At 38.4% G+C, this 57,671-nt stretch carries 58 protein-coding genes (2 of these 58 only partly in view); 24 read left to right on the top strand and 34 right to left on the bottom strand.

The window, feature by feature from the left end; all coding sequences use genetic code 11:
- Positions 1-131 carry the final stretch of a PTS glucose transporter subunit IIBC gene (gene ptsG / locus CW745_RS02330; RefSeq protein ID WP_101106879.1) on the top strand. The gene continues 1,276 nt to the left of window position 1, outside the view, so 131 of the gene's 1,407 nt are visible here — the last part of the coding sequence; its start codon lies off the left edge, out of view; its stop codon occupies positions 129-131.
- Positions 132-739: 608 nt separating this feature from the next.
- On the opposite strand, the gene CW745_RS02325 is transcribed toward ptsG, so the two are convergent.
- From CW745_RS02325 to CW745_RS02315, 3 genes are all read right to left on the bottom strand, one after another.
- Complete coding sequence (locus tag CW745_RS02325) at positions 740-1,993, bottom strand: ABC transporter substrate-binding protein (protein WP_101106877.1); 1,254 nt, start codon at positions 1,991-1,993, stop codon at positions 740-742.
- 72 nt (positions 1,994-2,065) lie between these two features.
- Positions 2,066-3,505, bottom strand: a complete 1,440-nt coding sequence (locus CW745_RS02320) for an ATP-binding protein (RefSeq protein WP_101106875.1) — start codon at positions 3,503-3,505, stop codon at positions 2,066-2,068.
- On the bottom strand, positions 3,505-4,236 hold the full coding sequence (locus CW745_RS02315) for a response regulator transcription factor (RefSeq protein WP_101106873.1): 732 nt from the start codon (positions 4,234-4,236) through the stop codon (positions 3,505-3,507). Before CW745_RS02315 ends, CW745_RS02320 begins: the two co-directional genes overlap by 1 nt.
- Positions 4,237-4,697: 461 nt before the next feature.
- Here CW745_RS02315 and CW745_RS16760 point away from each other — a divergent pair, with 461 nt between their 5' ends.
- From CW745_RS16760 to nspC, 4 genes are all read left to right on the top strand, one after another.
- A complete protein-coding gene (locus tag CW745_RS16760; RefSeq protein WP_202973138.1) occupies positions 4,698-6,113 on the top strand; it encodes a diaminobutyrate--2-oxoglutarate transaminase family protein in 1,416 nt (471 codons plus the stop codon).
- Positions 6,110-7,582 (top strand): aspartate aminotransferase family protein, encoded by a 1,473-nt coding sequence (locus CW745_RS16755; RefSeq protein WP_202973137.1) that lies wholly within the window; start codon positions 6,110-6,112, stop codon positions 7,580-7,582. Before CW745_RS16760 ends, CW745_RS16755 begins: the two co-directional genes overlap by 4 nt.
- 1 nt (position 7,583) lies before the next feature.
- A complete protein-coding gene (locus tag CW745_RS02305; RefSeq protein WP_101106871.1) occupies positions 7,584-8,801 on the top strand; it encodes a carboxynorspermidine synthase in 1,218 nt (405 codons plus the stop codon).
- Positions 8,802-8,963: 162 nt separating this feature from the next.
- On the top strand, positions 8,964-10,091 hold the full coding sequence (gene nspC / locus CW745_RS02300; RefSeq protein ID WP_101106869.1) for a carboxynorspermidine decarboxylase: 1,128 nt from the start codon (positions 8,964-8,966) through the stop codon (positions 10,089-10,091).
- A gap of 86 nt (positions 10,092-10,177) precedes the next feature.
- On the opposite strand, the gene CW745_RS02295 is transcribed toward nspC, so the two are convergent.
- Positions 10,178-10,699, bottom strand: a complete 522-nt coding sequence (locus CW745_RS02295) for a GNAT family N-acetyltransferase (RefSeq protein WP_101106867.1) — start codon at positions 10,697-10,699, stop codon at positions 10,178-10,180.
- A gap of 110 nt (positions 10,700-10,809) precedes the next feature.
- Positions 10,810-11,757 carry a sensor domain-containing diguanylate cyclase gene (locus CW745_RS02290; RefSeq protein WP_101106865.1) on the bottom strand — a complete coding sequence of 316 codons (948 nt, stop codon included), beginning with the start codon at positions 11,755-11,757 and terminating at the stop codon, positions 10,810-10,812.
- A 189-nt stretch (positions 11,758-11,946) separates the two neighbouring features.
- On the opposite strand from CW745_RS02290, the gene CW745_RS02285 reads away from it, so the two are divergent.
- Entirely contained in the window at positions 11,947-13,308 is a 1,362-nt protein-coding gene (locus CW745_RS02285) for an anti-phage deoxyguanosine triphosphatase (protein WP_101107077.1), read from the top strand.
- A 19-nt stretch (positions 13,309-13,327) separates the two neighbouring features.
- Here the strand turns inward: CW745_RS02285 and CW745_RS02280 are convergent, their stop codons facing one another.
- The 11 genes from CW745_RS02280 to CW745_RS02230 form a co-directional block, all read right to left on the bottom strand.
- Complete coding sequence (locus CW745_RS02280; protein WP_101106863.1) at positions 13,328-14,785, bottom strand: FAD-dependent oxidoreductase; 1,458 nt, start codon at positions 14,783-14,785, stop codon at positions 13,328-13,330.
- 6 nt (positions 14,786-14,791) lie between these two features.
- The gene (locus CW745_RS02275; RefSeq protein WP_101106861.1) at positions 14,792-15,499 is read right to left on the bottom strand and encodes a phosphoglycolate phosphatase; all 708 of its coding nucleotides are present in this window, start codon (positions 15,497-15,499) and stop codon (positions 14,792-14,794) included.
- Positions 15,500-16,162: 663 nt separating this feature from the next.
- A complete protein-coding gene (locus tag CW745_RS02270; RefSeq protein ID WP_101106859.1) occupies positions 16,163-16,798 on the bottom strand; it encodes a DUF2987 domain-containing protein in 636 nt (211 codons plus the stop codon).
- A gap of 1 nt (position 16,799) precedes the next feature.
- Positions 16,800-17,612: a hypothetical protein gene (locus tag CW745_RS02265; protein WP_101106857.1), complete on the bottom strand. Its 813-nt coding sequence runs from the start codon at positions 17,610-17,612 to the stop codon at positions 16,800-16,802.
- A gap of 55 nt (positions 17,613-17,667) precedes the next feature.
- Positions 17,668-18,396 carry a Sir2 family NAD+-dependent deacetylase gene (cobB, locus tag CW745_RS02260; protein ID WP_101106855.1) on the bottom strand — a complete coding sequence of 243 codons (729 nt, stop codon included), beginning with the start codon at positions 18,394-18,396 and terminating at the stop codon, positions 17,668-17,670.
- A gap of 152 nt (positions 18,397-18,548) precedes the next feature.
- Positions 18,549-18,857 (bottom strand): integration host factor subunit alpha, encoded by a 309-nt coding sequence (locus CW745_RS02255; RefSeq protein ID WP_101106854.1) that lies wholly within the window; start codon positions 18,855-18,857, stop codon positions 18,549-18,551.
- A 3-nt stretch (positions 18,858-18,860) separates the two neighbouring features.
- Positions 18,861-21,248, bottom strand: coding sequence for a phenylalanine--tRNA ligase subunit beta (gene pheT, locus CW745_RS02250; protein ID WP_101106852.1), 2,388 nt, complete (start codon positions 21,246-21,248; stop codon positions 18,861-18,863).
- 12 nt (positions 21,249-21,260) lie between these two features.
- Positions 21,261-22,241 (bottom strand): phenylalanine--tRNA ligase subunit alpha, encoded by a 981-nt coding sequence (gene pheS, locus CW745_RS02245; protein WP_101106850.1) that lies wholly within the window; start codon positions 22,239-22,241, stop codon positions 21,261-21,263.
- A 311-nt stretch (positions 22,242-22,552) separates the two neighbouring features.
- Positions 22,553-23,164, bottom strand: coding sequence for a fumarylacetoacetate hydrolase family protein (locus CW745_RS02240; RefSeq protein WP_101106848.1), 612 nt, complete (start codon positions 23,162-23,164; stop codon positions 22,553-22,555).
- A 38-nt stretch (positions 23,165-23,202) separates the two neighbouring features.
- Positions 23,203-23,493: a PilZ domain-containing protein gene (locus CW745_RS02235; RefSeq protein WP_101106846.1), complete on the bottom strand. Its 291-nt coding sequence runs from the start codon at positions 23,491-23,493 to the stop codon at positions 23,203-23,205.
- Between the two features lie 74 nt (positions 23,494-23,567).
- Complete coding sequence (locus CW745_RS02230; protein WP_101106844.1) at positions 23,568-24,590, bottom strand: GGDEF domain-containing protein; 1,023 nt, start codon at positions 24,588-24,590, stop codon at positions 23,568-23,570.
- A gap of 335 nt (positions 24,591-24,925) precedes the next feature.
- On the opposite strand from CW745_RS02230, the gene CW745_RS02225 reads away from it, so the two are divergent.
- Both CW745_RS02225 and CW745_RS02220 read left to right on the top strand, forming a co-directional pair.
- A complete protein-coding gene (locus CW745_RS02225) occupies positions 24,926-26,281 on the top strand; it encodes a YjiH family protein (RefSeq protein ID WP_238596653.1) in 1,356 nt (451 codons plus the stop codon).
- A gap of 10 nt (positions 26,282-26,291) precedes the next feature.
- A complete protein-coding gene (locus CW745_RS02220; RefSeq protein WP_101106842.1) occupies positions 26,292-26,888 on the top strand; it encodes a MarC family protein in 597 nt (198 codons plus the stop codon).
- Between the two features lie 7 nt (positions 26,889-26,895).
- On the opposite strand, the gene CW745_RS02215 is transcribed toward CW745_RS02220, so the two are convergent.
- Together CW745_RS02215 and dinB are read right to left on the bottom strand one after the other, a co-directional pair.
- A complete protein-coding gene (locus tag CW745_RS02215) occupies positions 26,896-27,660 on the bottom strand; it encodes an SDR family oxidoreductase (RefSeq protein ID WP_101106841.1) in 765 nt (254 codons plus the stop codon).
- A gap of 10 nt (positions 27,661-27,670) precedes the next feature.
- Positions 27,671-28,756: a DNA polymerase IV gene (dinB, locus tag CW745_RS02210; protein WP_274521219.1), complete on the bottom strand. Its 1,086-nt coding sequence runs from the start codon at positions 28,754-28,756 to the stop codon at positions 27,671-27,673.
- A gap of 162 nt (positions 28,757-28,918) precedes the next feature.
- On the opposite strand from dinB, the gene CW745_RS02205 reads away from it, so the two are divergent.
- Entirely contained in the window at positions 28,919-29,278 is a 360-nt protein-coding gene (locus CW745_RS02205) for a DUF2750 domain-containing protein (RefSeq protein WP_101106839.1), read from the top strand.
- On the opposite strand, the gene CW745_RS02200 is transcribed toward CW745_RS02205, so the two are convergent.
- Entirely contained in the window at positions 29,275-30,729 is a 1,455-nt protein-coding gene (locus CW745_RS02200) for an HDOD domain-containing protein (RefSeq protein ID WP_101106837.1), read from the bottom strand. The genes CW745_RS02205 and CW745_RS02200 overlap by 4 nt on opposite strands.
- A 150-nt stretch (positions 30,730-30,879) precedes the next feature.
- On the opposite strand from CW745_RS02200, the gene CW745_RS02195 reads away from it, so the two are divergent.
- From CW745_RS02195 to CW745_RS02185, 3 genes are all read left to right on the top strand, one after another.
- Positions 30,880-31,392: an RNA methyltransferase gene (locus CW745_RS02195; protein ID WP_101106835.1), complete on the top strand. Its 513-nt coding sequence runs from the start codon at positions 30,880-30,882 to the stop codon at positions 31,390-31,392.
- Positions 31,393-31,592: 200 nt separating this feature from the next.
- Positions 31,593-31,901 carry a DUF496 family protein gene (locus tag CW745_RS02190; RefSeq protein ID WP_101106834.1) on the top strand — a complete coding sequence of 103 codons (309 nt, stop codon included), beginning with the start codon at positions 31,593-31,595 and terminating at the stop codon, positions 31,899-31,901.
- Between the two features lie 120 nt (positions 31,902-32,021).
- Positions 32,022-32,789, top strand: a complete 768-nt coding sequence (locus tag CW745_RS02185; RefSeq protein WP_101106832.1) for a 4'-phosphopantetheinyl transferase superfamily protein — start codon at positions 32,022-32,024, stop codon at positions 32,787-32,789.
- A 352-nt stretch (positions 32,790-33,141) separates the two neighbouring features.
- On the opposite strand, the gene CW745_RS02175 is transcribed toward CW745_RS02185, so the two are convergent.
- On the bottom strand, positions 33,142-33,708 hold the full coding sequence (locus CW745_RS02175) for a glutathione S-transferase family protein (protein ID WP_101106828.1): 567 nt from the start codon (positions 33,706-33,708) through the stop codon (positions 33,142-33,144).
- Between the two features lie 85 nt (positions 33,709-33,793).
- Complete coding sequence (locus CW745_RS02170) at positions 33,794-34,441, bottom strand: YdcF family protein (RefSeq protein ID WP_101106826.1); 648 nt, start codon at positions 34,439-34,441, stop codon at positions 33,794-33,796.
- Positions 34,442-34,607: 166 nt separating this feature from the next.
- Between CW745_RS02170 and CW745_RS02165 the strand changes: the two genes are divergently transcribed.
- The gene (locus CW745_RS02165; RefSeq protein ID WP_101106824.1) at positions 34,608-35,147 is read left to right on the top strand and encodes a TrmH family RNA methyltransferase; all 540 of its coding nucleotides are present in this window, start codon (positions 34,608-34,610) and stop codon (positions 35,145-35,147) included.
- 18 nt (positions 35,148-35,165) lie between these two features.
- On the opposite strand, the gene CW745_RS02160 is transcribed toward CW745_RS02165, so the two are convergent.
- Positions 35,166-35,861: an NAD(P)H-binding protein gene (locus CW745_RS02160; RefSeq protein WP_101106822.1), complete on the bottom strand. Its 696-nt coding sequence runs from the start codon at positions 35,859-35,861 to the stop codon at positions 35,166-35,168.
- Positions 35,862-36,041: 180 nt separating this feature from the next.
- On the opposite strand from CW745_RS02160, the gene CW745_RS02155 reads away from it, so the two are divergent.
- Together CW745_RS02155 and CW745_RS02150 are read left to right on the top strand one after the other, a co-directional pair.
- Positions 36,042-36,500: a hypothetical protein gene (locus CW745_RS02155; RefSeq protein WP_101106819.1), complete on the top strand. Its 459-nt coding sequence runs from the start codon at positions 36,042-36,044 to the stop codon at positions 36,498-36,500.
- A gap of 22 nt (positions 36,501-36,522) precedes the next feature.
- Positions 36,523-37,422 carry a YvcK family protein gene (locus tag CW745_RS02150; RefSeq protein WP_101106817.1) on the top strand — a complete coding sequence of 300 codons (900 nt, stop codon included), beginning with the start codon at positions 36,523-36,525 and terminating at the stop codon, positions 37,420-37,422.
- A gap of 78 nt (positions 37,423-37,500) precedes the next feature.
- Here the strand turns inward: CW745_RS02150 and CW745_RS02145 are convergent, their stop codons facing one another.
- The gene (locus CW745_RS02145) at positions 37,501-37,986 is read right to left on the bottom strand and encodes a VOC family protein (RefSeq protein ID WP_101106815.1); all 486 of its coding nucleotides are present in this window, start codon (positions 37,984-37,986) and stop codon (positions 37,501-37,503) included.
- 316 nt (positions 37,987-38,302) lie between these two features.
- Here CW745_RS02145 and CW745_RS02140 point away from each other — a divergent pair, with 316 nt between their 5' ends.
- From CW745_RS02140 to hemH, 5 genes are all read left to right on the top strand, one after another.
- Positions 38,303-39,118 carry a DUF6279 family lipoprotein gene (locus tag CW745_RS02140; protein ID WP_153069732.1) on the top strand — a complete coding sequence of 272 codons (816 nt, stop codon included), beginning with the start codon at positions 38,303-38,305 and terminating at the stop codon, positions 39,116-39,118.
- Between the two features lie 321 nt (positions 39,119-39,439).
- Positions 39,440-39,724, top strand: a complete 285-nt coding sequence (locus tag CW745_RS02135; RefSeq protein ID WP_101106812.1) for a DUF3081 domain-containing protein — start codon at positions 39,440-39,442, stop codon at positions 39,722-39,724.
- Positions 39,725-39,772: 48 nt separating this feature from the next.
- On the top strand, positions 39,773-40,381 hold the full coding sequence (locus tag CW745_RS02130) for a DedA family protein (RefSeq protein ID WP_101106811.1): 609 nt from the start codon (positions 39,773-39,775) through the stop codon (positions 40,379-40,381).
- Between the two features lie 30 nt (positions 40,382-40,411).
- Positions 40,412-41,164 carry a bifunctional 2-polyprenyl-6-hydroxyphenol methylase/3-demethylubiquinol 3-O-methyltransferase UbiG gene (gene ubiG / locus CW745_RS02125; RefSeq protein WP_101106809.1) on the top strand — a complete coding sequence of 251 codons (753 nt, stop codon included), beginning with the start codon at positions 40,412-40,414 and terminating at the stop codon, positions 41,162-41,164.
- Positions 41,165-41,351: 187 nt separating this feature from the next.
- A complete protein-coding gene (gene hemH, locus CW745_RS02120) occupies positions 41,352-42,374 on the top strand; it encodes a ferrochelatase (protein ID WP_101106807.1) in 1,023 nt (340 codons plus the stop codon).
- Between the two features lie 39 nt (positions 42,375-42,413).
- Here hemH and CW745_RS02115 read toward each other — a convergent pair whose 3' ends face one another.
- The 4 genes from CW745_RS02115 to CW745_RS02100 form a co-directional block, all read right to left on the bottom strand.
- Positions 42,414-42,704 (bottom strand): PilZ domain-containing protein, encoded by a 291-nt coding sequence (locus CW745_RS02115; protein ID WP_101106805.1) that lies wholly within the window; start codon positions 42,702-42,704, stop codon positions 42,414-42,416.
- Positions 42,705-42,797: 93 nt separating this feature from the next.
- Positions 42,798-43,208, bottom strand: coding sequence for a thioesterase family protein (locus CW745_RS02110; protein ID WP_202973136.1), 411 nt, complete (start codon positions 43,206-43,208; stop codon positions 42,798-42,800).
- A 2-nt stretch (positions 43,209-43,210) separates the two neighbouring features.
- The gene (locus CW745_RS02105) at positions 43,211-43,672 is read right to left on the bottom strand and encodes a low molecular weight protein-tyrosine-phosphatase (RefSeq protein WP_101106802.1); all 462 of its coding nucleotides are present in this window, start codon (positions 43,670-43,672) and stop codon (positions 43,211-43,213) included.
- Positions 43,669-44,214 (bottom strand): elongation factor P hydroxylase, encoded by a 546-nt coding sequence (locus tag CW745_RS02100; protein ID WP_101106800.1) that lies wholly within the window; start codon positions 44,212-44,214, stop codon positions 43,669-43,671. The genes CW745_RS02105 and CW745_RS02100 overlap by 4 nt, the downstream gene beginning before the upstream one ends.
- Positions 44,215-44,293: 79 nt before the next feature.
- Here CW745_RS02100 and pdxH point away from each other — a divergent pair, with 79 nt between their 5' ends.
- Positions 44,294-44,947, top strand: coding sequence for a pyridoxamine 5'-phosphate oxidase (gene pdxH, locus CW745_RS02095; protein WP_101106798.1), 654 nt, complete (start codon positions 44,294-44,296; stop codon positions 44,945-44,947).
- 6 nt (positions 44,948-44,953) lie between these two features.
- Here the strand turns inward: pdxH and CW745_RS02090 are convergent, their stop codons facing one another.
- From CW745_RS02090 to CW745_RS02070, 5 genes are all read right to left on the bottom strand, one after another.
- Entirely contained in the window at positions 44,954-45,904 is a 951-nt protein-coding gene (locus tag CW745_RS02090) for a Solitary outer membrane autotransporter beta-barrel domain (RefSeq protein WP_101106796.1), read from the bottom strand.
- Positions 45,901-47,298 (bottom strand): cobyric acid synthase, encoded by a 1,398-nt coding sequence (locus CW745_RS02085; RefSeq protein ID WP_238596650.1) that lies wholly within the window; start codon positions 47,296-47,298, stop codon positions 45,901-45,903. Before CW745_RS02085 ends, CW745_RS02090 begins: the two co-directional genes overlap by 4 nt.
- 66 nt (positions 47,299-47,364) lie before the next feature.
- Complete coding sequence (gene aroG / locus CW745_RS02080; protein WP_101106794.1) at positions 47,365-48,414, bottom strand: 3-deoxy-7-phosphoheptulonate synthase AroG; 1,050 nt, start codon at positions 48,412-48,414, stop codon at positions 47,365-47,367.
- 57 nt (positions 48,415-48,471) lie between these two features.
- On the bottom strand, positions 48,472-49,716 hold the full coding sequence (gene moeA / locus CW745_RS02075) for a molybdopterin molybdotransferase MoeA (protein WP_101106792.1): 1,245 nt from the start codon (positions 49,714-49,716) through the stop codon (positions 48,472-48,474).
- A 126-nt stretch (positions 49,717-49,842) separates the two neighbouring features.
- The gene (locus tag CW745_RS02070; protein ID WP_101106790.1) at positions 49,843-50,772 is read right to left on the bottom strand and encodes a LysR family transcriptional regulator; all 930 of its coding nucleotides are present in this window, start codon (positions 50,770-50,772) and stop codon (positions 49,843-49,845) included.
- Positions 50,773-50,962: 190 nt separating this feature from the next.
- Between CW745_RS02070 and CW745_RS02065 the strand changes: the two genes are divergently transcribed.
- Positions 50,963-52,177, top strand: a complete 1,215-nt coding sequence (locus CW745_RS02065) for a pyridoxal phosphate-dependent aminotransferase (protein WP_101106788.1) — start codon at positions 50,963-50,965, stop codon at positions 52,175-52,177.
- Positions 52,178-52,198: 21 nt separating this feature from the next.
- Here the strand turns inward: CW745_RS02065 and CW745_RS02060 are convergent, their stop codons facing one another.
- Positions 52,199-53,392, bottom strand: coding sequence for a DEAD/DEAH box helicase (locus CW745_RS02060; RefSeq protein WP_101106786.1), 1,194 nt, complete (start codon positions 53,390-53,392; stop codon positions 52,199-52,201).
- Between the two features lie 301 nt (positions 53,393-53,693).
- On the opposite strand from CW745_RS02060, the gene CW745_RS02055 reads away from it, so the two are divergent.
- Complete coding sequence (locus CW745_RS02055) at positions 53,694-54,005, top strand: antibiotic biosynthesis monooxygenase (RefSeq protein ID WP_101106784.1); 312 nt, start codon at positions 53,694-53,696, stop codon at positions 54,003-54,005.
- A 187-nt stretch (positions 54,006-54,192) separates the two neighbouring features.
- Here the strand turns inward: CW745_RS02055 and proB are convergent, their stop codons facing one another.
- The gene (gene proB / locus CW745_RS02050; RefSeq protein WP_101106782.1) at positions 54,193-55,317 is read right to left on the bottom strand and encodes a glutamate 5-kinase; all 1,125 of its coding nucleotides are present in this window, start codon (positions 55,315-55,317) and stop codon (positions 54,193-54,195) included.
- Between the two features lie 482 nt (positions 55,318-55,799).
- Between proB and CW745_RS02045 the strand changes: the two genes are divergently transcribed.
- Positions 55,800-57,671, top strand: the 5' portion of a protein-coding gene (locus CW745_RS02045) for a heavy metal translocating P-type ATPase (protein ID WP_101106780.1). 519 nt of this gene lie beyond the right edge of the window; the window shows 1,872 of its 2,391 coding nt (coding positions 1-1,872); it begins with the start codon at positions 55,800-55,802; the stop codon falls past the right edge of the window.

Here is a 57,671-nt window from a genome sequence, read left to right as displayed (position 1 = left end):
AAGTGGATCAAGCAGAACTCAAACGTATTGGTGCGGCAGGTGTTGTAGTCTCTGGTAACGGTGTCCAAGCAATCTTTGGGACTAAATCTGACAACTTAAAAACAGATATGGAAGCTTATTTAGCAAAGTAAGTAAAACATTTTAAGATATTTTAGACATGTGAAGCATGCCTAAAAGCCCAAAAGTAGAAACATGTTTAACCAACTCTCCTTCGGTTAACAGTTTCTACTTTTTTCGTATTATACCAACGAAATAAATAGCAGATCTATTTTCCTGCTTAAAGCAACTTACCTGCCCCTTGAAACTTTACCTTAAGCAATAACCACTTACACAAATCTCCGCCTTGAGTTAAGTCACTTTTCCAGCACAAAATTTAGATCACATACTTATACAAAACCCACTAAATAACTGTTCAATCTTACTGGTTAAAAGAAGCTATTTCAGCGTTAAAAATTTCGTAAAGGGAACACCATTTGCATCAATTTTCGCCTTGAACTAACTCCTTTTTTCTGCGTAATATTTGATCACTATATTAGGGAATTGGTATTAATTCGATTGGTATAAAAAACATTCAAAGCGACCCTTGCTAATTAAATCTCCCCAATCAAGTATGCCTCCAAAGTGTGGTTCAGAAAATACGCTAGTTATAAACGGAGCCTCGAGATAAGCTAATCGATGCATTACCTCTCTTTCCACATATAACACCGTTCAGACAAGCTAGACTAAAAACTGATGAATGTTACTTATTGACAGCACGGATGGCTAATGCAAGTTGTTTAGCTGCTTGTCTTGATGAAACGTCATCATTCCTGAAATAATAGCTAATGATCTTACTCATCTCACTCTGTAAATAACTACTAGTCGCCATGTTTTGCGAAAAAGAAGGAACGAGCTTACTACCATGGTAAAAATCAACATAAGACTTTTGCGCACATGCATCAAAAGCCTGCATATCCATATTTTTTCGCACTGGTATTGAGCCTTTTTCGATATTAAACGCTTGTTGGAATGGCTTCGAAATCAGTGTATTTGCAAATGCACGATTATTTACTTTGTCTAAATCGTTAGTACTATGCTTCTTAAAAAACACAAAACTGTCGATGTTATAACTATAAATATTTTCTGTACCAGGGACGTTGACACAAAGATAATCTTGTATCGCAACTTTGCCCGATGCATGCCATAACCCTTTAGCCCAATCCCCCATGAATAACATACCAGCTTCTTTATTAGTTAACATTTCACTTGCATCAACCCAATCTTTGCCACGCATATTATGACTGACATATTGATTAATACGCTTAAAAGTCTCAAATGCTTGTACCATTTGATGCGAAGTGAGCACTGTTTCGTCAAAATCAACAAAGGCCTGTTTATATTTTTCAGCACCAAGAAGAGATAGCACAACAGATTCAAACAACAGGCTATCTTGCCAGCTAGTCCCACCATGTGCGATTGGTATATATCCTGCTGCTTTTATCTTCTCTGCTACCTTAAAAAAGTCATCCCATGTTTTAGGTGGTGACAATTGCAATTGTTCAAATATCTCTGTATTCAACCATAACCAATTTACCCTGTGAATATTCAGTGGCAAAGCCATGAAGTGATCTTGATAACTGACTGTTTTTTTTACTACATCGTGAATATATTTATCCCATTCTGTAGTTGGAATAATATGATCTATCTCTTTTAACATGCCCATACTTGCCCATTCCGCAATATCAGGGCCTTTAATTTGCGCCGCATCGGGTGGGTTCCCAGACAGCGCTCGCATCTGTAAAACACGTAGCGCACTATCACCACCAGAGCCAACAATCGCAAAATTTTCCCAGGTAATATTTTGTTTTCTTAAAGCAACATCGAGTATTTGTTGTGCTTCTTTCTCACCCGGTGAGGTCCACCAATGTAATACTTCCAATGTCCCCCCACTTGCAATAGCGCTGGGTACGAAAAGCGCCACCAGCAAAAATTTATTTAAATTTCTTTTATTCATTACTAATACCAATGAAATTGCTCAAATGAGCGTAAATTTTGTCTTCAACATTTTTGAACAAATTAAAAGCAATCACAGCTGATTTTTATAGATTCGAGGCAACGATATAAGTACCTCTAGTCCACCTTCTTTTCGGTTAATAAGATGCAAATCACCGTTATGTGCGTGAATAATATTACGCGCAATGCCAAGGCCAAGACCATGACCTTGAGAATCATTGTGTAGGCGCTTGTAAGGTTGAAAAATCGTTTCCAGTTCATTGCAAGGAATACCTGGTCCATTATCTTGAATAATGATCTGTAACTCTTCTGCATTATCCACCACCATAACTTCAACATGTTGGCCATATTTGACACCGTTTTCGATGAGATTAGATAAACAACGTTTTAATGCTAACGGTTTTCCTCGATATGGATATACATGCTTTTCTGCGATGTATATTTGATCACTTCTATTCTCACTGATCTGTAAGAGCAATTTTATAATGTCGACTTCTTGGATATTCTCATGAATATCGGTTTCTTTAACACTTTGTAAGGCACCTTTTACTAACATTTCTAAGTCATCGAGATCTTGATTAAAACGTACAGTTTGCTGTTCGTCATCTAATAGCTCGGCACGCAGGCGCAAACGAGTTATTGGTGTTTTTAAATCATGTGATATGGAGCGGAAAAGGAGCTCCCTGTCCTGTATATAACGTTGCAACTTTTGCTGCATACGATTAAATGCACGCGTTGCAGCGACAATTTCTAATGCGCCCTGCTCTTTAAGCGGTGCTTGGTCAAGGTCTATGCTCATTTCAGAAACTGCATTAGCTAAATTTTGCAATGGTTTAGTTTGACGATGAAATAATAGATAAATAAACAACAATAATAAAAAAGTAGTGAATAATAACGTTAATACCTGCTGTGCAGAGATAAGCTGATTGTTAGATAATAGGTAAGGAGGAGGTAAAATAGCAGCTAAATAGAGCCACTCACCTTCCTCTATCTCAATTTGTAGGACTAATATAGGCGGTTTAGCAGTGGGAATTATTAACGAATAAGCTCCCCAGGAAGGGGGTAAGTCTTTAAGCAAAATATCATTTTTTAAAACGTGTAAGTCATCAGGCGAAGAAAACTCAATTTCCAAACTTTTATTGGTCGATAATCCACTGGTTAACACGTCATGAACCGTTTGAATGACTTTTGTTTTTAATTCACTGTCTTTAATTGGGTTAATATCAATTTTTTCACTGTTCAACGAAACAAAAAAACGACTTCCTCCCATGCCACGTAGTTGCTCTAAGACTAAATGCCGATATTTAAGCGGTAAACCTTTAAAAAAGGAGATAGTACTAAGTGCCCCTTCAGCTAGGTGCTGAGCATTAATAATTACTGACTTTTGTTCACTTTCTGAAAACTGCTGAACCCAAAAGAAACTGCTAATAGTTTGGGCGGCTATCACTGACACTATAGTTAGCAGTAACATGCGTGAGACTAAAGAGCGGAATAACAAGCGAAAGTATCCCATTACTTTTCACGCGATACCGGTGCAATAAATAAGTACCCTTTACCCCGCACAGTTTTAATAATATTCGGCGCTTTCGCATCATCACCCAAATAGTTTCTTAAACGACTAACATGTACATCTATCCCACGTTCATTCGCAAAGGCATCTCGACCATGTAGCGCTTGACAGATTTGATCCCGGGAAATTGGTGCTTCATTACTATTAATAAACAGCATAAGTAATTGAAAATCAGCACCGGTTAAAGGAAAAGTGGTTCCTTCTTTATCCAATATAGTATGTTGCTGCGTGTCAAGTTTCCATTCAGCAAATCGATAATATCGGCTTTTTACTTTGGCTTCTGTTTCATTGTTATCGGGTGTAAACTGGCTACGGCGTAATAACGCTTTGATACGGGCTAACAATTCTCGAGGACTAAAGGGTTTGGCGATATAATCATCAGCGCCGATTTCAAGGCCAAGTACCCTATCCATTTCATCGGAATTAGCAGTGAGCATAATAATAGGAACGTTTGACGTTTGACGAATTCGTTGACAAAGCGTAAAGCCATCATCACCTGGTAACATGATATCTAAAATAATAAGGTCGGGTTGATGCATCTTAAGCTGGCTATCCATTTCAACACCATCTTCTGCGGTGATCACATCAAAACTATTCTTAGCAAGATATTGTGCCAATAACTCTCGAATATCTTGATCATCATCAACGACTAATACTTGTTTAATATTATTCACAGTGGCCCCTTATTTAAAATCTAATTGCATTAAATAATAGCGAAATTTCGCATTTTTAGATAGGAATAAAGCGACACACAGTTACCATGCTATTGAGTGTTTATTAATTAGCCTTAAAACAATTTTTAACCTTAACTATCAACACCTTAATTAATATTGTTAAATTTTTATGTTTTTTCCTATTGCCAGCACAATAAACGGTGCTAAAATGCGCGCGCTTTACTACTCAAATAAACTCATTGACACATTAAAAAAGGAGCATGATATGAACTATTTCCCGATCTATATTTTTCGTGCACCTGCATTATTGTGCCAAGCAATCGACGGCGCTATCAGCACCGAACCGTGAGCGACCTCGTTTTACCCCTGTAAGATCTTTTTACCTTGAAACGCCAAGGTATTACCATTATTTTTTTTGTTCCATTTATTGGCAACCCTTTAACTTTTTTAAGGATTCCGTTATGCAAAACGTCCTAAATCTTGCACCAGACACTGCGCTTACTAATTATCAAGAAACGCCAGTCGTTACCCAACCTTATGATTTGGTTCCAGATGAAGTATTGCTAAGCCAGGAGCATTATGAATCCGAAGTACGCTCTTATCCACGCCGTATTCCAATTGCCATTAAAACTTCCCGTGGTGTTATTGTCGAAGATACCAAAGGCCAAGTTTATTTAGATTGCTTAGCTGGCGCAGGAGCATTGCCACTAGGTTATAACCATAGTGAGATCAATCAGGTACTTATTTCACAACTAAATGCAGGCGTTCCTTACCAAACATTAGATCTAACCACACCGAGTAAAGATGCGTTTATTAAAGAAGTGATGCAATTTCTCCCTACAGATTTTGCAAAAAGTGCGCGTATTCAATTTTGTGGCCCTTCTGGCGCAGATGCCGTAGAAGCGGCTATAAAATTAGCAAAATTGTATACCAAAAGAAATACCATGGGCTCTTTCCATGGCGCTTATCACGGTATGACCAATGGATCACTTGCTTTAACTGGTAGTCTAGGTGCTAAAGGACGTCGCACTGGCTTAATGTCAGATGTGCACTTCTTCCCTTTTCCATACCATTTTCGTTGTAAATTTGGTTTAGGTGGTGAAGCGGGTGCAATGCAAAGTATCCGCTACATTGAATCTGTATTATGTGATGATGAAAGTGGTATTACTAAACCAGCAGCTATTATCGTTGAGCCGATTCAAGGAGAAGGTGGTGTCATTCCTGCGCCTAAAAAGTGGCTACAGGAATTACGACGTATTACAACCGAGCATGGGATCCTACTAATATTTGACGAGATTCAATGTGGTATCGGTCGCTCTGGTGATAACTTTGCTTTTGAGTCATCGGGTATAACACCAGATATTTTAGTACTTTCTAAAGCTGTTGGTGGTGGTATGCCAATGTCTATCATTCTTTACCATGAAAAGTTTGATTGCTGGAATGCGGGTGAGCACACTGGTACATTTCGTGGTAACCAATTAGCGATGGCAAGTGGTGCAAAAACATTAGAAATTATTAAACGTGATAACTTAGCCAATAATGCAAAATGCCGTGGTGAACAGCTGCGTGCAGGTTTAACCACTTTACAAGCACAGTTTCCACAGATTGGGGATATCCGTGGCCGAGGATTAATGAATGGTATTGAGCTTATTAAACCAGAGCAAACAAACTCATTAGGACAAGCGCTGGCAGATCCTGAATTAGCGGCACGTGTCCAACGAGCTGCATTAGAACTTGGTCTAATTATTGAAAAAGGTGGCCGTGAAGGTGCAATATTGCGTTTTTTACCGCCACTGATTATCAGTGAAGTACAAATTGAGTTTGTGATTGAAACAATGAAAAAAGCATTTACGATCGTATTAGGCAGCGAGAAATGAGCTACGCACAATATTTTATGCATTTAGGGGCAAATAATCGCCCCTTTGAATATGCAGCAGATCTCACTCAAAAAAGCATAAACAGCTTATTTCAACAATCGAGCCAAGCATACTCTGGTCTTGAGCCTGCAAAGTTAAAAGCACAGCTTGAAGCGGTTGACCTAAATAGTCCAGAGCCTTTAATTGATGTTATCTCTTGTGTGAATGATTTAATCGCTAAACATTCAATTTTAGTGCAACACCCGCATACCATCGCTCATCTGCACACCCCACCGCTTATTGCATCGGTGGTTGCAGAGCACTTTATTGCAGCATTAAACCAATCGATGGATTCATGGGATCAAGCCCCCGCTGCAACCTATGTTGAACAATTGATAATAAATTGGTTATGTGACACTTACCAAATGGGTAAACAGGCCGATGGTGTATTTACCAGTGGCGGTACCCAAAGTAACCTTATGGGATTATTACTGGCACGGGATTGGTTTGCTGCAAAGCATTCGAAGCATAATATTCAGCAGCATGGCTTACCTGTATATGGACATAAAATGCGTATTATCTGTTCAGACAAAAGCCATTTTACCGTACAAAAATCAGCTGCGTTAATGGGCCTTGGTGAGCAATCAGTGGTAACGGTTGCTACTAACCTACAGGGACAGATTGATTGTAATGCCTTACAAGAAAAAATTGATTCATTAAAAGCTCAAGATCTATTACCCATCGCGATTGTTGCCACTGCAGGTACAACTGATCACGGTGCAATTGATGATCTCAAACGTGTTGTCAACATTGCTAAAAATAGTGGCTGTTGGTCACACATCGATGGTGCATACGGCGGGGCATTAATGCTCAGTGAAACACATAAATCACGTTTAGCTGGAATTGAATTAGCAGATAGTGTCAGTGTTGACTTTCATAAGCTGTTTTATCAAACCATTAGTTGTGGGGCATTACTGATTAAAAATAAGGCTAACTTTAATACCCTATTACATCATGCTGATTACCTTAACCGTGAAGGTGATGAGCTGCCGAATTTGGTTGATAAAAGTATCGCGACGACTAAACGTTTCGATGCATTAAAAATGTTCATGACATTAAAGGCAGTCGGCGCCAATAAATTAGGTGCGATGTATGACGACTTACTGTTATTGACACAACAAGTTGCAGACTTGATCAAAAAAAATGAACATTTTGATTTATGCTGTGAGCCATTACTTTCAACGGTGTTATTCCGTTTAAATAAGCAAGGAACGCTAAGCGAAGAAGCCTTTAACACACTTCATCAAAAGTTACGTTTACAGCTACTTACCTCTGGCGATGCAGTGATCGCAGAAACTAAAGTAGACGGTAAACTGTATCTGAAATTTACACTGTTAAATCCTTGTTTAACCCTTAATGACTTTGATGCCTTGTTTAGCAAAATTGAAACAACGGCAGTACAACTTTTACACACTCAAGAGGCAAATTAAGATGTCTGTATTACAAATTGGCGCTGGTGGCGTTGGTTGGGTTATCGCCCATAAATGTGCACAAAATAACGATGTTTTTGGTGATATTACTATCGCATCACGTACCGTTGCTAAATGTGAAAAAATCATTACTTCTATCAAAGGCCGTAACAACCTTAAAGACAGTAGTAAAAATATCAGTGCTGTGACGGTAGATGCAGACAACGTAGAAGCACTTGTTGCGCTAATCAATGAAGTTAAACCAGATCTACTTATTAATGCAGGTCCTCCATGGGTTAACGTAGCGATTATGGAAGCATGTGTACAAACTCAAACAGCCTACCTTGATACTTCTGTCGCTACCGATTTATGCAGCGAAGGACAACAAGTACCAGAGGCTTATGATCCACAATGGGCATTTGCAGATCGCTTTAAAGAAGCGGGCATCACCGGTATTTTAGGTGCAGGTTTTGATCCGGGTGTAGTCAGTGTATTTGCAACCTACGCACACAAACATCTTTTTGATGAGATTGACAGCATCGATGTAATGGATGTTAATGCCGGTGATCACGGTCAGAAATTTGCAACCAACTTTGACCCTGAAACTAACATGTTAGAAATTCAAGGCGACTCTTTCTATTTTGAAGATAAAAAATGGCATCAAGTCCCTTGCCATAGTCGTATGATGGAATTTGATTTTCCTGTTGTTGGTAAGCAAAAAGTTTACTCAATGGCGCACGATGAAGTTCGCTCGATGGCTGAATACTTACCCGCTAAACGTATTGAATTCTGGATGGGTTTCTCAGACAGCTACCTTAACTACTTCAATGTAATGCGTGATATCGGTCTATTAAGCCCTGATCCTATCACTACCGTTGATGGCATTACTGTTGAACCTCTTAAAGTGTTAAAAGCAATTTTACCCGATCCTACGTCACTTGCTTCGGGTTACACCGGTAAAACCTGTATCGGGACTTGGGTACGTGGTAAAAAAGAAGGTGTTGCTAAAAGCGTGTTTATCTACAATATTTGCGATCATAAAGAAGCTTATATTGAAGTTGAACATCAAGCTATCTCTTACACAACGGGTGTACCAGCAATCACAGCGGCGTTGTTATACTTCCAAGGGAAATGGAGTGATAAAGGCCTGTTCAATGTTGAACAATTAAACCCTGATCACTTCCTAGATCTAATGCCACGCATTGGCCTAACTTGGCAAGTGCAAGAATTAGACGCTTAGGAAATTAATAAGGCTGAAAGGTAATAAGGCTTGAGGGCTTGAGGCTTCTAACTTTCCAGCCTTCAAGCTTTCTAGCTTTCTAGCTTTCTAGCTTTCTAGCTTTCTAGCTTTCTAGCTTTCTAGCTTCTACCCAATGCTTTTTACTTAATAAATGCTAATCATATGAACACAGATAACCTACAAACCCCTTACTTCATGATCGATGAAAGTAAACTTATCGATAACCTTGAAAAAGCAAAATTGTTAAAACAGTTATCAGGAGTAAAACTCGTTTTAGCGCTTAAATGTTTCTCAACCTTTGGTACCTTTGAAACCATTAAACCTTATCTTGATGGTACCACCAGTTCAGGCCCCTACGAGGTGCAATTGGGGCATGAAGAGTTCGGAGGTGAAACACATGCCTATAGTGTGGGTTACTCTAAAGCTGATATTGAAGCTGTAAAAGGTCTCTCCGATAAAATCATCTTCAATTCATTATCACAACTTGAAGCGCATTATTCAGATTGTTATGAGCATGCCTCACTTGGTTTACGCATTAACCCAGAACGTAGTATGGCAGGACAAGATCTCGCAAACCCCGCTCGCCCCTATTCTCGTTTAGGCGTTAAACAGGCGTTACTAAGCCCAGAGGTATTAGATAAAGTAGAAGGTTTTATGTTTCACATGAATTGTGAGAATAAAGATGTAGATGCCTTTATCGCTATTTTAGATCATATCTCAACGACCTTTTCCGACTATTTAGACAAGCTAAGCTGGCTAAGTTTAGGTGGAGGGATCTTCTTTACCTATCCAGGTTACCCTATTGAAAAATTGGCATTTGCGCTTAAAGCCTTTGCCCAGAAACATGATATTCAGCTCTACCTCGAACCCGGTGAAGCGATCATCACCCGTACGGCAGATTTGGTTGTTAGCGTGATTGATATTGTTGAAAATGAAAAGAAAACCGCCATTGTTGATAGTGCAACAGAAGCGCATCGTTTAGATACCTTAATTTATAACGAACCGGCGAGTGTCAGAGAAGCAACTGAAAATGGCGTTTTCAACTATGTGATTGGATCTTGCTCCTGCTTGGCTGGTGATCAGTTCTGTGAAACACAGTTTGAAACGCCACTTAAGATTGGCCAAAAGCTACATTTGATGGATAGTGCTGGATATACCATGGTGAAACTTAATTGGTTTAATGGTTTGAAAATGCCGAGCATCTATTATCAACGTATTGATGGTCGTATCGAATGTTTAAATAGTTTCAACTATCAAGATTTCAAAGCGACATTAGGAAAAACACACTAACCAATAACCAATAACCAAATTACATGTACCTAATTCAATGCTCTACATTTATACGCGGAGCATTTTGAAGCATGCGATTGCTTAAACTAACCATCCAAAGGTTGATCTGGGGTTAACAAAATTCGTTGATAAAAGCCTAAATCAAGCCACTCTCCGAATTTAAATGCTGCTTGTTTAATGGTGCCACAATGGTTAAATGCAAACTTTTCATGCAGTTTAATACTGGCTTTATTGTTCATATCGATAGCGCCAATCAAAGTATGGTATTGCTGTTCAACAGCCCTTTCAATTAACTGTTCAAGTAGCGCTTGTCCTAATTTTTGACCTCTGAATAATCTGTTTACGTATAACGAGTGCTCGACAGTATATTTATATGCAGGCCACGCTCGAAAAGTCCCGTAACTTGCAAAGCCCATTAACTGTTCACTATCATTAACAATGCCTATCACAGGAAAATTATTTAGCGTTTTAATCGCAAACCATTCTGCCATATTTTCAATGGTGCGTGGTTTATAATCATACAGGGCAGTAGAGTTTTCAATGGCATCATTAAAGATAGCTAACATAGCGGGTGCATGTTGCTCAAAATTACATTCTATAAATTGCAATGTTTACTCCTAAATCAAGGGGGGCTGATGAAAGTGGCGCTGAAGACAGCAATGAATAATAGCAAATGCACTAAAAATCTAAATCACTCTTAGTAGCATTACTATTGATGCTAATGCTTTAACTGATACATTAATTTATCTCCCTCCTCTAATAACGCTTCCATGGTGGGATGCTTAGATGGCGTAAATTCGACGATGCCACAGGTAAATTCAACACGATGCGGGTAACCATGAGCGATCTTAATTTCAGCTAACGAAGCTCTAAATTTATCAATCGCATGAAGGGCTTGGTCGCGGGTGGTATTACTAAATAATAAAACAAACTCATCACCCCCTAAACGAGCAAAAATATCTGAGTTTCTAAAGGTAGCTTTCATTGAGTCAGCAAACATAACCAGAATTTCATCACCCTTAGCATGGCCATAATGATCATTGATCTCTTTGAATAGATCTAAATCTAAGTATGCCAGAGTCACGGCAATATGATTTCGAATACAATAATTGAGACTACTTTGCGCAAGCATTAAAAAACCACGACGATTAGATATGCCCGTTAATTCATCCATTGTCGCTAGCTGCACAGCCGTTAACTCATGCTCGACCATGGAAGCTAAATCCTGAAGTGCACTGACATCTTGCTCATCAAACTCTCTGGGTACTTGATCAATAAGACACAACGTACCTAAGCGGTAACCATTTACCACTAAGGGACAACCTGCATAAAATCGTATTTTAGGATCATTTACGACTAATGGATTATCGATAAAGCGATTATCTTCAAGTGCATTGTTAATGATGAATACATCACTATTTAAAATGGCATGACCACAAAATGAAATTTCACGTGAGGTTTCTGAAGCTGAAATACCAAAACAAGACTTAAACCACTGTCGATTTTCATCGACTAAACTCACCAAAGCAATTGGCACGTTAAAAAGCCGTTTTGCCATTCGAGAAATACGATCGAAACGCTCTTCGGCTTGAGTATCAAGGACACCAAGCGAATCAAGTTGCGCTAATCGTTTCCTCTCGTTGGGTGGAATACTAGGTTTTTTCATGGCATAACCCTGCATATACAAATTAGATGAGTATTTTAGTATATGCATAACTAAGAAAATCGTAAAAAAATATCCCTTTATGCTGTTAATAAATACAATTGTTCAGTCATTTTTGTAACTTTTGCTATTTATAATCTGACACTCAGGCTACAATTTTAGTACCTTGATCAATGAGATAGAATGTTACCTATGAATGATAAAATTTTAAAGATCAATGAACAATGGCTACAACGCCTTAGTGAAGAGCCAGGTAAAAAAAGACGTTTAGATAAACGTTCACCCTTTCAACGTGATAAAGCACGTGTCTTACATTCTGCGGCATTTCGTCGACTACAATCTAAAACGCAGATCCATAACAATGGGTTAAGTGATTTTTACCGTACACGTTTAACACATTCACTAGAAGTTGCACAAATAGGTGCTGGTATCGTTGCCCATTTGACCATAACACAGCCTGAATTTAAGCCTCTGCTACCGAGTAATAATTTAATTGAGACAATCTGCCTAAGCCACGATATCGGTCACCCTCCCTTCGGACATGGAGGGGAAACAGCTTTAAATTATATGATGATCGACGATGGTGGGTTTGAAGGGAATGGTCAAACCTTTAGAATTTTAACGCAATTAGAGCCATACACAGAATTTAATGGAATGAACTTGACCCGCCGTAGTTTACTTGGATTATTAAAATATCCCGTTTGCTTAAGCGCAATCAGTGCCCCTTATCCTGAAGATAATAGCCGTAACTTTCGACAATTAAAAACCGAAGAATGGATGCCAGGCAAGGGTATCTATGACCATGATGAATCCTATTTAAACGCAGTATTAGTTCCACTTTGTAAAGCTGATAGAGCTTTGTTTCAATCTTTACGTCCCCAAGCAATAGGAGATATAAGCCATCGTAAGTCGCGTTATAAATCCTTTGATTGTTCCATTATGGAAATAGCTGATGATATCGCTTATGGAATTCACGATCTTGAAGATGCGATTGCCATGGGGATTGTTAGCAAAGCTTTATGGCAAGAGAGAGTAGCAACACAACTAGCTGAAGTTAAAGACTTTTGCTTAGGTGAGCAACTGACACAGCTGACAAATGATCTCTTTTCTAGCCAACACTTTAAACGTAAAGATGCTATCGGCGCATTAGTTAATGCGTTGATCACATCAATAAAAATCGACCTAGTAGATGTTAAATTTAACGAGCCACTACTCGCCTACAACGCGGTATTAGAGCCTGCGATGTTTAAAGTTTTAGAAATATTAAAACAGTTTGTATTAAACTACGTGATTAAAAGCCCAGACTTACAAATTCTGGAGTATCGTGGTCAGCAGATTGTAATGGAACTCTTCGAAGCATTTAATGCAGGGCCAATGCGCTTTTTACCCGAACAAGTAAAACAAGTTTACCAACAACAAAGCGATGCATCTCACCAAAAACGTGTGATTGCTGATTATATATCAAGCTTAACTGATAACCATGCACTGCGCTTACATGCAAGCCTATTCAGTAGTAATCAAACAACGCCAATGATAGGACAGCATGGATTTTAAGTGCCCTATCATCCATTATTTATCCTTTATAATTGACATTACACTTTGCTAAAGAACGCGGGTATTGGCGCATTACACAGATTTCTTGTGCGTAGTGCTCAATATCTTTATTTAACAGCGAATGAGTTGCTGACAATGTCAGTCTATCTAAGTGTGTATCATCCAAGTTCCCCAGATGAACAAATTGCTTTATGATCTCTTTGGCCACACTTGGTGCAGAGGAAGCTTTAACAATCTCACAGCGGGCATAGTTATCACCAACAAAAGAAACGCCGGCTGCACGTAAATCAGCATCTTCTCCAGGAATTTGCTGCGCTCCGTATAGAGGTTTAGCACTAACCTTTGCCTGTCTTCGATATTCAGGGATAAAACGACCAATGTGGTCAATAGCTTTTTGTGTACGAAGCTCTGTTTCTTGTGTAGGCCAACCTTGATCAATCTTGCTAATAAGGTGATCCGGTAGTTCGGGTTGCGCACTACTTTCTGAACTTTCAACTAACCCTTTATCAAATAAAGTGATTGATTCAGTCATGCCGTGTAATTGATAGTAACCATCTGGGTAAGGAGTAAATTGTGCCATGCCGTTTGGCGTGCCTCGCTCGCCAAAGAAGACAAGCTCAGGCCAAATGCTGTCATTACCTTGCCATTGCGTCACATAGGCAGCTTTAAACTCTACGAGTCGTTTACGTGAAAACCCGAGCATATCATCAACCATACCCGTCCTAAAACCTGCTGCATTAATCAAAAAATCAAATTCGCAATGATGTGAGGCGCCCTGATGTTGATATTCAACCAGCCATTGGTCATTTTTTTGGGTTACCTGCACCACTTTACTACTAGTCAAAATATTACAGTTTGTAAATTTTTGAAGAGTTAGTTCAGCGCTGGCGGCTAATCTAAATAGGTTTACCCCATACTCTTGAACCATAATAATTGGAAACTTTAATTGCGATAAATCGACATGATGTGCAACCGGAATCATCCACTCTTCAAGCGAATCAGGCATAGTAACAATTGGTTTATTTTTTAATGCTTCAACTTCCTCGCGAGTAAAAATTTTAAAGTAATCTTCAGGCTCTCCCAGCACCCTATTTTTAGGGTCAATATTAACTAAACGCTGATACTCTTGACGAAGCTTTTCAAGACGAGAGAAAAGATTTTCAGGCTCACCTTTATCATTAGTTGGAACTGCAACTATGGTTGGACGATAATCAATACTATGCGGATATATACGTAACAATTCGATCGACTCGTTTAACAACGTCAGACACTGTTGCTCAGATATTTCTCGGTATAGGTTACCGCCGGCATGTAAGTGGCAAATCGGAGGACCATTGACAAGCGTCGGTCCTTTTTCTATTAGGGTGACATCTAATCCGAGTTCACCTAAGCTGAGGGCAACGGTGGCCCCCGCAACACCACCGCCGACAATACCGATTTTAGGTTGCTTTAAAGTGTTCTGAATCGTGTTACTCATAAAAATTTATTCCACAAGATCATACTGATTAGTCACTGCAAACGGCGCAATGATATCTGCAAAGTCTGAAAATACGGCATCAGGATTATGCTCACCAATATCTTCACCGTAATTATATCCATAGGTAAGACCAATACTTTGCATATTGGCAGCGTTAGCGGCTAAGATATCATTTTTAGAGTCACCTACCATCACGCACTCTTCAGGCGTTACACCTAGTTTGCTACACACATGTAAAAGTGGCAATGGATCAGGTTTACGAACAGGTAAACTGTCACCACCTAAACAAAGTTCAAACAAACCATCAAGCTGTAAGCCATCTAAAATAGGCTCTATAAAATCAAAAGGCTTATTGGTAACAATAACTAATCGATAACCCTGTGCTTTTAATATTTTCAACGTAGAACGAACATTAGGATAAGTCACTGTATCTACACAAAGGTTATTTGCATAGAAGTTAAGAAATATTTCCAATGATTTGTCAAATAAAGCGACATCAATATCCGCGTCATCATAATCAGCTTTACCTGATAAGCCTCGCTTAACAATTACTTGTGCACCATTACCAACCCATGAACGAATAAGATCATCACTGAATGTTTCTCTGCCAAGTGACGTTAACATATGGTTAATCGCTAAAGCTAAATCAGGTGCGCTATCGATTAAAGTACCATCAAGATCAAATAAAATGACCTGTTTATTATTAAATTTCAAAACGTTAACCTTTACCAATGAATAAGTAGTTATACTACCGAATTGTTTATGCTTTTGCCATAAAACATAGTGCACTTAAATCATTGATATTAAAGAATAGTTTAAAAAATAAATGACACTATTTTTTTAAGGAATTCAAAAATATAGTGGAATGGAGATGGTTGATCTAGCGAGTTTATTTTTCAACAAGTTTGAGGCTATTTGTGGCAATTGACGAGGTCAACACATGTTGCCCTTCTCGCTCATTAACGGTTTATGCAACTATCATAGATAGTCGACTGTAATACCAATTCCGTTAATATAGTGATCAAATATTACGTAGGAAAAAGGAGTTAGTTAAAGGCGAAAATTGATGTAAATGGCTGTTCCCTTTGCGAAATTTTTAACGCTGAAATAGCTTTTTTTAACAAGTAAGATTGATCAGTTATTTAATGGATTTGATATAATATAAAAACGTTCGATTAAACACTCTGTATTTAGCTCTGAGTTAGAGTAAGCATGGTGGGTTAATATTTTAAAAATATGAATTAATCGTCGTAATTCTACAAGCAAGTATGATTAGCAGATTTCGTTTCTGAGTCAATGTTCATTAGGTTAGCGTACTTAATCAATTCCACCTCAGATAAAAAGTACGCATTGTTAGTTTGAATATAAATTTATACGTTATTTAACAATCCAAGGTGTGATACGTAGCACCTGATAAGGAATTAATTCTGTCACTTGCGTTGCGTTTATTCGCTTATTGCTAATCAAAAGGTCGCCGTTATCTGCAACGCTGTAACCGAGTTTCAACGCGCTATCAGCGCTGATTGGAGAGGCTAATTTAAAGCGAAGTCCTTGATAAGTTGGTAAGAAATAACGGCCAATCATGCCGGCATTTTTTCGCAGTACCCCTTCAAGTTGTTCGCTTATAAGAGTTAGTTTTGCAAATGTCAAAGCATCTAATTGTGATTCTTTTGCCATTAGAGTGACTTGTAATGCACAGTTTTGATTTTCCGCAGTAGTAACATAGATAACCCCACCATCTTTACGGTGCTGATCGGAAAAGAAAGGTAATAAACGCCCTTCTGATTGGAACTCAATCGGATCTCTTTTCTCATCAACTACTAACTCTGCTTTTTTAATTGTGCAACTCTCACCCGATGGCTGCACTAGATAAAATGCGGTAGTAACATCTTGATAATCTAATTTATAAAGTGTTTTCATGTAGCCAAAAAACAAAGAGTAATCGAGTTTTAAGGTAGATGAAAATGCATTTTGGCTTACGAAAATTGAAATAAATAGCAATAAAAATCGCATTTTAGGCCTCGAAATCAGTGTTATTTTTTGAATCATCATTGTTCGAATTTTGTTCGGTAGATGAATCATTTTGATCAGTATTTTCTGTCACTTCAGTCGCAACTACGCCTACGCCACACATTTGGCGATACACGATTCCCATAATATTAAAATAGAAAGGAATAAAGAAAAACAGGCCAATACCTGATGGTAAAATAGCAATAAAGCCAAGTAAACCAAGTGTCATAAATAGGAAAGTGAACTGACGAAGGTTTTTATTAATGAGCTTAAAAGATAATTTTATTGCAAGTTGAGGGGCAATTTTTTTCTCTGCAATCAGTGGGTAGACCATACAGAATGCCATGTTTAAATACAGCATTACAATGATTGAAAGTTGTAAACCAATATCCCCTAACAACTGGCTAAGTAAAACACTTGAAACATAAACAATGATATTAATAATCACACTGCCTAAAGCCAATTTTAAAATAATATTAAAGAAATTAAATAGATCCATAGAGCGCGTTTTAATACCAATCGCATGATGAATCCCCATCATTTGTAAGCCTGTCACCAAAGGCGTCACAATAAAGGAGCTAAAAATAAAATTAACAATAGTTTGATTGGTATCACTCAGGCTTGATAATGCTTCGAAGCTAAGTGTATAGAGCAGAGCAACAATCGCGACCGTCACCAAACAAGCAACAATCAAGGGCAAAAAATGTTTACGAGTGATGACAAATGCATCTTTGAAGAGTTGTTTAAAGTCGAGGGTGTAACCTTCGGTGAGTGATTTTTTAAGATCACCCCCTAATACAAAATGGGTTTTGTTCATAACAAGCGACAGGCCTTAATAGTTAATAAGCCCACATTGTAACGAATTTTAGCGTTTATGCTAATGATTTAGCTGACAAAAGCTTATCGACGATAAGTGGTACAACTTGTGTCGCTTTACCCTGTTCAATTTTATCAAAATGGCTATGAATTTCACTCGCTTCTAGATTCACTTCGATGGAATAAGCCCCTACACTTTTAGCTTCTTCCACGAAGCCGGCAGCAGGGTAGACCGTGCCAGAGGTGCCAATTGCAATAAACAGATCTGCCTGAGAAAGGTGATGGTAAATAATATCTAAACCGAGTGGCATTTCCCCAAACCAAACAATATGCGGTCTAAGGTTTTCAGGGTACTGGCAACAGTGACAAAGATCATTATTACTCATATCATCTAACCAATTAATCACTTGATTGGTTTTCGGGCAACGTGCTTTTAATAACTCACCATGCATATGAATCACATTTTTAGAACCCGCCTGTTCGTGTAAATTATCAATATTTTGCGTCACTAATAAAAACTCGCCTTGAAAATTTTCCTCTAATTCCGCTAAAGCATAGTGAGCAGCATTAGGTTCAACATCACCAGTACAAAAGTCTTTACGACGTTTATTATAGAAATCTAACACCAGTTCTGGATTTTTTTTATAGCCTTCTAATGTAGCAACATCCTCCAGCTTATACTTTTCCCATAAACCATCTTTGTCTCGAAATGTACGAATACCTGATTCAGCAGAGACGCCTGCACCAGTGAGTACCACGATTTTTTTATATTGATTTAAAGGCAAAAGGTTCCCCTTATATAAATGTTAAATTTGTTAAATAATGGCATTTATTGTAGGGAAATTAGGAAAAAAAGATGCGTCACAGTTCATAAAAAAAATGCATAAAAAAAGCCGCAATGCGACTTTTTTAACAGTTTGAAAATTTAACTAGAAAATTATCCGTTTTGAGGTGTGTCGGGTAAATTTTCTTCGACTAACTCTTTGAGCTTTTGCCCCGCTCTAAATGTTACAACGCGTCGTGCTGCAATTGGAATATCTTCACCGGTTTTCGGGTTACGACCAGGGCGTTCACTTTTATCTTTAAGCTCAAACCCACCAAAGCCAGAGATTTTAACGGGCTCTCCATTGGCTAAGGTCGATTTGATCTCTTCAAAAAAGGACTCAACAAACTCTTTTGCGTCTCGTTTGCTTAGACCTACTTCTTGTGATAAATGTAGCGCTATTTCAGCTTTAGTCAGTGCCATAAATTATTCTCTCAAAGATGCATTAAACTCTTTAGAAACCGCTTCTACAATAGCGTTAACACTATCAGCAATCTCCTGCTCTTCTAAAGTGCGCGTCGTGTCTTGTAAGATTAAACCTATTGCTAAGCTTTTATTACCTTCAATTACGCCTTGCCCTTCATATACGTCAAATAAGTTTAAGCCAACTAATTGGGTTCCGCCAATTTTATCTATAAATTTTAAGACCTTACCTGCATCAACCTTTTTATCTACAACAAAAGCTAAATCTCGATGGTTTGCAGGGAACTTAGATATATCGCCCGCCTCTGGCAATTGGCGTGTACTAATTGCATCGAGCAGGACTTCAAATACGATTGGCGTACCTTTAATTGCAAAAGGCTTAACATGGTTTGGATGCAATGCACCAATGTAACCGATGTGCTTACCATTGCGGTATATGCCAGCCGACTGTCCTGGGTGAAGTGCACTGTGTGTTTCAGCTTTAAATTCAAAATTAGTGCTATCAACACAAAGGTCTAAGACACTTTCTAAATCTGCTTTTAAGTCAAAAAAATCAACATTACGAGATTCGAGATCCCAGTGTTGCTCGTTCAAATTGCCAATAATTACACCGGCTAACATTGCTTGTTGATTAATACCATTTTCGGCATTTTCATCTTTAACAAAACGTAAACCGGTTTCAAACAAACGCACTCGTGGCTGTTGACGCTTTTGGTTTTTAGAAACACTCTCTAATAAACCTGTTAATAAGCTCACACGCATCGCTGACATATCTTTAGAGATTGGATGTGGCAGAATCAATGCATCCGCTTCAGGGTGCAGTTTTAATTGCTTGTCAGGGTCAACAAAGCTATACGTGATCGCTTCATTAAATTCACGGTTTACTAATACATCACGAATTTTAGAAAGTTTCAGTGCAGCTTCATTGTGCGCGGGCATTGTTAATGCAGCCTGTGGAGCAATATTCGGAATATTGTTATAACCGTATACACGCGCAACTTCTTCAATTAAGTCTTCTTCAATTTCCATGTCGAAACGATAAGTTGGCGCCACCACGGTCCAGCTGTTTTCTGTTGTTTCAACGTCACAACCGAGCTGCGTCAGAATCTCTGTTACACGCGCATCTTCTACAACATGACCAATTAAACGATCTAATTTAACGCGTGTTAGAGTAATGGTTGCCTGCTTAGGTAGGTTTTCATTACTAACAGCTTCTGTAATTGGGCCAACCGAACCACCACAAATTTCAACCAATAACTGCGTCGCACGTTCCATTGCTTTAGCTTGTAAAACGGGGTCAACACCACGCTCGTAACGATGAGAAGCATCGGTATGTAAACCATAGCTACGTGCACGACCTGCGATTGCAAGCGGTGCAAAAAATGCACTTTCAAGGAAGATATCCGTTGTGCCCTGTTGCACACCAGAGTCCTGACCACCAAAAATACCCGCCATTGCTAGCGCTTTAGATTGATCTGCAATCACTAAAGTGTCGGCATTTAATTTAACTTCTTTGCCATCTAACAATGTTAGTTTTTCATCTTGCTCTGCAAGGCGCACTTCAATGCCACCTTCGAGTTTAGTAAGATCAAAGGCGTGCATTGGATGACCAAACTCAAGTAATACATATTGCGTGATATCAACCACTGCATCGACACTGCGCACACCACAACGACGCAGTTTTTCAACCATCCAAAGTGGCGTTGCAACATCTTGATTAATGCCTTTAATAACACGGCCAAGGTAACGAGGACATGCTTGTGGCGCTTGCAGATTAATAGCAACTGTATCATCAATTGAAACGGCAACATTTTCCCATGTTGGCTCAGTTGCTGAAATAGCGTTTAAAACGCCCACTTCACGCGCAAGGCCCGCGATACCTAAACAGTCTGCACGGTTTGCCGTTAAATCAACATCAATCGTCACATCGTCAAGTTGCAGGTATTCACGCACACATTGACCAATTGGCGCATCTAAAGGTAATTCAATGATACCCTCTGCACTTTCTGCCATGCCCAGCTCAGATTCACTACATAACATGCCAAATGATGGCTGTCCGCGTAGTTTTGCTTTTTTAATTTTAAAATCACCTGGTAATACAGCACCCACTACCGCAACAGCTACTTTAAGACCTAAACGACAGTTCTTTGCACCACATACGATATCGATTAATTCATCTTCACCGATATTGATTTTTGTTACCTGTAGTTTGTCTGCATCTGGATGCTGGCCACATTCAACCACTTCACCGACAAGTACTTTTGTAAATTCACCAGCAACGGCATCAACGTCATCAACTTCAAGGCCGGCCATCGTAATTTGGTGTTGTAAATCTGCACTGCTAATTTCTGGGTTAACCCACTCGCGTAACCAAGCTTCACTAAATTTCATTATTTTTAACCCTTATTTGAATTGCTTGAGGAAACGAAGATCGTTTTCAAAGAAAGAACGTAAATCATTTACGCCGTAACGAAGCATTGTTAAACGCTCGATACCGATACCAAAGGCAAAACCTGAATATTTTTCTGGATCAACGCCCATTGCTTTTAATACGGTTGGGTGGACCATGCCACAGCCAAGAATCTCTAACCAACCGTTCTTACCTTTCACGTCAACTTCTGCAGAAGGCTCTGTGAATGGGAAGTAAGAAGGACGGAAACGGATCTCTAAATCTTCTTCGAAGAAGTTATGTAAGAAGTCGTTTAAAATACCTTTAAGTTGTGCAAAGCTCACGTTTTCAGCGATCATTAAGCCTTCAACTTGGTGGAACATTGGCGTATGAGTTTGATCGTAATCGTTACGGTACACGCGTCCTGGCGAGATAATACGTACAGGAGGCTCTTGAGTTTCCATTGTACGAATCTGTACACCTGATGTTTGTGTACGTAATACTAAATCAGGATTAAAATAAAACGTATCGTGATCAGCACGGGCAGGATGATGCGGTGGAATATTAAGTGCATCAAAGTTATGGTAACCATCTTCAACTTCAGGACCATCTTTGACTTCAAACCCTAATTCACTGAAAAATTCAACAATACGTTCAGTTGTGCGCGTAACAGGGTGAATGTTACCGAGTGGCGCACCACGACCTGGCAGTGTTACATCAATCGTTTCCTGTGCTAGCTTGGCATTTAACGCTTCTGTTTCAAAAGCTTGTTTACGAGCAACGAGTACTGCTTGAATCGCTTGTTTGGCTTTGTTAATCATCTGACCTGCAGCAGGTTTTTCGGCAGGTGGTAATTTACCTAACCCTTTCATCTGTTCAGTCATGATCCCTTTCTTACCTAAATATTGTAAGCGGATCTCTTCTAATTCATTGCCATCAACGGCGTTTTCTATCTGTTGTTGCGCATTAGCAACGATTTCATCAAGGTGCTGCATGGGTTTTTATCTCGATTAATATAGCAAATGTATTAAATAACTGATTGTTTGCAAATGTTAACAATGGCATTTACCACACGGTAAATGCAATACAGAATATTTTTAACATTGAAATTTCAAATCACAAATTTAATACATTTGCTATTACATAAAAAAATAGTGCGTAATTTTACGCAAATCAGAGAGATAAGGCTAGCCCTGTTATGTTACGAAAAGGGGAAAAAGGCGAAAAAAGCGATGAAAAATGGTGTGTTTTCAAAATGAAATGCGAATAATCTTAAAGAGGTGAATATTCGCAACTGTCTCTCTGATTATAATACGGTCCAATGTTGTTCAAGTAACAACTTATCGTTGTAAAAAACTTGTCCCTTAAATCGGTCACCTTTGTGAGCGACACCCACCCCTTTTGGGGTACCTGTCATTAAAATATCTCCATCTTCAAAGCGCATAAACGTACCTACTTCATCAATAATCTCTTCGGGTTTATTGATCATCAATGGGTAATTTGCATGTTGCGTTTCAAGATCATTGATAAATAATCGCATTGACAATGAAGTAACATCTCCAGTGAACGGAATAAAAGGGCTAAATACCGCGGAATTATCAAACGCTTTTGCACGTTCCCAAGGTAATCCTTTATTTTTCAGCGCAGACTGTATACCGCGTTTAGTCATATCTAAGCCAACACCTACAGCCGATATTTTGTTATCGGTAATAACAAAGGAGATCTCCGCTTCGTAATGAATGGGCTCTTCGACATTACTAATAATAACATCTGAAATAGCAGAATTAGGTTTTATAAAAAACACCATCTGCTCAGGAATCTCATTATCAAGCTCTACAATATGCTCAACATAATTACGCCCAATACAAACAACCTTTGAAGGATATATACTCTTTTCTTCGATCTGAATTTTATTCATTTTTGTCTCTTCTGAGTTGGTACTTTGATAGGAAAAAATTAATAGATGGCAACAAATTCTAGCGCGACAACAAAACCACTCTCAATAGGCTGTACACGAATAACATCAGCGTCCACATTTAACGCCGGAAAATGGGCATCGGCATCATCAAAGCGTACCGCAATTTCATCGTGTAATTTCAGGGGGTTACTTTCTAGATACAGTGACATCCCTTCGGTATTCACGTCTTTACATTCAACCCATTGATCATGACCATTATGAGTTATCAATACTTTTGAAGTAAAACTCAAACGCTCAAAAGTGCGCCTTTCCTGTTGAGTTAAATGCACAGTTCCTCCTACAAATTAATAAAAAACAATCATAACGCTGTTATCGGCAGGAGTGAATAAAATATGAGTAATAATTACAGCATTGGTAATACTCGGTTTCTTCCTAGCCGCTTAGCTTCATATAAATACTTATCAGCACGAGCAATAAAACTAGTTAATGACTCTTCTTGTTGAAATTCTACAACGCCGAATGAAAGAGTGATATTTTTAATCGTTTGCCCTGAACGCTTATCTTTTAAACTTAACTTTTCAATCATTTTACGTATCGTCTCCGCCATATGGCGAGCAATTCGAAGTTTGCTTTTAGGGACTAAAATTACAAACTCTTCTCCTCCAAAGCGATACGCTGTTGAACCTTCACGCATACAATCATTGAGTTTTCGCCCTACCGCTTTCAAAACTTGATCGCCCAGTAGATGTCCCCATTGATCATTAAACATTTTAAAATGATCAATGTCAGCCAATATTAAACAGAGTCCATCAGCTTTCGAATCTAGAAAAACAGAAATCTCAGAGTCAAAAGCATGCCGATTAAGCAACCCAGTTAATGAGTCATACAACGCTTGTTTTTGACTTTTTTCTAACTGAGCTTTGAGTGAAGCAATCTCTCCTCTTGCACTCTCTAAACTGGCAGAAAAAAATGAAGTCGATCGCTGTATATTTTTAGAATCTCCTTGGAGCTTCTTCAACAGCCCAATCACCTCTTCAACTGACAAGCCATTATCATCGACATTATTAATATCATCAAAAGTTTGTGCAAAAGACTTTTGAAAATCATTAGTATCTTTACACGTATCCGTCAATGACTGCCCTAACTGAATAAGCATTTTATCAATACTATTTCGCATCGCCCAAGTTTCTGATTCCGTTTGATCTGCCACAAACTCACGATATAAAACGTTCGCCTGTGCAGGCGGACAAACTTCACTATTTTCTAAAAGGCTATCGAGTTTTTCATTTAATAGAGGCAATTCATCGGAAACGTAGGTGTACCATAAGGCGTAGTTTAATGGAGTGGTTGGCACTTTATATTTCATCATCAGTGGCACAGCTTTTTTAAGATTTTCCGCTGATCGAATAAGTAAATTACTGCTCATAATATCCCTATTTTTTGTTAGGTTAGGATCTGTTGAATGAAATGGATAACGCTTGTTAACCCTGTTTAATAATTTTTCGCCTATTGATTTGCAATAACTTAACGACATAGTAAAAACGTTGCATGAATAGTCGACAAATTACTGCAACGAATAAACTCTAATAATCAACAGCCATTAACAGCATAGCGCGAATAAAATTGCTTGTTGAAAATTTTTAAACATTCATTGATCTTTGCCAGTTTCCGCCCATTTACAATTTTAAATAAAGTAAGTACCCTGCGCGTTCAAAGAAAAGCCCCTGCTTTTCTCAAAAATTCAATTGCCAAGGTACTCCTGTGCAGAATATAAAAACACACAATTTACAGACAATATTAACTTTTATTGTGCCCTCACTTATCGGCTTAATTTTGTTTATGATGCCAATCAGCTATGAAGGTAACATCACTATCCCAATCGCTATCGTTGCTAAAACATTACAAAGTTTACTAGGTAGCAGTTTACCCCTAATCGTAACAGTAGTTGTCTTATTTACGGCGTTAATGACAACTGCTCACAAAGTTGCTTCCTTCAAGTGGATTAACGACAGCACCTTCTTTAGAGGACTATTTGATGTTTCACCTGTATGGTTTGCTGTTAGGATTATTGGGGCAGTTTTTATTGTATTAACATACTTACAGATTGGCCCAGAAATGATTTACTCGGGTGGCACTGGCGCACTGGTATTAAATGATCTTCTACCAGTATTATTTTGTGTGTTTATCTTCGCAGGATTGCTGCTTCCTCTGTTGCTTAATTTTGGCTTACTGGAATTATTTGGCACCCTACTCACCAAAATAATGCGCCCTATTTTTAACTTACCTGGGCGAAGTGCTATTGATTGCATGGCCTCTTGGTTAGGAGATGGTAGTGTCGGTATTCTTATGACTAGCAAACAGTACGAAGCTAAGTTTTACACACAACGTGAAGCTGCTATTATAGGTACTACTTTTTCAGCGGTGTCTATTACTTTTTCATTAGTTGTTATTTCACAAGTGAAATTAGAACACCTCTTTTTACCCTTTTACCTTGCTGTTTGTATGGCCGGCGTAGTGGCTGCGATTATTGTGCCTAAGTTACCACCGTTATGTTGGAAAAAAGACAACTATATCGACGAAACCCCACGAGTCAAAAATTCAGAAATGACGCCACAAGGCCATAACATTTTTTCATGGGGGCTTGAACAGGCACTATTAAAAGCGTCAAAAAGTCATGGTGTCACACACACTTTAAAAGACGGCTTAAAAAACGTTATTGATATGGTATTTGGTGTCTTACCGGTTGTGATGGCAATGGGAACCATCGCGTTAATCATTGCTGAATACACACCTATTTTTGCTTACTTGGGCTACCCATTTATCCCTATTTTAGAATTACTACAAGTCCCAGAGGCAGCACTTGCATCACAAACTATTGTTGTAGGATTTGCTGATATGTTTATTCCCTCTATTCTTGCTACATCAATAGAATCAGATATGACTCGTTTCATTATTGCCGCGATGTCAGTGACACAATTAATTTATATGAGTGAAGTAGGCGCATTGTTATTGGGTAGTAAAATCCCCGTTAACATCGTTGAATTGTTTGTTATTTTTATTTTACGTACCTTGGTTACCTTGCCGGTTATCTCAGGGTTTGCGCACCTCATTTTTTAAGGAATAAAATATGGATATGTCAGCATACCTGCATGCGATGACAGCATTGTTTGTCATCATCGACCCCATCGGGGCCGCACTTATTTTTAACTCTTTGGTTAATGATGGAGACAAAAAATACCGATATGTGATGGCAAGCAAAGCGATAATCATCAGTGGATTAACCCTAATTCTTTTCGGAAATTATGGTGAAACTTTGTTTTATCATCTCGGTATTAGCATAAACTCATTGCGTATCTCTGGTGGCTTACTGCTGTTCTACACTGCCTTTCAAATGATCACATCTGATGTTAATTTCAGTAATACAGGCGAGCAAAGAGATATATCTGTATTTCCGATGTCGATTCCTTTATTGGCAGGCCCAGGCACATTGACGCTTGCACTGCTACTGTTTTCACAGGAAAGCGACACAGAAGGAACCATCGCGGTATCGGCTGCAATCATATCTACATTATTACTCACTTTTGTACTTATGATCATTTCTAAAAATCTAAAAAAAGTAATAGGCAAAACAGGCGATGAAATTTTAAAACGTTTCCTTGGCGTTGTATTAGCCGCGCTTGCAATTCAGTTTATTTATGATGGCATCAGCAACCTGACTCAATAGATGACGATCATTTTTGGATTTGAAACGCAAGTTTACGGGTAATTGAACGGGGTAATAGCTTTACTATGATTACCCCTATTTTGTTTATTAGCCCAGGAATGGCAATCGCTTTATGCCTATTTTTTAAAGCGAATGAGACTACGGCTTGTTTCTCCATCACACGCATTTTAAATACTAACGAATCAGACATTCCAGCAATCTGAGCGAATTCGGTCTTAGTCGCACCAGGGCATAACGCACTCACTTGTATCTGCCCTTTTAGCTCTTCATGTAGCGCTTCACTAAATGAAAGGACAAAGGCTTTACTGGCATAATAGATTGCTAAATTGGGTCCAGCTTGAAAAGCGGCTGTTGAAGCAACATTAATAATAAACGTATTTTTTTGTTTTTTCAGATAAGGGATAAAGGCATGTGTTAAGCGGGTGAGGCACAGAATGTTTACTTGAACCATATCTCGCTGGCGATCCTCACTCAGTTCAGCAAAAGCTCCTCGAGCGCCAAAACCAGCATTATTGATCAATCCAACAAGCTCGATCTGCTGTAAATCAACAAAATTATTTATACTTTGTGTTGCAGACTCTTCGTTCAAATCCAGTGCAAGAGTGAGACATTTTTGACGTGGAAATTTAAGCGTAATCGCTTTTTGTAACGCACTGAGTTTATCGGTTCGTCTCGCAACGAGAAGTAGGTTATAGCCGAGGCGAGCAAGTTGCCATGCAAACTCCTCTCCGATGCCTGCACTTGATCCTGTGACCAATACCGTATTTTGCATTGAATAACTCCTATTCTAATAGGTTTAATTGTACCGCTTTTTGTTGCTCTTTACGCGGAGCAAGCCCGACAGAAATTCCCATTAAACGAATCGGTTTAACCGGACTTTTGTGCAATAGATGATGTAATAATACCTTAAAAGAAGTGATGGATAACTCTGTCGATTGACGCTCTGTATTTTTAATACTGAAATCAGAAAACTTAATTTTAACGCCCATTTTTACAACCATCTTTTCATCGAGTATTTTTTGCAAGCGCTTTGTTAGCTCTTCAAATAATGGGATTAATTTTTCAGTACATTGTATTTCTCCTGAAATATCATAACTAAAGGTATGTTCTACAGCTAAGGATTTTCTCTCTCTAAAAGGCTGTACTTCACGACGATCGATACCTTGACTAAAGTCTAGCAATGCACCACCTAATTTTCCAAACTCCTTAAGCAACTTTGATTGTGGATATTGCTGTACATCGGCACAATAATATAGACCTTTGTCAGCTAATTTTTGTTGTGCTACTTTTCCAACTCCGGGGATTTTCTTTAATGGTAAGGTTTTAACAAAAGCGCTAATTTTATCGGGAGGAATAACACAGATACCATTAGGTTTGTTTTCATCGGAAGCAATTTTCGCCAGAAATTTTACCGATGCAACGCCTGCTGAAGCAGTAAGTTGTAGCTCTTCAAAAATTGTACGGCAAATATCCTGAGCAATATAGGTTGCAGATCCTTGAAACAGCTTACACTCACTCACATCTAGAAAAGCTTCATCAAGAGAAAGTGGCTCAATTAGATCAGTATACCGTTCGAAAATAGCACGTATCTGTTTCGAAATATCAACATAAACTTGCATCCGTCCCGGAATAATCACTAATTCTGGGCACAGTTGTTTTGCTTTATAGCTCGGCATTGCTGAACGTACACCGAAACGACGTGCTAAATAGTTACAGGTAGAAAGCACGCTCCGACGATCAACCTTGCCACCAATAGCCAACGGGATATCACGATATTCAGGATTATCTCGCATCTCAACAGCCGCATAGAAGCAATCCATGTCGATATGAATTATTTTTCGTTGTGGTTGAACTGTTAAATCGGACACATTAAAGCCTGTATATAAAAACAGCCTTTATTGTCAGTTATTTTTATAATTGATGCAAATATAATAAAATTGCAATGCTAAGCACGAATAAAGCAATAGCTCCTTTGACGCAAATCGGTGTACTATGCGTACATAATCGCTCCCATCATATAAGAGAATATTATGAACATTTCACAAATACTTGAATTATTTTTAAATGACGTAAAACCAACACAGAAACTTTGGGCGCTTCAAGATAGTGCAACACAAGACTGGGTCGTACTTGATTCAATTCAATTTGAAGAAACAGAGGTGATGCCTTTATGGTCAACACAAACGCTTGCCCAGGCACATTGTATTGATGAATGGAAAGACTATACTGCTACAGCTATCACATTGGCAGATTGGTTTGAGTACTGGGTAGATGATCTTTTAGCAGATAATGTGGTGATTGGTTTGAACTGGGCTGAAGAAACAAAGGATGACGTTGAAGTTGACCTTGCTGAACTAACGCAACGTTTAACTGAGATTGAAGCACTTTAACGAGGCGCTATAAAACTTAAACAGATGTTTAAATGTTCAATCAAAAAACAAAATTGTGAGAAGTCATCAGCGCTGATTTTCTCACATTCAGACAAATGCTGACCACTTACAATACCGATAATCTTATTATCCAATTTAACTGGTGCAAGGCATATTGTTCCACCAGCCACTAATTTTGTCAGTTCAATAGTGATATATGTTGACCATTTAGGATCTCTTGGGCTCTCCACAATAATCGCTTTATCCATTTCTAATACATGGCTAATCAGATTAACATTATTACTGATATGTAAACAGCGGTGTAATGTTTGTAAATTACCAGCTTTATCATAGCAACTACGAGCTTCTATTTTTTTCCTGTCTGCACTCAACATCCAAAAGACACAACGATCAAACCCTAAAGTAATTGCACTTTGTTGTAGGGTTAAAGTTAAATAGTCATTAATGTTATGGCTCTGTTTACATAACTGAGTCAAGCTTTTAACCGTCGTAAGTAAGGCCCTCTCTTTGCTTATTTCTAGCAGAAATGTACTAGAGACTGGATTAATAAAGTCACTCGCAACTGGCAAGGGTTTAATATGATGCTCTAATATCGATGCGCCATAAGCACTTAGCAGTTGGATAGCTAGCTCACGAGTTTGCTCAATGCGCTGTTTTAAAAACTTCACCTCAATTTTCATATTGACGCAGATACGCTTTAAAATATTATCAAATATCAGCTTATTTTCTGGAGGCTGAGAAATCGCTTCACTTAATTGATTTGCAAGGCTGATAGTTTGCATCTCGACGGTTCTTGACTCAGGTGAATCTAATGATTTAATTAACAGCTCCCCTAAATTCCATGTTTTAGCGAGGCCAATGCTCAACGCGTTAAAATCAAAAGACAATAATTGTTCACAACGCTGTTGGAATTTTTCAGAGGGTAAACCCGCTTCTTTTATTAGTATATTTGCACACTCATTTGGGGTACTCCAAAATGATGTCTCGCCAATGTTGTACATCATAGCCGCTAAATAGACTTGCTCTTGTGTATCTTCACTGTGATTAGGCACCATCATTTTAGCCAATAGGCCGGCATAAAAAGCATTTGCCATGAGCATCGTTAAACGATGATGGATTTCAGGTGATAAATTTTGACTTGCTAATAACCCCCCTAACACTTTTGATGTCAGGCAGATATTTTTTACTGCACGTATACCTAAAACAATGGCAGCGCGAGAAACGGTATTAACACGGGAAACGGCAATGCGAGGTGTATTGTTTACCACTTTTAACAGGCAAGAGGAAAGCCCTTGATCATGTAAAATCGCTTTACTTAAATAAGGAATAGAGGCCGTATCGTTATCGGAAAATTTATCTAACATGGTAGCCACTGAGGTGATAGCGGGTAACTCATTTTTTGATAAGATACGAACCCATTGTTGCTCGGTTCTTTTAATTTTAGCTACCATCGATTACCTCATATCAGCGCTTAATAAAGCGTAATACCTCAAAGGGAACTTCGCTAATCAACGAAAAATCAATGTTTGATGTTTTGCATAATTTTGCCACTCTCGTTAAAATATCAGCACATTTAATTGCATAAAAATATAAGAAATTCTATGACAAAGCAAAGCGTCACCATTGGATTAAGTGATCCTAAAAGTGCGACTAATGTAGGTGCAGTAATGCGTGCAGCAGGTTGCTATGAAGTTGATAGAGTCGTTTATACGGGAACTCGATACGATCGTGCCGTGAAGCTTAATACCGATACCAAAAAAGTAACGAGTACTATTCCGCTGACTCAACAAGCACAGCTACTGGATAATAAAAAAGATGATGTCAAAGTTATCTGTGTCGATCTCGTCGAAGGCGCAATTCCGCTACCTAGTTTCATCCACCCAGAGAAAGCGTTATATCTATTTGGCCCTGAAGATGGGACACTAAAACAGAGCCTAATCAACCAAGCAGATGCGGTGGTATATGTGCCAACTATCGGTTGTATGAACTTAGCCGCAACAGTGAATGTATTACTGTATGATCGGTTATCAAAATCAAAACAGTTCAATACTGATAACGAACTAATAAAGCGCAGTCGTGATAATAACAACCGAGTTAAGGTCCGCGATGCTTAACTGGAAGTGTTAATTAAACATGTCATGAATTATTAATAACAAATGCATTCACAAATAATTAAATTAATGATACAACACAATAATATTGCGATTAGCTGCTATTATTTTTAAAATAAAACAGCGTTATGCTTATCAATAGGTATAATAGAAAAGCAGGAAATAAGAACATAAAAAATACAATGATAAAAAAGGTATAACAAATGTCGAATGTACTTGAACTAGTAAAAAATACACGCCGTAAAAACAAATTAAAGCGTGAAATTCTCGATAACGATAAAAAGATTCGTGATAACCGTAAACGTGTTGAGCTATTAGGTAACCTAGTAGACTACATTACTGCAGACATGGATCAGAATGATATCAAAGCGATCATTAAAAACATGTTATGCGACTATGAAGATCGTGTTGATGATCATATCATCGTTGGTGCAGAGCTTTCTAAAGAGCGTCGTGAAGTGAATAAAAAAATTAATTCATTCAAACCTGCGACAGCACAACTTAAAAAGTAATTTTTTGCGCGATATGATGCATATACAAAGGGGGATTTATCCTCCTTTTTGCTATCTAGACTATTCCAGCTTAAAATTTTCACCCTCATATTTTACCCTATTATCCAGTCTAGGTTTTTAATGACAATAACGATTCCACTCAGTGAGAACGAAATCCACCTTTGGACTATCGATCCTAAACAGGTAAAGTTAACTCAGGGCCTACAGGGGTTATTAAGTCACGCAGAATCGGAAAAAGTAGATCGCTACCGAAATGACACCGCCAAACACACCGCTCTGGTCACTCGAATTTTTATACGATTGCTACTCTCAGAGTATGCGACGCTCTTGCCTGCAGACTGGCAATTTACAATCAGTAAACTTGGTAAACCAGAGCTCTATCAGGCTCCCCTACCACTGCGCTTTAATTTAAGTCATAACGATGAATTGATAGTCTGTGCACTTTGCCTTGATAAGGATATCGGTTGCGATATCGAAAATAGATTTCGAACAGTAAATGTTAACGCTATCGTCAAACGTTTTTTTTCCCGTCAGGAAGCTCAACGTATTATTGCGGCGCCAACTCGTTTTTTTGAATATTGGACATTAAAGGAAGCCTTTGTAAAAGCAACGGGCTTAGGGATCAGCCAAGGCTTAGATACTTTTAGCTTTGAGGTAAAAGAGGCTCACACATCGCATTTCAACGATAATATTAACCTCTCTTTTGTGCCTAAAGAAGAATTGACATCAAAACAACAATCACCCGAAGATTGTTATCAAGCACTGCTATTTCCAGATGATAAGCATTGCATTGGTTTATCTGTTCATGGGCAACAAAATAGTGACAATAAACCCACAATTCGTTTGATTTCAAATCAAAAAAGCAAGCAACTTTTTGATTCTTACTAGGGTCTGTTGATCTTTCAAGTTTATTTTTGCAACAATTTGTTGGCTATTTATACAAGGCTGAGCCTATGCCGTGTGGTTATTCCACATCAATAGGCGAAAACGCAGTAAAAATGGTCAACAAATGTTGCCCTTCGGGTTCAACACAACACGCTTTGCCCTGTGTTAGACGAAATTCGCTTAGAATGACTAAGCCACATCCCGTCTGCCTTGCTCAAAACGCGTTGTGTTGAACAAAATTTAAACGGCAAAGATCAACAGACCCTAGGGTAAAAGCCCCTGCACATGACTGCGTAAGCAATATTATTGCTTACGAAAAATTTAACAAGGCGCTGATCTTTTTTATTTGCGTTTATTAACCATCAATCGGCGGTGCCGTTTTAATAAAGTTTTTATCGGTACGTGCTACATCCAACAAACGGGTTAAATTAGTTAATGCTTTCAAGTTGATACGTTCACGATAAATGCCCCAATCTAAGAAACAAGCAAGTCGAATTAAACCATCAGATAGTGGCAACTGTGCATTAATCGGCGCTTCATTTAAGGCTTCAAGCCCTGATAATACCCGCGCTTTCTGACGTGAAAGGTACTGGCTTTGCTCCGCAGTGATATTATCAAACTTTTCTAGAAAGAAAATATTAACCGACGCGTCCATCACCGTATTGGTCATATTAAACAGTTCAAAATCAACAATATCAGCCATGAAGCCTGTACCCGATTTTTCGCGTAAGTAACGTAAAATTGAACTTGAATCTGTTAAGGTAAGATCACCATCCACTAACAACGGAACTTTTTTAGTCGGTGATATCGTTGCACTTTGTGTTGCATCCGTTTCTATAAATTCACAACTTAACTCGGTTTCTAGCAATGCGATACGACAATGGCGTACGAAGGGTGAGGTAAAGCTACCGTATATTTTCATATTTATCCTTTATTAAGTAACAGTGACAACTATAATTCTATCATTCTATATCATTGTGCTGTTATCCAGGTTTAATTTTTTATCGTTAAATCAGATGTTTGTTATAGCCCATTTCAACAAGTTGCTCAAAGGCAAGCCAAACATCATCGGGAATAGGTTGAGCGATTTGAAAACCTAATTTCGGGTATTCTCGAATGCGTTGTAAATCTCCTACCATTACATTGATCAGATCATCACGACTAATAATATCGTTGGGATAACATTTAAAATCAATTTGTGGCGAGGTGATCAACAGCGGTTGATCGGGTAAATATTGTCTGAATACAGCAAAGGCGCGTCGCTCCATAAATGGCTTTTGCACCACGATATACGATTGTGGACTCAACCCTTTTTCTGCTAATAGTGCCATGGTTAAACTGATATTTTCGCCAGTATTGGTGGCTTTATCTTCAATTAAGATTGCAGATTCAGGGACGCCCATCTCGATTGCTACTTTAGCAAAGTGTTCGGCTTCAGAGCAATCGAATAAGCCCTCGGTTAATTTTCCCACCGCCCCTGAGAAAATAAGCAATGGTGCGTATCCGGCTAAATAAAGCTCTGCACCACGCTCAGCGACACGGGTATCATTACTACCTAAGACAAAAATACAATCGCTTTTTTGTAACTCATGGTGCATCAAATGATAATCCCAAATGCGCTGTGTTAAGGTGTTCAGTAAACTCTCGGTTTTCATGGTAATAATCCTCCCCATAATGCACTTGGTAAAAATACAATCTAGCATCACATAAGCATGTCGATTTTTCCAATGATATATTTTTCTGTTGCCAGTAAATCAATGCAAACTAAGTCGGTACAGATGTTATGATGCCCCTTTATTTAAACCTATAAAGAAAGATGTGATGCCAGCCAAGATTCAATTGAGTAAAGAAGAGATAAGAGAAACAAAGCCAACACGTGAAACCTACCTAACTCAACCTAAAACGCCCTTAGTGCTGGTATTAGATCATGTAACCAACAGCTATAATGTGGGGGCATTTATTCGCTTAGCGGATGCCTTTGCCATTGAAAAAATAATTATCTGTGGGGAATTAACCATTTCCGATAAAAAATTAAAGAAAGCATCCAGAAATGAAGCGAAGTGGGTTCACATTGAATACAGCAATAGCACCACCAGCAGCTTACAAAATTTAAGAGATAATGACTACACTATTTTTAGCGTAGAGCTTTGCCAAACCTCAATCGATTACAAAACCGTTAGCTACCCTTCTCGAAGCGTATTAGTACTAGGCAATGAACGTAAAGGTGTCAGTGAAGCAGCCTTATCATTAAGCGATAATCTTATACATATTCCAATGCATGGAATGGGCAACTCATTAAACGTTTCTACCGCTGGTGCGATTGTATTAGCAGAATGTGCAAGCCAGATACGTAATCCCTAAGCCTAAAAATAGAGCAACTTAAGCGTTACAATTTGTCTCTATTAACGCCAGCATCTCTGTACGAAGATATCGCTTTACTCTTTTGTCCTCTGATTTATTAGGCATGCACGCAAGCTGCAGTATTGCATTAGCGACATCATTTGAAGCTATCAATTTATAATTCGTTAATCCAAAACTCATTAATGGGTTAACGATATTTAGCCCCCTTTGTAGCCATTTTTCATCACTGCGAGTTTGCTCCCGTAACCCCTTTAAAGGACCGGGCTGCATAAATGAAATTTTCGCCACCTTAAGATTTGAGACTGCCTCTTCCATATCCCCTTTACAACGCAAATAATGTGAAAACGCTTTGCTTGATGCACCAATCGATGAAACAACGATGATATGTTCGACTCCAACTTGTTGCATCTGTTTCGCCACTTTAATAACCAGCTCGACATCAATCGCACGTAATGCAGCTTTACTGCCTGCTTTTTTTAAGGTGCTCCCCAGTGTAATAATGCCTATTTTTAATTTACCTTCAATGGTTTGATTGTCAGGGAAAGTTAACGCGGGTGAAACCCATTGCGTTAATTTTTTGTGATCTGATTTAAGCGGGCGTCGAGATAGCGAATACAGTCGTTTAACTTTCTTGTTTGCAACTGCAAGTTTCAACGTTGCTTGACCAATAAGGCCCGTTGCTCCGGCTAAAATAAGTGTAATATCCTGTGACATAAACCTCCTATATGACCCAATGGCGTAAAACGTTGAGTGGCACAATCGAAGTGTGCATTGTAAATCAAATTGTGACAAAAAGTATTGTTCATGCCTCAAACGTGCAATAGCAGAATTTTTTCTTAAAAATACTGTTAAACTAATAACATATTATTAATAACCCCCTTCATAGGAACATCCATGCTCATCGTAGATTACCAAAGTAAAAGTTATCAACGTTTTTTAAACGATTTAGTCCAAATTAGTGCGCATAAATCTCGTTTTCTCGTCACTTTGAATGGTGGTAGTGAGCAAGATGTTGAAACGATTAGTTCAACCTTTAAGCAACTTACCCAGCATAAAATTCAACACTCTGATGCTATTTCTGCAAAAGCGCCCGATGAAGGCGTTGATAGTCTATTTATCACAGCACGCACAGAGCGTAATATTCTATTATTATCCAAGGCAGACCTATTGTTTGATAAAAAAACTGCCGTCAAAAATGCACATGAGCGTGATAATGGTTTTAATATAAATAATCTATTTAAAAATATTGCTAAGCATAACGGTATCGTGATGCTAGTAACCGAAGAGAAGCAAACGCTCAGTGCTTCTTTATCTACTAAAGTAGATCTATTAATTCGTTTTCCAAAAGCCTAATAACAAATTAAATGAGTCGCTTATGAATAAATACAAACACAAAAAAATTGTCGCAATTGGCGGTGGTCACGGTTTAGGGCGGATGTTAGCTGCTTTAAAAGGTTTTGGTAATAATGCCACAGGTATCGTGACAACCACCGATGATGGTGGCTCTACTGGGCGTATTCGAAATTGTCAGGGAGGGATTGCATGGGGAGATACACGTAATTGTATCAACCAGTTGATCACCACACCATCGATAGAGTCAATTATGTTTGAGTACCGTTTTAAAGGGACCGGTGAGCTTGATGGCCACAACTTGGGGAATTTAATGCTTACCGCGCTCGATAATCTCTCAGTACGACCGATGGAAGCAATTCAATTAATACGCAATATGCTAAAAGTAGAAGTGAATATTGTGCCAATGTCTGAGCACCCTTCTGACCTTAAGGCGTTAGCCAATAATGGTAAATGGGTACATGGTGAAACCAGCGTAGATGAGATGGAAGAAGACCTTCAACGCTTAGACTTAGAGCCTCAAGTACCCGCAACGCACGAAGCAATAGTTGCCATTGAAGAAGCGGATGCCATTATTCTTGGCCCAGGTAGCTTCCTAACTAGCATTATGCCCCCTCTATTATTACCTGAAGTGGGTAAAGCTATCTTTAATAATAAAAAAGCTAAGCTACTTTTTATTGAAAACCTCTCGCCTGAATATGGGCCAGCAGGAAGAATGGATATAAAGCAAAAACTGGAATGGTGTGAGCGCGCCTGTCAAGGTCGTAAAATCGATGTATTGATTGGCGAAACGCCACATGCAATTATCGAAGATCAATGGCATTTCTTTCAAGCAGACCTCGCCTCCGTAAATAGAGACTGGCGTCATGACAGAACAAAACTAATGCGCGCAATCATTGCCCAGTTTGAGCAATCAGAGTCATAAAGTCGGGCTTACTCAGAGGCAAATATCAGCGAAAATATTGACCAGAATATTTTCGCTTTTTGACGCCAAAGAGGCTAATTATTCATATTCAGAAGAGTACGTTTCTGAATATGAATGAGAATAAAGCTCAAAAAGATTACCAAATGGGTCTTCTAAATATACCATTTTATATGGCTTGTTATCATCTTCAGGGTGGTAGCGCATAATATCCATTCTCACTTTGCCACCAAATTTCTCAACACGTTCCATAACACCTTCAAAGTCATCCGTTTCTAAACAGTAATGAAAAATGCCAATTTTTGTAAAATCAACGTTATGACGTTCTTCACGCTCCTGCATCTCAAATAACTCAAAACCGATGCCATCTTTTGTTACCAAGTGGGCGATATTAAAACCTTTAAAGCCTTCGCCAAATACAGCGATGCACATAGCACCAATAGCGGTTTGTTTCTCTTCAACAACGGAAGACTTTTCCATCACCGTGTCAAGACCTAATGCTTTAGTGTAAAACTCAACCGCTACATCCATATCTCCGACCATTATACCAACATGACTCATTTTCATAATATTCTCTCTTTCAGTTTAAATGTGACTATTTATTTACTCTATGGGCTAAGTGTAAGTAGATTTAATAAAAACTTTAAATTATCGTTATTTATCATTTTAATAATTTTTTGTTATAATTAACTATTTCACTTTAAATCTATAAAGGCTATGTTGATGTGAACTTAAATCGTTAAACCTTCGTATAGTGTATATTAATTAGTATATTGCTGATTTTAGAGAGCATCGCGCTACTGACGATTGCACATAGTGACCTAAAGCGGAGTTAACCTTGGTTAAAAATAATTCATCACGATTACTCCTTATATGTTTTTTATTGTTGAGTCTATCAGCTTGCAGTTCTCGCCTTATTTACAATAATTTAGATTGGCTTACCTATTGGTACCTTGATGACTACATTGAATTGACCGATGAGCAAGAAGAGCGGTTTGATCCTATGTTAAATCGATTTTTAACTTGGCATAGAGAAAGTCAATTACAGCAATACAGTCAATTATTACAACGTATTAAAAAAGACGTGAATGATGGTATCAAAGAGCAAGATATAGCAGACTATATGGTTACCGTTAAACTCGCGTGGAAAGATATATTAATCCGATTAGAGCCTGACCTAGTTGATTTATCTTTCACATTAAGTGACCAGCAACTTAACCAGTTTTTGCAAGAGAGTGAGAACTATAATCTAGACAAAATAGCAGAGCAACAATCACTAAATCATCAGCAACGCCTTGATAAGCGACTTAAAATGATCACTAAACGTATAGAGTCCTATACTGGTAAACTCAGTGAGCCACAAAAAGCGTTGCTAAAACACAGTAATAATAATGTAATTTCTACTTTTGATGATTGGATAATATATCGACGTGCATGGGCCGAATCAATCCGATCAGCTTTTGACCTAAGATCTAATAAGGCTAAATTTGAGACACAAATAAGCAGTTCAATTTTGCATACTGATCGACTTCGTTCTGAAATTTTTTGGAAAAAAATAGAATACAATCAGCAACTTTGGATAGAAACTATGGTGCAGTTAGTGAACTCCTTAAGCACGAAGCAACGTAACGCACTAAACGATAAATTAGACAGCTTAATTGATGATTTGCAAACACTATCATCCTATTCAAAGAAGTAGCCATTTCACTTAAATACCTCTTTGCCTAAGTGGAGATCCATTTTCCTACCTACTTCGTATTTAATATCAATCGGATTAACTATGTGATCTAAATTTTGCATAGCAAAAGTGAATTAATTAATGGCGAAATTTAACGTAAATGGTTAGTCGCTTTACGAAAAATTCAACGGATAGAGCAAGTTGCGTGAATAAGTAATAGCTCGTCATTTCCATTTTTATTGTGATTGAAGGCAACGTATTTTATTTATTGTCATCTCACAAGATAGCTCAACTATCCATGCTAAATGGTATAACTAGAGCGCATAATTTAAGGGGTAATGTATGTATCTAGACAGACTAAAAAAACAGAACCTACTAGAAGTGTTTGATCTCATTACATCAAATGGCAATAAGGTTGATGGGGTTTATCAATTCGAAGACATTAATGCTTCCCATGACTTTGATGGTTATACATGTTGGTTAAGCTATCGAGATTTGACCGTTAGTTTACTGTTTCATGGCTCATACGATTTTCAATACGAGAATAAAGAAACACTCGAACAATTTTTCAAAAAAGTGTCCAACCTACTTAATAGCAAAAATCATAACGGTGATTTCGAAATTTAACTTTTTGTTAAACACCATACAATTTAATGATTAGTGGTACAGAGAAAAATGGAATCATTTTTAAACCAGATTAAAGACTATGGGCATATCATTTATTTTCTTTTATTTGTCTACTGCGCAATAAAAAGTGGCTGGTTGCCATTGTTTGCCGGATATGCCGCTTATAGTGATGCATTACATTTACCAATGGTGCTACTAGCTTGTTTATTCGGTGGTTATTTAGGTGATGAAATTCGTTTTTTTGTTGCACGAAAGTATGGCATAAAATGGCTCCAACACGATAATTTCATTGGAAAGTTATTTACTCGTGCACGTGAGTTATCTCATCGCTATGGTGTTATATATATGTATGTTTATCGCTACCCGAAAGGCTTGCGTACCATTGGCGCATTACCGGTCGGTTTAAGTGATATCAGCTGGTTAAAGTTCACCCTTTTAAATGCAAGTTCAGCACTACTCTGGGTGGTTTTATTGGTCGGAGGTGGGTATTTTTTTGGTTCCACAATGGATGCTTTTGCAGTGCAAACCTTAACATCCATCAGCGTGTTGATGCTTTGTATTTTTTTTATTACTTTATATCGGTTATGGCGAACAGATAAACAAATGATTTCTTCAGATATTAAATCTGTCCCTGTATTTAAGCATGACAAGCACTAGCTTGCGAAAATAACTTTAAAGGCAATCACAATGAGAGACATTGAAACAAATATTAATGTTGATGAGTCAGAAATAAAAAAATTTGAAGCAATGGCCGATCAATGGTGGGATCCTAACGGAAAATTTAAGCCATTGCACATGCTTAACCCTACCCGTTTAGCTTATATTATTGAGCAAATTTCATCACACTTTCAACTCTCTTCCCATTTATCAACTCCCTTTGATGGATTAAGTTTACTTGATATTGGTTGTGGCGGTGGCTTATTAAGTGAACCGATGGCGAAGTTAGGTGCTCAAGTTATCGGTGTAGATGCGACAGCTAAAAACATTCCTGTTGCTCAATATCATGCACAACAGTCCGGACTTGAGATAGATTATCGACATGGCTTTGCTACAACACTAATCGAAGAAGAAAGACGATTTGATGTGATTCTTAACATGGAAGTTGTTGAACATGTGCAGGATCCTAAAATGCTCCTTGCCGAATGTGCCTCATTGCTCAAGCCCGGAGGTTTATTGATATGCTCCACTATAAATCGTAATAGCCGAAGTTACTTAATTGCGATTATTGGCACAGAAAGAGTGATGCGCTGGTTACCCGTTGGGACACATCAATGGAAAAAGTTTATCACTCCCCGGGAGCTTAAACTAAAAATTGAATCTGCCGGCCTTACAAATATTAACTGTAAAGGTTTTGTTTTTAATCCTCTATTATGGAAGTGGTCAATTTCCAATCGAAATTTATCGGTTAACTATGTCACAGCAAGTACAAAATCACAGTAGCACCTACTGTAATATACTCCCTACCAACAATGACTTTACCGACCAACCTCAAACAATAAATAAAGCAGGGCATAATATATTCATTTATCTACGGCTAACATGATAAATTATCCGCGAGAGTGATCTATTCTGCACGATCACTCGTAGATATTTCTCTTTTCATTTTTATGCTCATAAGGAGCTATGTGTGTCGCGATTTTCAGGTATTACCGATAACCCTCATGAGGGACGTTTCCATCAAAAAACCGGCATCTTGCTGACTAATTTAGGGAGCCCAGATGCACCAACAACAAAAGCTGTTCGAACCTACCTAAGTGAATTCCTGTCCGACAGACGTATCGTTGAGATCCCGCGTTTATTATGGATGATTATTTTACACGGTATTATTTTAAGAGTTCGACCAAAACGCTCAGCAAAATTATATGACAGTATTTGGACCAAAGACGGATCGCCACTTACCCATATTACGCGTTTGCAACGTGATAAACTGAGCAAATATTTAAAACAGCAGGGCTATGAAAAAACCGAAGTAGTAATGGCAATGCGCTATGGTAATCCCTCCATTGAAGCAGGCCTTGAAGAGTTACGAGAAAAAGGTTACACAAGAATTGTTGTATTACCGCTCTACCCTCAGTACTCCAGTCCAACCACCGGTTCAACTTTTGATGCAATTGCGAAAGTATTAGCTAAATGGCGCTGGGTGCCTGAGTTGCATTTTATTAATGGCTACCATAAAAACAACACCTATATTGATGCCTTAGCAAACAGTATTAGTGAAGATTTACAAAAAAATGGTATGCCACAAAAACTCGTTTTCTCTTACCACGGAATGCCAAAACGTTTTCTGGATAATGGCGACCCATACCACTGCCTATGCCTACAAACAACCCGCCTAGTTATTGAGAAATTAGGCTTGGAAAAAGAACAAGTTATCAGTACATTCCAGAGCCGGTTTGGTAAAGCGGAGTGGTTAAAACCCTATACAGATGAAACGCTACAAAGTTTTCCTGAGCAAGGTATTAAAGATATTGCCATTATCAGCCCTGCATTCAGTGCCGATTGCTTAGAAACATTAGAAGAAATTGAAGGGGAAAATAGAGAGATATTTGAGCAGGCCGGTGGCGAAAAATACCGATACATCGCAGCTTTAAATGATCGTGATGACCACATTAATGCCCTTTTTGAAGTATTAAAGCCAAATCTCAGCTAAGCTGTTAACGCCAGCTTTAGCGCTGGCGTTAATTAATTTTTAGGTCATGTTAATAAATTTTACCGCAGCAACAAATTTATCTTCTTCGCAATCAATGCGTAATAAAGTTGCATCGGCATCTAAAGGTGGAAATCGCTCATCCTCGGTATCAAGTTTAATATGCACTTCATCTCCTGCTTGAAGACTCGCCTCGGTAAACGCAATGGACATGCCGGTACTACTTAAATCTTTACAAATACCTTTGAACTTTTGTGTGCCTTTGGTTATTTCAATCGGTACATCTAATTCCATACGACGAAATGAACGCTGATCATTCTGTGCAAAAAACATAACCTCTCCCAATAAAATTCACTTGTTAATAAAGTGGATTAAAGCGATTCAAGGTGCAAGTTTATTCGCTCTTTTTTTGAACGGTTTGAGAGCTTAAACATTATTTTCTGCTAAGTAATCACGTATTTCATCAGGTAAAGGCTGTAAGCGTTTATCTTTATCCAGACAAACCATTTCAATATCGCCTATCACAGCGGCTTTATTTGCGCCAGGACGCCAAACTTCTTGCCGCCATAGGGTTTTGTATTTTCCATCCAAATCAAAACTGGTTCGAATATCGCACACTTCTGCAAATTCAACCCCATCTTGAAAAGTCATGTTTGCTTTATATACGGCAAAACCAAGCCCTTTCTCACGCCACAGTTTATCTAATCTTGCGCTATCGATTACATGCTCGCGTGCACGTTCAAAATATTTTAGAAAGTTAGGGTGATAAACAACCCCAGAGTGGTCTGTATCTTCATAATAAATTTGTACCTCATGATGATAAACTTTTCTGCTCACAATTAGCCCTCATTAATCATTTTTGTCAATAGCTCTACAGATGCATCTTCAAGTAAATCTAACACCAGTTCAAAGCCCGCTTCTCCACCGTAGTAGGGATCGGGTATCTGATCCGTTTCAGCTTGTGCATAGCTTAAAAATAACGATATTTTATGCTGTAGATGGTCAGGACAAATCGTTTTTAAATCTTCAACATTACTGTTGTCAGCAGCTAAAATAAGATCGAAATATTGAAAATCTTGTTCTCTGACTTGTCGCGAGGTAATGCCTTTAAAACTGTATCCACGCGCTTCACCGGCTGCCATGGAACGTTTATCAGGTGCATTACCTTGATGATGATTAATCGTTCCCGCTGAATCTATCTCTATTTCAATGTTCATTTTTTTCGCCGTTGTGCGCAATACGGCTTCCGCTGTTGGCGAACGACAAATATTTCCTAAACAAACAACTAATATTTTTTTCATCTTTCCATTCCTACATAATTAAACATCGCAGTACACAGAGGCTTAGTGTTATAAAAAGCAGAGCAGGCTTTAATGAGTTGCTCAGTTCGCGCTGCAAAACCATGCTCTAAATAGCTTAACAGTTGCCTATGTACTTTGTGTTTAAAGCTAAGGCGATCTATTTCAATACCGCTTAGATTGTCGGCACTAACATCAAACTCAAAACCGCAACTCATGGCAACCGCCCACTCAATAGCTTGTGGAACGACCTCCACTTTTTCAAATTCAGCTTGTTGGGCAGCATTTCGACCGTCCGGCTCATACCAGTAGCCATAATCTTCAAGAAGACGACGTTGCTCCCCAGCGACTAACCAATGTGCAATCTCATGCAACGCACTAGCATAAAAACCATGAGCAAAGATAATACGGTGATAAGCGTATTGATCATTTGCAGGGAGGTAGATAGGTTCATCATCTCCACAAACTAAACGCGTATTAAAAGTAGTGAAAAAGGTCGATTCAAATATTTCAATTAAATCTTGGTAGTGGAATACATTAGACAAAGTGATTAACCGATTAAACGTTGTATTATTTTAATTAAATTATACACTTGGGATAACTTAATTTATAGAAGAAGATCTCATGTCAATTTTGAATAAGATACGTTGTGCATTGACCCTTGGACAAGGCCTATTAATTGAAAATAAAGCGCTGCATACTACCGATGATCCCATTGCTTTTTTCAAAAATTGGCTAAAAGAAGCGCAACATAGTGGCATCATATTACCTGAATCGATGTCTGTTTCTAGTTGTACCGCAGAGGGGCGTCCATCATCACGCATGGTGCTGTTAAAGGAGGTCGATGAAAAAGGCTTTGTATTCTTCACCAATTATAACAGCCGTAAAGCAAGTGAATTAGAAGCAAATCCATTTGCTGCACTGCTATTTCATTGGAATATGTTACAACGCCAGGTCCGTATTGAAGGACGCATTGAACGTATTAGTGAGCAAGAGTCTGCAGATTATTTCCATAGTCGTGGTCGTGGTAGCCAAATTGGAGCTTGGGCTTCACATCAAAGTGATCCGCTTGAAAGCCGAGAAGTATTAGCCGAACGGGTCAAAATGTATGAACAAAAATTTAAAGGGCAAACCATTCCATTACCAGAGTTCTGGGGGGGATACCGTGTTGTTCCCGAGAGAATTGAGTTTTGGCAAGGTAAGGCAGACAGATTACACGATCGATTTATTTATGAGCCAAATAGCAACGGTTGGAATATCACTCGCTTGAATCCATAATAGCTGTTACTCGTTGTAATAAAGTACAATGGTGCCACCGCTAATTGAACTACCATAATTAAGATTAAAACCGATACCAACATTATCTAAAAAGGGAATTTTATTGTTGGTATCAATGATCCAACCAACGCTAGTCTCATAATAAAAACCATGATCAGAGATACCCGATAAGTCACCTCCAATGTCAATGCGCTTAAGGTCAAAGGCAATATGATCCGATGCTCCCCACATTTTAGGAATATCGAACTTAAATTCGACACCATTGGTTACCCGCCATCCTTCCGGTTGAACCTCATTGATATTTTTTGAACTGCCACCGATCCCCTGTCCAATTAAATAATGGTTACTATTGTGAACAGTCCAACTTCCCCAGCTCTGTTGTTGCCTATACCCTAAATTAATTACCGGCTCTAACATTAATACCGTTGCGGAGGTATTGAAAATATGTCCATCTAGTATTTCACTGATTTCGGGTGGAAAGCCATCACTATAATTGTACTTGTTGCGGTAATATGAAAGATGCGTGCCCAAGGCTAAGCCTGCGAATAAATGTTCAGTAAACTGATAATGTTGCACATATTGTACAAAGGCCCCTATAACCTGTTCATGTTTAAAATTGGTATAACCCTGAAGGGGCTCTGTATTTCGTGCAACTTCAATATATGAAGCGCGCATATTTATGTTATGTTGCCAATTATCACTGACATCATTGAGTTGCCATTGATAGGGAAGGACAAAGATATCGATACTTTTTTTAAAATCTAAACGTTTTTGCGAATCAAGATCATACTCAAACTTAAAATTCGCAATACCAAAAGTCAAAGCATCACTGTCAGTCATTAACGTGCTGACAGCCAATGCTTTTTCTAGTGCTTTAACGCCTATATTTTCAACAGCAAAACATGCCGTTGGTAGTAAGTAAAGGACAGTTACAACATGAAGGATAAGTGGCTTCATAACCAACCATGCTTCTCAAACATTTGAGCGAGTTTATCTAGCTCTGTTTGTAAATGTGCCGTCCATTGCAGGCCATTTTCATGCCCGCCGACTTGGCGCATAAACCAATCATAGAAAGGTTTATTCTCAAAAGCACCGTGCAAATAGGTAGTATATACATTCGCTGATTGCCAGCCTAAATGCTCTTCCATGAATACTGTTACATCTTTACCAATTGTCGTGTCGCCATGATGAATTTCATAACCTTTAATATCTGTATTTTGCCATTTGATGGTAGTTTGCTTTGTAGATTTTTCAGCTTGTAGAGTCGTCGAAAGTGCAATTAACCCTAAACCAGATTGATTTCCACCTTCTAAATTCAAAGGGTCAAAGATATTATCTCCCAAGATCTGTAATCCACCGCAAATACCTAAAATAAGTTTACCTGAAGCTTTAAACTGTTTAATTGATGTTGCTAATCCAGTTTGCTTTAAAAACTGTAAACTGGCACCACTGTTTTTACTACCGGGTAAAATAAGCGCATCAAAATGACTCAAATCAATATCTTTAGTGATCGGCACTAAGTTAATATCATCTTGATAAATCAGCGGATCAAACTCATCCATGTTAGAGGCATATGGGTAATACAAAATACCAATATTTATTTTCCCTCTCTGCCATGTTGTACCTAAACGAAAACTGTCCTCTTCGGGTAATTGATGTCGATAATAGGGTAAATTTGCAACCGTAGGAATACCGGTTTTCTGTTCGAGCCAATCCATCGCATTACCGAGTAATGCAGGATCGCCACGGAATTTATTAAGTACAAAACCTTTAATGAGTTTTTGCTCTTCGACACTTAAACAAGCCCATGTCCCAAGCAAGTGTGCAAAAGAACCACCGCGATCAATATCTGAAACTAAATAGACATCAGCCTGACATTCAAGCGCGACAGACATATTAACGATATCCCCCTCGCGAAGGTTAATCTCAGCAGGGCTACCAGCCCCTTCTATAACAACCTGATCGAACGCTTCAATCAATTGATGAAGTGATTTTTGCACCTCAGGCCATACTAACCGTTTTCGATCCATCCAAGGTAATTGACTGATTTCATTATTAACCTTGCCGTTAATAATCACTTGGCTTTGTGTATCAGCACTCGGTTTTAACAACACCGGATTCATTAATACACTCGGTTGTGCCTTAGCAGCTAACGCCTGTAAATATTGTGCCCGCCCAATCTCTAAACCATCTTGAGTAATAGCAGCATTATTACTCATATTTTGTGCTTTAAAGGGTGCAACCTTCACACCACGATTTGCTAATAAACGACAAATTGCTGTAACTACCAATGATTTCCCCGCATCACTGGTGCAACCGAGGATCATAATCGGTCTATTTTTTTGTTTCATAGGAGCACTTCTTATAGGCAAAAAAAAGCACCGCCAAAGCAGTGCTTAACAAATCATTCAGAAAGATTAACCGCGACGTGCAATCACTGCTTCTGATAACTGTGCAAGTAATGATTCAGTATCAGCCCAACCAATACATGCATCAGTGATACTTTGGCCATAGTTAGCGGCTTTACCATCAACTAGGTCTTGACGACCTTCTACAATATGACTCTCAACCATTACGCCAGAAATTGCTTTATCACCACCAGCAATTTGACCACAAACATCAGTACAAACTTTCATTTGGTTCTCAAATTTCTTTTCTGAGTTAGCATGGCTAAAGTCGATCATTAATGTTTCTTCAAGACCAGACTTTTTAAGGTCAGATTTGATTGCAGCAACATCTGCAGCACTATAGTTTGGTGCTTTACCACCACGTAAAATGATATGACAATCTGGATTACCTGATGTTTCAACAATCGCACTGTGACCAAATTTATTGACTGATAAAAAATGGTGAGAAGCATTAGCTGCACCAATTGCATCTACCGCAACTTTGATAGTGCCATCTGTACCATTTTTGAAACCAACAGGGCAAGAGATACCAGATGCTAATTCACGATGAACTTGTGATTCAGTAGTACGAGCACCAATCGCGCCCCAAGTCATTAAATCACCCACGTATTGTGGAGTGATCATATCCAAAAATTCAGTAGCTGCAGGGAGTCCCATTGCATTAATATCAAGTAATAATTTACGACCTGTACGTAAACCTTTATTAATATTAAAAGTGCCGTTTAATTCCGGATCATTAATTAGCCCTTTCCAACCTACTGTAGTACGTGGTTTTTCAAAATAAACACGCATAACTACTTCTAAGCTATCTTTATATTTTTCACGAAGTGGCGCTAATTTACTTGCGTAGTCTAATGCTGCTTCTGTGTCATGAATTGAACATGGTCCAATAATCACTAATACACGATCATCTTTTCCGCTTAAAATTTGGCTGATCGCTTGACGAGATCCAGACACTGTTTTTTTAATCGCTTGCGTTGCAGGAAATTTTTCTAACAACGCAATAGGTGGTAAAAGCTCTTTAATTGCTGTGATATGTACATCATCTGTTTTAATCATTTTCTATTCCTAATATTTCAATGTAATTTTAATTTTTATAATTTGCTTAATATACTTTTAATCCATTAAAGCATTGTAAGGTTCGATAGTGACCGTCTCACCTATCTCCACATCGCCTCTCTCTTGTTCAAGCACAATAAAACAGTTTGATTGGCTCATCGAACTAAAGACACCTGAGCCTTGGCTACCCGTTGTACTGACAACCAGTTGCCCATTTTTATTGACGCTGTAAACCGCACGTTGAAAATCGGTACGTCCAGCCGCCTTTCTTAATTTATCCGTCGTCAGTGCATTAAAGCGAATTGCAGGTTTTGCATTGAAACCCGCCATCGTCGCCATGGTTGGCACTGCTAACTGATACAGAGTGACCATAGCTGAAACAGGGTTACCTGGCAACCCAAAAAATTGGCTGTTTGGCAGTTTACCAAAGGCAAAGGGCTTACCGGGTTTAATCGCTAGTTTCCAAAAACCAATTTCTCCTAGTTCAGCTAACACCTCTTTTATAAAATCAGCCTCTCCGACAGAAACTCCACCACTGGTGATAACTACATCTGCTTGATTATCAGCCGACTTTATCGCATTCGAAATCGCGGCAAGGTCATCTTTTATAATTCCAAAATCAATAATTTCAACATTTAAGCGTGATAACAACGCTATAATACTGTATCGATTACTGTCATAGATATCCCCTTCCTGTAATGTTTCACCTAAGTTTTTAAGCTCATCACCTGAAGAGATCACAGCGACTTTCAATTTGCGAAAAACACAAACTTCATGCATGCCCAAAGATGCAATCAACGGAATATCGCGAGGCGTTAATTTATGCCCAATCGATAATACCGTTTCCCCTTGCTTAATATCTTCACCCGCATTACGGACATTATCACCAAGTTTGGGTACATGACTAAAAGTAATTAAATCATTGTTTGCTTGAGCACGCTCCTGCATTATTACCGTGTCTGCACAGCTAGGTAAGACCGCCCCCGTCATAATTCGTATGCAACAACCGGGAGGAAGTTCCCCTGTATAGGGTTTACCAGCAAAGGATTTCCCTACCATTTTTAAGGTAATAGGCTGATTTTTAGCGCTCTTAAAATCAGCGATGTTAACAGCATAACCATCCATCGCAGAGTTATTAAATGAAGGTACATTACTAGGGGATTTAATATTTTCAGAGAGTGCAAAACCTAGAGCACTTGATAGGGGTAAGGTGATGCTTTCACATACATTTGTTACCGAAGATTGTAACTTTGTTAATGCGTCTTCGAGGGGCATTAACCCTTTAGTATCACAGCAACCCATTAAATTCGTATCCCTTTAAATAATTAGTCAATAATTGTGACTTTTTATTCTAAACACTGCAAACCGATATCAACAAAAACCCGCTTAGGATCAAGATTAACCCTATTAATACAATGAAGTGCTGAATTATTCAGCAGGTTCGTTGGCGCCTTTAATACCTCGTAGGTGTTTAAAACAACTATCAATGGCCGTTTTGATAAAGTCTTGTAAGTACGCGAGCTCTTTTTGCTCTTCTCGCACAGCCGCATAAAGCGTATTCCATAATCCATCTTTTCCTAATTTACGCGCAACAACATAATCTTTTTTCAGATATTCAAACAATGCCCAATTAGGCAATCCTGCAACACCTCTTCCACTTGCCACAAGCTGTAACATCATCAGAGTCATATCAGCATGGCGGATTTTAGCTGGTGAAATACCTGCAGGCGTCAAAAATTGATTGAAAATATCTAACCGCTCAATCTCCACAGGATAAGTAATTAAGGTTTCCTGCGCTAACTGCTCAGCTTCAATAAAGGTATTATTAGCGAGCCGATGATGGCGGCTTAATGCCAGCATTGGCTGGTAGCGAAATAATGGAATATAGCTTATTCCTTCAATGGGCTGTGGATCTGAAGTCACCACTAAATCTAAATTACCTCGCTTTAATGCAGGTAACGGCAAAAAACTAAAACCACTAGAAAAATCTAGTTCAACTTCTGGCCAGCTATCACGAAAGCTATCTATGGCTGGCATTAACCACTGAAAACAAGAGTGACATTCTACCGCCATGTGCAAACGCCCTGCATCACCTGATACAAAGCGCGAAAGATCCCGCTCAGCACTGCTGATTTCTGGCAAAACACTATCGGCAAGATCTAATAATCTTAACCCCGCAACAGTAAAACGAATTGGACGAGATTTACGAATAAATAATGAGCAGTTTAGTCGTCCTTCTAACTCTTTAAGTTGATGTGACAGCGCCGATTGCGTGAGATGTAACTGTCGCGCGGCCTCCACTAAGCTACCTGTATTGTTTAACGTAGTTAAGGTGCGCAGGTGTTTAATTTCAATCATAAAAAGCCTTTGAATGAGTTTTGTGCATCACAAGTTGAAAAAAACTAATAATAACAGCAAGAATCCACCGATGTCGCCTTTATTTACTTCACAGCAACAATATTATCAGGTAGTTTACTTATTCGTTATTTGTAACTACTTCATGGATTGTATGTAGTTACTGTTTGCTGAAATATTCTCAGAGGTTGCCATGTATTCCATTAATAGATCCTTCAAATTAGACAATGTATGTTATGACATTCGTGGGCCAGTGCTTAAACAAGCCCAAAAATTAGAAGAGGAAGGCAAGCGCATTCTAAAGTTGAATATTGGTAATCCAGCCCCTTTTGGCTTTGAAGCCCCAGAAGAGGTCCTTATGGATGTCATTAAAAATTTGCCACAAAGTCAAGGCTACTGTGACAGCAAAGGTTTATTTTCAGCACGTAAAGCGGTAATGCAACACTATCAAGGTAAGGGATTATTATCTTTAGATACTGATGACATTTATATTGGTAATGGCGTCAGTGAACTGATTGTAATGGCGTTACAAGCACTGCTTAATAACGGTGATGAATTATTAGTGCCTGCGCCTGATTATCCATTATGGACCGCATCAACAAATCTTGCTGGCGGCAAAGCGGTACATTACGTTTGTGATGAAGAATCGGATTGGTTTCCTGATATCGATGATATTAAGTCTAAAATAACCTCAAGAACAAAAGGTATTGTGTTAATTAACCCTAACAATCCTACAGGTGCTGTTTACTCAAAAGAGTTATTAGAGCAAATTGTTGAGCTTGCTCGACAACATAATCTGATCGTTTTCTCCGATGAAATTTACTCAAAAATTGTCTACGACGATGCACAGCATATTCCACTCGCCACGCTTGCAGATGATATTTTAATTGTCACCTTTGATGGATTATCAAAAGCGTATCGTGTTTGTGGGTTCCGTGTTGGCTGGATGATGATAAGTGGGGCTAAACGTCAGGCGCGTGATTACATCTCCGGTATTGAAATATTGGCGAGTATGCGGCTATGTGCCAATGTACCGATGCAACACGCGATTCAAACTTCACTTGGTGGCTATCAAAGTATCAACGAATTGATTATTCCGGGTGGGCGTTTGTACGAACAAACTCAAGGTGCCTGGAAACTGCTTAACGACATTCCAGGCATCACCTGTAACAAACCCAAAGGCGCGTTATATCTCTTCCCTAAACTGGATCATAAAAAGTTCAATATCAAAGATGATCAACGTTTCGCGATGGATCTCTTAATGCAAGAAAAAATCCTCATAGTACAAGGGACCGGTTTTAACTGGCATAAACCTGACCATTTCAGAATTGTGTGTTTGCCACGTATGGATGAATTAAGCACAGCAATTAAGAAAATTGGTCATTTCTTAGAAGATTACCGCCAGTAATAGCAATCGAATTAAGGTTAATTAGCGTCTGCGTTTTGCCGGCGCTTTTTTCGGCTTCCAATTTAAATCTGATTTGGGTAGCTCTGCACGTGGCTCAAAACCAGCTACAACTCGTCGCTCGATTATTTCACCCAAACGCTTTTCGATATAACATAAGCTTCTAAAATCATCACGTGAGACTAACGAGATGGCTTCACCCGTCGCCCCTGCACGCCCTGTGCGGCCAATTCGATGCACATAATCATCCGCTTGATCAGGAAGATCATAGTTAATCACGAGATTCAGGTTATCGATATCGATACCACGTGACGCAACACCTGTGGCGATAAGGTATTGTAATTTACCTGCTTTAAAATCTTCTAATAGTTGCTCTCGCACCGCCTGACTTCTCCCACTATGAAACGACTCAGTTTTAATATCACGCTTTTCAAGTTGGCTAACAAGTTTTGCTGCACCGCGCTTAGTTTCAATAAAAATAAGCGCTTGAGGCCAATCATGCTCTTGCATGAGTTGACTCAGTAAGGCTGACTTTTTATCTTTATCAACAGGAATAATCCATTGATTAATTTTAGGCTTACTACTCGCTGATTTAATAGTAATTTCAGAGGGGTTTTCCAGAATTGTTTTAGCTAAAAAACGTACTTGTTTAGACATGGTAGCTGAAAACAATAAGTTTTGGCGTTGCTCTGGTAATTTTTCAACAACTTTATTAATGTCACCGATAAAGCCCATATCTAACATGCGATCAGCTTCATCTAAAACCAATACTTCAACTTCATCGAAATGAATAGCACGTTGCGTATACATATCTAATAATCGCCCTGGTGTGGCAACCAAAATATCAACACCGTCGATTAACGCTTCTTTTTGTGGCTCATCATCAACACCTCCATACATCGCTAATGAGGCAAGTGCTAAATGCTGACTGTATGCCTTCACATTCGCTTCAACTTGAATAGCTAATTCACGGGTGGGAGTTAAAATCAATGCACGGATGCGCTTAGCACGTACTGGTGGCGCATCTTGTAGATTTTGTAAAATAGGTAAAACAAAACTTGCCGTTTTTCCGGTTCCTGTTTCTGCAGCTGCAATAATATCCTTGCCACTACAAATAATAGGGATCGTTTTTGCTTGGATTGGCGTAGGTTTTTCGTAACCTTGTTCTTGTATTGCTTGTAAAATGGGTTTACTTAATCCAAGTTTAGAAAATTGCATCTGATGTCTCTGTTTATAGTACGAAAATAATTGTTACGCAGTATACCTTAAAATAACGACAAGCATCTCTTCACATTCAAGATATCGTCTATGGTTAGACAAGTTGGTGACTTTTATAATTTAGATTGTATTCAACACAACCCGTTTTGAGTAAGTTTAATGAAATATAGATTAACAACACTTAAAAGGGGTAAGCTTATATAAAAAATCAACCAATACTTTAATCAGCTAAGCTTGTATCTTTACTTACTCATTAACATTGAAGATATTCATAAAGTAAAATAATAGGGATCAACTACAAATGATAGCTAACACCCCAACACCTCCTTACTATGCAGTTATCTTTACTTCTACACGTACTAAAGGTGATAATGGATACGAAAAAATGGCAGCAAGAATGCTATCACTTGCTACTGAGCAAAAAGGCTTTCTAGGAATAGAGTCTGCACGAGAAGACCTTGGTATTAGTGTCTCTTATTGGTCCGACCTCGAAGCAATTAAGCTGTGGAAAGCTAACTCTGAACACCTACAAGCACAAAAAATGGGTCGTAAAAGTTGGTACGCTGATTTTAAACTACGTATCTCAAAAGTAGAACGAGATTATAGAATCTAAGGGAGGTAAACACGGGTTCTGTTAAGCTTTGTAGTTTTATTTTGCAACTAATATTGGCTTAACACAACACAGTTTGCATGTGGTTCTATTTGCTTTAGTTAAAAAGAAAACAACGCCGCTATAGATATTAAAAAGTGTGCAGGCTTTAAGCCTGCACACTTGCAATTAATCAAGAAATCGAAGCCCCTTAGACAGGCTGGCCTTCTTCTTCATCTTGATTTAAATATGCGATATTCTTATCTGAAATAACCGGCCCAGTATGATGCTGAAAATCATTATCTTCATCGTTATCATGAGTTGTAATAAAGTTAAGCAAACAGCTACTATATTTTGATTCTGCCTTAGCGAGATGTGTACCGTCATCGCTACTTACAAGAATCGTATCACCGACTGAAAAATCACCACGAACTTCAACAATTTCATTACTAGTAAACTGCTCACTATTTTCATCGAAAGGTGAATTACTATCAGCTTCAATAATCAACTCCCCCTGCGCTTTAGCGGTGTGTGTCATCCAGTGTAAATCATCTTTCATCGGTCTTTGGTAGGGCTTAAAGTAAGTACCAGGATTATTACCACTGATTAATTCTTCAAAAGAGTGCTCATTAAATCCATTAATAATATAAGTGCTTACACCATGAGAGATAGCTTTTTCTGCAGCTTCAATCTTGGTTTTCATACCTCCAGTACCTACACTACTATGTGCACCACCAGCCATTGCGTATATATCTTGATCGATAGCATCAACTTCTTTAATTAATACCGCATCATCATGTGTATGTGGGTTTTTATTATACAATCCATCAATATCAGAACAGATGATCAAGGAGTCTGCATCAGCAGCGGCTGCTACCATAGCCGATAGGTTATCATTATCACCTACTTTTAACGCATCGGTAGTCACCACATCATTTTCATTCACAACAGGTAAAATACCTGCATCTAATAATGCAAACAGCGTTTCACGAATACTGTCATAGCGCTCTCTATCACGAAGATCACCATGGGTTAATAAAATTTGTGCTGATGGAAAGTCAAAAAAGCGATCCCAAGCAGCCATCATCTCATTCTGACCAGCGGCAGCCATTGCTTTTTTAATTGCTAAAGAAGGGTTTTCGATATTATTGAAGAAGTGTGCACCGGCGGCAACAGATCCGGAAGAGACAAGAATCACTTGGATGCCCATATCTCTGCATTGCAGGATAAATTTTGCTATATGGAGAAGATAACGGGAGCTACATCCTTTGCGTTCTGGGGCGATTAATGCACTACCTACTTTTAATACGATTCTATTCCATTTATTGTTTTTCATGTTTCCTCTTTTACTCAAAGCTTACTCTTTTTATATGTAACAGGTTCATCGCAAGAGTAATAAGCGACTTTTACAGTAATACTGTTTGTAAGTGATTTTTTTATTTTTAAAACGTGCGTTTTGAAGACGGGCAATTTTATAGAGATATAAAAATCTACTAGTTAAGACACACTAGTATTCCCTGTATTTGATGAGTTGGACGTTAGTATACCCTAAAAATCAGCTAAATTTCCAACCAAAATCCCCGATAAGCACAATTTGAGTATAAAAACAGCAAGATAAGTCAGACACTTTTTCGTGACAATTGCCCATATAGAGTGACGTACAGGAGAGTTCTTTAATCATTAAAATTTCACAAAAAATATTTGAAATATTATGTGACTTTCATCTAACAAAGTCGCATATTAGTTAATTTTACAGCTTGACCTTACTCTAAGGGTAAAGGCTATATTAAAAACAGAAACGTTTAATTAAGGATGAAAATGTCTAGTGAATTTAATTTATCATTACCTATTTATGGAATGAATTGCGCAAGTTGTGCTAGCCGATTACAAGTTACATTAAACGAAATACAAGGCATTAATGTCTCAGTGAGTTTTACACTTGAGAAAGCTCAAGTTATCTTTGATAACGCATTTGATCATAGTGACACATTACAAAATATAATTACTCTCCTAGAAAGCAAAAATTATCAAACAGATCTACAAACTTTTAATTTTGATGTTATAGGCTGGACTTGCGCCGGTTGCGTAAGCAAAACCGTAAAGAAGATTAATACACATCCATTTATCTTTAATTGCCAAGGCAATTTAGCCACTGAGAATGTCCAATTTCAAAGTATTGCGGGTGCACTCACCCCAGAATATCTTAAACCATTATTGGACAGCATGAATTATCAATTCATTGAAAGAAAATCTTCTCACTGTCTAGAGCAACAAAAGGAAAAACAGTTCGCCCAGCAACAACGCGATAAAGTGATACTGCGAAGATTAACTATCTCAACACTGCTAAGCCTGCCTTTCATGATCTCAATGCTAGTGATGCTTTTTTCTGGCTCGCACCATTTTTTACCAAGAAACTTAGAATTTTTATTAGCCACTCCCGTCCAGTTTTATATTGGAGCACATTTTTATCAAGGAGCATGGAAAAGTCTTCAAAACAGAAGCGCAAACATGGATCTTTTAGTCGCTTTAGGTACTTCAGCGGCCTATTTCTATAGCCTCTATGTTTTAATATTTGGCACGATACAACCACTTTATTTCGAATCGAGTACCTTAGTGATCACACTCGTTACCCTAGGTAAATATTTAGAGCACCGTGCAAAAAAAAATACTAGTAGCGCCATCAATGCCTTAATGGCGCTTCGTCCAGAAACAGCGAGTGTAAAAAAGGGAAATAAGTATATTCGTATCGCTATCAGCGATGTGCATATGGGCGATATAGTACAAATTACTATTGGTGAAAAGATCCCTGTGGATGGATTAGTTATAGATGGAACTAGCTATGTTGATGAATCCTTATTAACGGGTGAAAGTAAGCCAATATTAAAAACAAAGCAGGCAAAAGTTATTGCCGGTAGTGTAAATGGTGAAGGTGTTTTACTTATTAAAACAACTGCGATTGGTGAATCAACACGATTAAGTAAAATTATCCATCTGGTTGAAAATGCACAAATGAGCAAAGCCCCTATCATGCAACTTGTAGACAAAATTAGCGCCATTTTTGTACCAATTGTATTGGCTATTGCAACCATCACATTTGCATCTTGGTATATTTACAGTGGAGATTTTCAACAATCACTCATTAATGCAGTTTCGGTATTGGTCATTGCTTGCCCTTGCGCTCTAGGGTTAGCGACTCCTACTGCTGTTGTGGTAGGGACCGGTGTTGCAGCTCAGCAGGGTATTTTGATAAAAGATATCAAAACTTTACAACAGGTATTTCGTTTACAAATTATTGCCTTCGATAAGACAGGAACACTCACTGAAGGTAAAGGCTCTATTAAACAGTGTTATAGTAATAACAATCAAGACAACATCATGTTAGCGACCCTAGCAGGCTTAGAGCAAGGTAGCCAACACCCAATTGCGATAGCGATTAAAAACCATGTTAATAATAAGAAAATAACGCCTATCACTATAAACAATGTTACCGCTATCAACGGTGAAGGGCTGTATGGTTCAGCTTCAACAACACAAATTATTGCAGGCAACCGCAAAATAATGTCGCGATTTAATATTACGCTTCCCCATGACTTAGTTTTTTGTGCCGATGAAAGTGAAATATTTATTGCCAAAAATGGCTTTTTTTGGGGAATGGTTTCCATTACAGATACATTACGTACTAGTAGTTTT

It is taken from the genome of Psychromonas sp. psych-6C06, from assembly GCF_002835465.1.
Taxonomy (GTDB): Bacteria; Pseudomonadota; Gammaproteobacteria; order Enterobacterales; family Psychromonadaceae; genus Psychromonas.
The sequence above is the reverse complement of the archived record's forward strand: the minus strand, read 5'-3'. Positions and strand labels throughout refer to the sequence as shown.

Excerpts from the sequence above, each read along its gene's own strand:
- CW745_RS02220 (WP_101106842.1), top strand. The coding sequence starts at position 26,292 with ATGGATATGTCAGCATACCTGCATGCGATGACAGCATTGTTTGTCATC.
- CW745_RS02115 (WP_101106805.1), bottom strand. The coding sequence starts at position 42,704 with ATGTTTTTTGCACAGAATGATCAGCGTTCATTTCGTCGTATGGAATTA.
- CW745_RS16755 (WP_202973137.1), top strand. The coding sequence starts at position 6,110 with ATGAGCTACGCACAATATTTTATGCATTTAGGGGCAAATAATCGCCCC.
- CW745_RS02065 (WP_101106788.1), top strand. The coding sequence starts at position 50,963 with ATGTATTCCATTAATAGATCCTTCAAATTAGACAATGTATGTTATGAC.
- CW745_RS02145 (WP_101106815.1), bottom strand. The coding sequence starts at position 37,986 with ATGAAAATGAGTCATGTTGGTATAATGGTCGGAGATATGGATGTAGCG.
- CW745_RS02175 (WP_101106828.1), bottom strand. The coding sequence starts at position 33,708 with ATGAAAATATACGGTAGCTTTACCTCACCCTTCGTACGCCATTGTCGT.
- CW745_RS02200 (WP_101106837.1), bottom strand. The coding sequence starts at position 30,729 with ATGGTAGCTAAAATTAAAAGAACCGAGCAACAATGGGTTCGTATCTTA.
- CW745_RS02270 (WP_101106859.1), bottom strand. The coding sequence starts at position 16,798 with ATGCGATTTTTATTGCTATTTATTTCAATTTTCGTAAGCCAAAATGCA.
- CW745_RS02240 (WP_101106848.1), bottom strand. The coding sequence starts at position 23,164 with ATGAATAAAATTCAGATCGAAGAAAAGAGTATATATCCTTCAAAGGTT.
- CW745_RS02320 (WP_101106875.1), bottom strand. The coding sequence starts at position 3,505 with ATGGGATACTTTCGCTTGTTATTCCGCTCTTTAGTCTCACGCATGTTA.
- CW745_RS02070 (WP_101106790.1), bottom strand. The coding sequence starts at position 50,772 with ATGATTGAAATTAAACACCTGCGCACCTTAACTACGTTAAACAATACA.
- CW745_RS02135 (WP_101106812.1), top strand. The coding sequence starts at position 39,440 with ATGTATCTAGACAGACTAAAAAAACAGAACCTACTAGAAGTGTTTGAT.
- aroG (WP_101106794.1), bottom strand. The coding sequence starts at position 48,414 with ATGATTAAAACAGATGATGTACATATCACAGCAATTAAAGAGCTTTTA.
- CW745_RS02290 (WP_101106865.1), bottom strand. The coding sequence starts at position 11,757 with ATGAAAAAACCTAGTATTCCACCCAACGAGAGGAAACGATTAGCGCAA.
- CW745_RS16760 (WP_202973138.1), top strand. The coding sequence starts at position 4,698 with ATGCAAAACGTCCTAAATCTTGCACCAGACACTGCGCTTACTAATTAT.
- CW745_RS02255 (WP_101106854.1), bottom strand. The coding sequence starts at position 18,857 with ATGGCACTGACTAAAGCTGAAATAGCGCTACATTTATCACAAGAAGTA.
- nspC (WP_101106869.1), top strand. The coding sequence starts at position 8,964 with ATGAACACAGATAACCTACAAACCCCTTACTTCATGATCGATGAAAGT.
- CW745_RS02165 (WP_101106824.1), top strand. The coding sequence starts at position 34,608 with ATGCCAGCCAAGATTCAATTGAGTAAAGAAGAGATAAGAGAAACAAAG.
- CW745_RS02185 (WP_101106832.1), top strand. The coding sequence starts at position 32,022 with ATGACAATAACGATTCCACTCAGTGAGAACGAAATCCACCTTTGGACT.
- CW745_RS02265 (WP_101106857.1), bottom strand. The coding sequence starts at position 17,612 with ATGAACAAAACCCATTTTGTATTAGGGGGTGATCTTAAAAAATCACTC.
- CW745_RS02170 (WP_101106826.1), bottom strand. The coding sequence starts at position 34,441 with ATGAAAACCGAGAGTTTACTGAACACCTTAACACAGCGCATTTGGGAT.
- CW745_RS02085 (WP_238596650.1), bottom strand. The coding sequence starts at position 47,298 with ATGAAACAAAAAAATAGACCGATTATGATCCTCGGTTGCACCAGTGAT.
- CW745_RS02230 (WP_101106844.1), bottom strand. The coding sequence starts at position 24,590 with ATGAGCAGTAATTTACTTATTCGATCAGCGGAAAATCTTAAAAAAGCT.
- CW745_RS02280 (WP_101106863.1), bottom strand. The coding sequence starts at position 14,785 with ATGAGTAACACGATTCAGAACACTTTAAAGCAACCTAAAATCGGTATT.
- CW745_RS02215 (WP_101106841.1), bottom strand. The coding sequence starts at position 27,660 with ATGCAAAATACGGTATTGGTCACAGGATCAAGTGCAGGCATCGGAGAG.
- CW745_RS02055 (WP_101106784.1), top strand. The coding sequence starts at position 53,694 with ATGATAGCTAACACCCCAACACCTCCTTACTATGCAGTTATCTTTACT.
- CW745_RS02325 (WP_101106877.1), bottom strand. The coding sequence starts at position 1,993 with ATGAATAAAAGAAATTTAAATAAATTTTTGCTGGTGGCGCTTTTCGTA.
- CW745_RS02060 (WP_101106786.1), bottom strand. The coding sequence starts at position 53,392 with ATGCAATTTTCTAAACTTGGATTAAGTAAACCCATTTTACAAGCAATA.
- CW745_RS02305 (WP_101106871.1), top strand. The coding sequence starts at position 7,584 with ATGTCTGTATTACAAATTGGCGCTGGTGGCGTTGGTTGGGTTATCGCC.
- CW745_RS02105 (WP_101106802.1), bottom strand. The coding sequence starts at position 43,672 with ATGAAAAAAATATTAGTTGTTTGTTTAGGAAATATTTGTCGTTCGCCA.
- pheS (WP_101106850.1), bottom strand. The coding sequence starts at position 22,241 with ATGCAGCACCTTGATGAAATCGTTGCTAATGCGCAACAACAGATAGAA.
- CW745_RS02090 (WP_101106796.1), bottom strand. The coding sequence starts at position 45,904 with ATGAAGCCACTTATCCTTCATGTTGTAACTGTCCTTTACTTACTACCA.
- CW745_RS02150 (WP_101106817.1), top strand. The coding sequence starts at position 36,523 with ATGAATAAATACAAACACAAAAAAATTGTCGCAATTGGCGGTGGTCAC.
- CW745_RS02130 (WP_101106811.1), top strand. The coding sequence starts at position 39,773 with ATGGAATCATTTTTAAACCAGATTAAAGACTATGGGCATATCATTTAT.
- CW745_RS02160 (WP_101106822.1), bottom strand. The coding sequence starts at position 35,861 with ATGTCACAGGATATTACACTTATTTTAGCCGGAGCAACGGGCCTTATT.
- moeA (WP_101106792.1), bottom strand. The coding sequence starts at position 49,716 with ATGGGTTGCTGTGATACTAAAGGGTTAATGCCCCTCGAAGACGCATTA.
- CW745_RS02195 (WP_101106835.1), top strand. The coding sequence starts at position 30,880 with ATGACAAAGCAAAGCGTCACCATTGGATTAAGTGATCCTAAAAGTGCG.
- CW745_RS02155 (WP_101106819.1), top strand. The coding sequence starts at position 36,042 with ATGCTCATCGTAGATTACCAAAGTAAAAGTTATCAACGTTTTTTAAAC.
- CW745_RS02205 (WP_101106839.1), top strand. The coding sequence starts at position 28,919 with ATGAACATTTCACAAATACTTGAATTATTTTTAAATGACGTAAAACCA.
- ubiG (WP_101106809.1), top strand. The coding sequence starts at position 40,412 with ATGAGAGACATTGAAACAAATATTAATGTTGATGAGTCAGAAATAAAA.
- pheT (WP_101106852.1), bottom strand. The coding sequence starts at position 21,248 with ATGAAATTTAGTGAAGCTTGGTTACGCGAGTGGGTTAACCCAGAAATT.
- CW745_RS02285 (WP_101107077.1), top strand. The coding sequence starts at position 11,947 with ATGAATGATAAAATTTTAAAGATCAATGAACAATGGCTACAACGCCTT.
- CW745_RS02190 (WP_101106834.1), top strand. The coding sequence starts at position 31,593 with ATGTCGAATGTACTTGAACTAGTAAAAAATACACGCCGTAAAAACAAA.
- proB (WP_101106782.1), bottom strand. The coding sequence starts at position 55,317 with ATGAAAAACAATAAATGGAATAGAATCGTATTAAAAGTAGGTAGTGCA.
- pdxH (WP_101106798.1), top strand. The coding sequence starts at position 44,294 with ATGTCAATTTTGAATAAGATACGTTGTGCATTGACCCTTGGACAAGGC.